The sequence below is a fragment of the Streptomyces sp. NPDC104814 genome (assembly GCF_055583185.1).
Window position 1 is genome coordinate 339,521 of record NZ_JBVJOL010000008.1, and the last position, 53,495, is coordinate 393,015.

Here is a 53,495-nt window from a genome sequence, read left to right on the forward strand (position 1 = left end):
GGCGGTGCGCGGCGCGCAGGGGCTGCCGGAGGCGCTGGACGAGCTGGCGACGCGTGCCGGGCTGCCTCCCGGCCGGCCGCCGCGTCCCGGCTGGTGGCCGGTGGCGGTGCTGGCGCAGGCGTCGATGACGCTGCTTCAGATCGTGGGCGGTGTGTGGCTGGTGGGGCAGATCATCGGGGTGATGGCGCCGAACCTGGGCGTGCCGGTGCTGCTGATGGTGTGCGGGATCGTCGGCGGCCCCCTCATCGAGTGGGGATGCCGTATGGCGGCGCGCGGGCCGGCGCGGCGGTACGGGCAGGAGGCGGAACGGCGGCTCAGAGAGGCGGCCGGCGCGTGCGGCCGGGCCCGCGTGCTCGATCCGCTGGCCGCGGAGCTGCTGCGGTACCGCGAGGTACGGGAGCAGTACGCCCGGGTCACGGGGGTGGGGGTGAGTCACTGAGCCGGGGCGAGTCACTGAGCCGGTGAAGGGGCTGGAGGCGAGTCACTGCGCCCGTGAAGAGGGTGGGTGAGGTGTCGCGGGACGACGGTTCACCCGTGCGGGTGGCGGAGTTGTCCACAGGTCGGGGCTGATCCACAGCGCTCAGCGGGCCCGGCCCGACGGAGGCAGTCTGGCTGTGCGGCGATCGCGACGGACGCGGTGGTCGCACGGGCGACGGCGACGAACGCGGTCGCCGTGCGCGGCGGCAGGGGCTCGACCCGGCCGCCGTGGCCAGACACCGCCGTCGGGACGGGCCCGTCGGCGTCTTCCGGGAGGGGTTACCGAGATGAACGAGACGATGATCTGCGCGGTCGGCAACGTGGCGACGCAGCCGGTGTACCGGGAACTGGCGTCGGGGCCGTCGGCGCGCTTCCGGCTGGCGGTGACCGCGCGCTATCTGGACCGGGAGAAGAACACCTGGACCGACGGGCACACCAACTTCTTCACGGTGTGGGCCAACCGGCAGCTCGCCGCGAACGTGGCGGCGTCGCTGAACGTGGGCGATCCGGTCGTCGTGCAGGGCCGGCTGAAGGTGCGCACCGACGTGCGGGAAGGCCAGCCCGGCTGGACATCCGCCGACGTCGACGCGGTGGCGATCGGCCACGATCTGGCGCGGGGCACGACGGCGTTCAAGCGGGTGAGCCGGCCAGAGGGGGCGACCACCACCGCCCCGGCGCAGCCGGACCGTCCCGAGCCCGAGTGGGAGACGCCGCGCCAGGAGGATCCCCGGCGGCAGGGGAAGCAGGACCCTCAACCGAAGGCGTCGGATGGCTCCCAGGCGACGGATGACTCCCAACGGCGGTCGGCCGAGCTGGCCGTGACGTGACGTCAGGTCTCGATGTCGGGAAGCGCCCGAGGCGGCACGACTGCGGCTTATCGGCACATGCATGCCGAAGCATCCGGTGGATTTGTCGATAAGCGCAGCTCGCACGCGGTGTCCGCGATAACGATTACGAGTCGGATCACCGGTCCGACAAGATGACGGCGAATGCCGGTGCGGCGGCCTCCCTAGGATGCGGGAGAGCTCTCGGGGCTCCCGATTCTGCTGGTGGGACCGCATACCCCCCACATCAAGGGGTCCTGTGCGAAGGGGAATTGCTGTGTTTTGTTCGTTCGCCGCGCTCACGGCGCGGTCCGTGCGCGGGCGAGGAACGAGCCGGCTCGTCGCCGCCGCACTGGTGTCCGGCCTCGTCGCGGCGGGCGCGCTGACCGGGGCCGCACCGGCCTCGGCGACCGAGGTCCCGCAGAGCCCGGCCGGGGCGAGCGCGACCATGGGCGGCCTGAAGACCTTCGGAGCCGCGGTCGTCCACGACGGCAGCACCGACCAGCAGCTGTCGGCGGGCCTGTTCGAGATGTCCGTCGACGGCGGCGGCACCCTGCAGACGTACTGCGTCGACCTGTACAACCCCACACAGCGGGACGCCAAGTACCACGAGACACCGTGGAGCGGCACCTCCCTCGGCGCGAACAAGAACGCGGGCCGCATCCGGTGGATCCTGCAGCACTCCTACCCGCAGGTGAACGACCTGGCGGCGCTCGCCGAGAAGGCCGGCATCCACGGCGGGCTCACCGAGCAGGACGCGGCGGCCGGCACCCAGGTGGCCATCTGGCGCTACTCCGATCACGCGCGGGTCGACGCGGTGGACCCGCAGGCCGAGCAGCTCGCCGACCACCTCTTCAAGAGCGCCCGCGACCTGCCCGAACCAGCGGCCTCCCTCACCCTCGACCCGCCGGCGGTCTCCGGTCACCCCGGTGAGCTGCTCGGCCCGGTGACCGTGCAGACCGACGCGGCCGGCGCGATCGTGTCACCGCCGGCCGACGCGGCACTGAGCGGAGTGCGGATCGTCGGCAAGGACGGCAAGCCGGTGACCGCCGCGTCCGACGGCACGAAGCTCTTCTTCGCGGTGCCTCGGGACGCCGCGGCCGGCACCGCACAGCTGACGGTGCAGGCGTCGACCACCGTGCCGGTGGGCAGGGCCTTCACCTCCGACAGCCGCAGCCAGACGCAGATCCTCGCCGGGTCCAGCGAGTCCACCGTCTCGGCGGGGGCGAGCGCGACATGGGCCGCCCAGGGGCCGATACCGGCGCTGTCGGCGAAGGAGGACTGCGTCGAGGGCGGGGTCGACATCACCGCCGTCAACCGCGGCGACCAGCCGTTCACCTTCGAGCTGATGGGCACCACGTACACCGTCCCGGCCGGCGCGCCGCGCACGGTGACCATGCCGCTGCAGGAGGACCAGCCCTACGACGTCACGATCACCGGTCCCGCCGGGCTGTCCCAGCGGTTCACCGGTGTCCTGGACTGCAAGACGCGCGGCAACGCGCCGGCCCTGACGACCCAGACCGTCGCGGAGCCCAGCCCGGCCACGGTCGGCGGCTCCACCGCCCCCACCAACCTCGCCGAGACCGGCGGCGGCGACCTCACACCGCTGATCACGGGCTCCGCCATCGGCCTGGTCGTGATCGGCGGCGCGGTCCTGGTACTGCTCCGCCGCCGAGAGGCCGAACGCGGCTGATCACTGGCTGAGGCTTCCACTGAACGCCACCGCGTTCGAACGCCACCGCGCCGGGTGGCGAGCCTGGAAGGGCACACTGCGTCGCCGACTAGATGTGGGGCTCAGCGGCGCGAGTGTTGTCCGAAGGCTGTGGATGAAGTCGATCGTGTGGGTCGCTGACGACCAGCGTCGTGGCCATCTTGTCCCACAGCTCCTGTCGATTCTGGTCCCACAGGAGCCAGAAGTACGGAATCAGGAGAGTGAAACCAGCGAGGATGCCTATGAGCGGCTTCGCAATCACTTCCCGGAAGAACATTCTCCACCATCTGGCGGTTCTGGCCTGCGGAATATGGACCACTCTCATATGAAGCAGCTGCTTGGCGGGCGTCTGGCCGTACTGGAAGACGATAAGGGCCCAGATGCCCCAGCCGATCACCAGGGTGAAGATCATGAGCACGTACTCCAGAAGATACCCGCCGAAGCGAAGTCCAGCCGTGGAGAGCATTATCCCCTGCGGCAGGAAAAGTACCTGACCGCAGAATTGACATGACAGTTCGCCGCCGGAATCCTTTCCGCAGGAAGGGCATTTTCCTGGCGTCAATACGGTCGATGTCGCCGGTGATGTGGATGGGGGTGTGAACGGAGGCGGGGTCGGTTCGGGTCGCTGCTCCCATTTCTCCCATTGCTGCGGCCGGGTGTGGGTCTGCTGTTGTGTCCCGGCCTCCCGCCGCTCCTCTGAATTCCCGGTCATGATGCCGTCTCCAGTTGTCGTTGCGTCGCCGACGGCGCCGAGAACACTCGCTCGGGCTCAATGACCAAAGGGGTCGAGAGGCTTGGAGGTGCCGTACGGCCCCCACTGCAGTGAGACGCGATCGCCGTTTCGGGGAACGTTGTGAAATACGGCCCAGGACATCAGGATCCGGTGCTTGGGGCTGAGATTCGCGTTCCACTCGGGGTGATCGCTGCACAGGTCGTGCTCGGCGTCCACGTGTCCTATGTTTCTGCCGTGACGATATATGTTCTCTTTCACCTTTCCGGTGTCCCAGCCTCGGCACGTCAGATAGACGATATGATCCGACGTGTTGTTGTAGATGACGTTCACCTGCCAGCGTGTCGGTATTCCTCCCTCCCACGGGAAAACCTGACTGGCCAACCAGGAAACCTGCACCTCTCCGTCGTCGGAGATGATGTTGGTATTTCCTTGGGTTGCGTAAGCGCCTGCTGCGGGGAATGAATCGTCCGCTGTGGATGCCGACGCCGGATCTGCGGGAGCAACGCTCAGGCTGATTGCCGCGGACACCATCAATGGGCTGCTCATGGCCAAAGCCCTTCGGATGTTCATCACGACCACATCCCGAGTGGGCCATATCGCTTGACGTCCGGCTTGTCACGACAATGGTGTGTGTCCGGACCATGCGCAGTGCGCTCGGAAGGCTCCGCCGCTGCTCGGCCGCTCGACGCGGCACTGGACGCCTGCCGTGGGGGGAATGCCCGCGAGGCGCAAGACGGTATATGCGGCGTACCTGAATTCCAGGTCAGCACAGAATCGGGGTTTCCGCATGTCGATCAAGGAGGTCATGCCCTGTACTGGCCGCTGCAGTGGTCCGGGCGGCATGCGGCCCACGGGTCCGGCGGCCGCGGTCCGGGCGGCCGGCCTCGAAGGCGTTCCCCGTCGATCAAGTGATCTGCGGTGACCTCCTCCGGCGCCCTCTCCGAGCCGTGCGAAGGTGCCCGAGGCAAGGCGCCGACGACCGGTGGCGACCGGCGAGTCCAGGCTGGGCCGCAAGGAAACCCCAGGTCACAGCCCCCCGGGCGAACGCGTTTCCCCCCAGGGGTGGCGGTCAGGCAAGATGGGGTGTATCTGCCCACTGCCAGATTCAAGCTGCCGGACGGTTTCTCTTGGCTGAGTACATCTACACCATGCGCAAGGCGCGCAAGGCGCACGGCGACAAGGTGATCCTTGACGACGTCTCCCTGAACTTCCTGCCTGGCGCAAAGATCGGTGTTGTCGGCCCGAACGGTGCCGGTAAGTCGACGATCCTGAAGATCATGGCCGGGCTGGAGCAGCCGTCGAACGGCGACGCCTTCCTCGCGCCCGGTTATAACGTCGGCATCCTGCTGCAGGAGCCGCCGCTGACCGAGGACAAGACCGTCCTGGAGAACGTCCAGGAGGGTGTCGCCGAGATCAAGGGCAAGCTCGACCGGTTCAACGAGATCGCCGAGCTCATGGCGACCGACTACTCCGACGCGCTGCTGGAGGAGATGGGCAAGCTCCAGGAGGAGCTGGACCACGCCGAGGCCTGGGACCTGGACGCCCAGCTCGAGCAGGCCATGGACGCCCTGGGCTGCCCGCCCGGCGACTGGCCCGTGACCAACCTCTCCGGTGGTGAGCGCCGCCGCGTCGCACTGTGCAAGCTCCTGCTGCAGCAGCCCGACCTGCTGCTGCTCGACGAGCCCACCAACCATCTCGACGCCGAGTCGGTGAACTGGCTGGAGCAGCACCTCGCCAAGTACCCGGGCACCGTCGTCGCCGTCACCCACGACCGGTACTTCCTGGACAACGTCGCCGGCTGGATCTGCGAGGTCGACCGCGGCCGTCTGCACGGCTACGAGGGCAACTACTCCAAGTACCTGGAGACCAAGCAGACCCGACTCAAGGTCGAGGGGCAGAAGGACGCCAAGCGCGCCAAGCGCCTGAAGGAAGAACTGGAGTGGGTCCGCTCCAACGCCAAGGGGCGCCAGGCCAAGTCCAAGGCCCGTCTCGCGCGGTACGAGGAGATGGCCGCCGAGGCCGAGAAGATGCGGAAGCTGGACTTCGAGGAGATCCAGATCCCGCCGGGCCCCCGCCTGGGCAACGTCGTCGTCGAGGTCGACCAGCTCAACAAGGCCTTCGGCGAGAAGGTCCTCGTCGACAACCTGTCCTTCACGCTGCCGCGCAACGGCATCGTCGGCGTGATCGGCCCGAACGGCGCCGGCAAGACCACGCTGTTCAAGATGATCCAGGGCCTGGAGGAGCCGGACTCCGGTTCCATCAAGGTCGGCGAGACCGTGCAGATCTCCTACGTCGACCAGAGCCGCGAGAACATCGACCCGAAGAAGACGCTGTGGGAGGTCGTCTCCGACGGCCTGGACTACATCAACGTCGGCCAGGTCGAGATGCCGAGCCGTGCGTATGTGTCGGCGTTCGGCTTCAAGGGCCCGGACCAGCAGAAGCCGGCCGGTGTGCTCTCCGGCGGTGAGCGCAACCGTCTGAACCTCGCGCTCACCCTCAAGCAGGGCGGCAACCTGCTGCTCCTCGACGAGCCCACCAACGACCTGGACGTCGAGACGCTGTCCAGCCTGGAGAACGCGCTGCTGGAGTTCCCCGGCTGCGCCGTCGTCGTCTCCCACGACCGGTGGTTCCTGGACCGCGTCGCGACGCACATCCTCGCCTACGAGGGTGACTCCAAGTGGTTCTGGTTCGAGGGCAACTTCGAGTCCTACGAGAAGAACAAGGTCGAGCGGCTCGGCGCGGACGCCGCGCGTCCGCACCGCGCCACCTACAAGAAGCTGACCCGGGGCTGATCTTGCGGCACATCTACCCCTGCCCGCTGCGCTGGTCGGACATGGACGCCTACGGCCATGTCAACAACGCCGTCTTCCTCCGCTACCTGGAGGAGGCCCGCATCGACTTCCTGTCCCTCCGGGACGCGGAGTCACGGGACGGGTCGGTGGTGGCGCGCCACGAGATCGACTACAAGCGGCAGCTCGTCCACCGGCCCACGCCGGTGGACGTGGAGCTGTGGGTCACGGAGATCAGGGCCGCGTCCTTCACCGTCTCCTACGAGGTGAAGGACGCGGACGCGGTCTACGTACGGGCCTCCACCGTGATCGTCCCGTTCGACTTCGAGGCACAGCGCCCGCGCCGGATCACCGACCAGGAACGGGAGTTCCTCACCCGGTACACCGACGGCGCCGGTGATGGCGCCGACGAGGAGGCCGTCGCCGCATGACGGTGCTGCACCTCGCCGACGAGACGGAGGCGGCGGACCTCGCCGCCTTCCTCTCCCGGCTGCTGCACTACGACCGGTCGGCCGCGGTGCGCCTGCAGGCAGCGGGCACCGCGCTGGCCGTGTTCGGGCGGCCGCCGTCGTTCGAGGTGCTCGCCATCCGCGCGGTACGGCTGGCCAAGCCCTACGAGAACGGGCTCGACGTCACCCTGGACGTCACCGTCTCCGCCGGTGAGCTGCTGGAGTCCGTCGACGAGGCGGGCGCCACGGCCGCCGTCCCCGCCGCGGTGACCGGCCCGCCCTGGGCGGGCGTCCTGCCGCCGCGCGGCGGCTGGCGGCCCGAGCCGGGACTGCCGTCCGTGAGCGAGCTGCGCGGCCTGGTCGGCGCGGTCGTCGCGGAGTTCCGCACCCGTACCGAGGAACTGGCGCCCGACCGGCGCACCCGCGCCGAACTCGACCTCATCGGACGGGACATCTGGTCCCGCACCGTGGGACAGACCCGGCTGCCGGTGCGCGTCGTCCACGCCGCGCAGTCCCTCGGCTTCCTGCGGCCCGGCGGGACCGAGGAGCAGCCGGCGCTCTTCTCGTCGGGGGCGTGGCTGCGGCTGCGCACGCCGTACGGGTCGATCGCCGTACGCACGACCGGGACCGGAGCCGGGGCGCTCGGCGGGCTCGGGGCCCTCGGCGTCAGCGTCCGCTGAAGCGCAGGCTCGGCGTCAGCGCACGCTCGGCGTCAGCGTCCGCTGACCTCCAGCACGGCTGACCGTCCCCCGCTCAACGGCCCCTTGCGTGCGCCGACGCGCACCCTCACGCCTCCTCCTGGTCCGGCCACACGCTGATGTGGTCGGTCTCCAGTTCCAGCGCCACCCGGTCCCGCATGCCCAGGGTGCGCGTGTACTCCGCGGGCAGCTGAAGGCGGCCGGCGCGGTCCAGCATCGCGTACTCGCGCGCCACCACCGTCTCGTGGCCGGTCGTCGCGTCGACCTCGCTGCGGCGCAGCACCTCCGTGGACGTACGGCCGTCCCGGATGGCGACCGTGCGGCGGACCTCGCTCGCGACCGCCTGGTCGTGGGTGACGATCACGATGGTCGTGCCCAGGTGCTCGTTCGCCGTGCGGAACGCGGCGAAGATCTGCTCCCCGGTGTGCGAGTCCAGTTCACCGGTGGGTTCGTCGGCGAGCAGCACCGCCGGGTCGTTCGCCAGGGCCACGGCGATGGCGACGCGCTGCTGCTGCCCGCCGGACATCTGGTGCGGGTGCCGGTCGCGGCAGTCGCCGACGGCCAGCAACTCCAGCAGCTCCAGCGCGCGTTGGGTGCGGGCGCGACGGCGGGCGTAGGCGCGGTTGCCGCTCAGCTGGAGGGGAAGGGCGACGTTCTGCGCCGCGGTGAGGTACGGCAGCAGGTTGCGCGACGTCTGCTGCCAGACGAAGCCGACGACCTCGCGGCGGTAGGCCAGGCGGTCCTTGGCGGTCATGGCCAGCAGGTCGTGGCCGGCGACGCGGGCGGCGCCGGCGGTGGGGGTGTCCAGGCCGGCGAGGATGTTCATCAGGGTGGACTTGCCGCTGCCGGACGCGCCGACGAGAGCCATGAGTTCGCCCTCGCGCACGAGGAGGTCGAGGCCCTGGAGGGCCTGCACCTCGACGCCGTCGGCGGTGAAGATCCGCACCACGCGGTCGCAGGTGATCAGCGCGTCATGGCCGTAGGCGGGCGTGTCCCGGGCGGCCGCCGCCTTCGTCGCCAGATCGGCGAGGGTGGGATGGGTTGTCATCGGGACCTCCGGCGCGGAGAGTTCTTCGGTGTACGGCCGCCACAGTGCGAGGACGTCTTCGGAGTACGGCAGCCTCGGTGCACGCGGCACGTTTCCTCAGCCCCGCTTCGGCGCAGGGCACCGTTCCTCACCGCGCGTCCCCCACCCTCAGCTCGCGTACCGCCCCCCGGCGGCCCGTCCACCATGCCTGGGCCGCCGCGACACCGACCGCCACCGCCAGGACCGCCAGCGCCGGGACCGTCAGAGACAGGACGTCCGTGTGCAGGGCGGCGGGCGGGCCCGCGGACGGGTTGGCGGCCAGGGCGATCGACGTCAGGTCGATGCCGGGGGCGAGCAGACGGATCGCCGCCCAGGCCGTCAGGGCGCCGCCCGCCGTGGCGAGGACGGCCTGCGGCAGGGACTCCAGGATCAGCAGGCGGCGCGACTGGGCCCGGGTCAGGCCCATCGTGCGCAGCCGGGCGAGCAGCGCGGTGCGTTCGGGCGCGGCGCGCAGCAGGGACAGCAGCAGGGCGAGCACGGCGTACCCGGCTCCGGCCAGGACCGCCGTCGTATAGACGTCCTCCGCGCCGGACTGCAGGGGGGAGTCGACGTATCCGGCGCGTACCGCCGACCGCAGTTGTACACCCGTGGTGCCGCCCGCCGTGCGGCGCAGGGCCGTGGCGTCGATGTGGTCGCCGGTCAGCAGCAGCGCGGCCGGACGGGCGGCCTCGGGGGTGAGCGCGGCCCGGTCCACGACCAGGAAGTGGTCGCCGGGCACGGCCGGGGTCCGCTCCCTCACGAGCGTGATGCGCACGGTAATGGTGCTGCCGTCGTCCAGGCGCACCGGGAAGGGCCGGGTGCCGTAGGTGCGGGCGACGGCGGGGGAGGCGAGGGCGGGCAGGACGGCGCGGGACGCGGCGGGGGCACGCAGCGCGCTCGCGGGGAGAGCGCCGAGGCCGGTGCGGGCGGTCAGCGCGGCGTAGTCGGCCGGGCCCACGCCCGCGACCGGCACCGAGGCCGGGCTGTCTGCGGCCGTCGCCTGGTAGGAGATGCTGACCTCGGTCAGCGCCCTCACCCCCGGCACGCGGCGCACCCGGTCGGCCAGGCCCGCCGGCAGCACGGTCGTCGTCTGCGCCTCGACGCGGGCGTCGGCGCCCACGGCGAGCAGGGCCGCGTGATCGCGGGTCTCGCGCACCCCGGCCAGTACCGAGCCGCCGAACGCGGCCGTGGTCAGGGCGGTCAGCAGCGCCAGCAGGGGAAGGACGGCGGAGGCGGAGGAGCGTCCGGCCCGGGCCAGGGACAGCGGAGCGACCACACCCCGCAGCCGCCCGGCCGGGCGGGCCAGCCGGCGCAGCGGCCACGGATACAGCCGCACCAGGACCAGCGCCGCGATCACCGCGACCAGCACGGGCGCCGCGGACACCAGCTGTCCGCCGTCGCCGCCCTGCCGGCGCAGGGTCTCCACGGCGGCGGCCGCGCCCGCGAGCACGGTGAGTTCGGCGACCGTACGCCGCCGGGAGGGGCGCCGCGCCGTCACGTCCTGGCGGCCGGAGTGGACGCGGACCACGCGGTGCGCGGCCGCGGCGCGCACCGGCAGCGCGGCGCAGGCGACGACGGTGACGGCGAGGGCCGCGGCCACGGCGGGCAGCAGACGGCCGCCGGGCACGGCGAGGAGGGCGGCGAGCAGGCCGAGCGCCCCCGCCGGCAGCGCCACCACGGCCGTCTCGGCGAGCAGACGTCCCGCCGTCCCGCGCAGGGAGGCGCCACGGGCGCGCAGCAGGGCCAGTTCGGTGCGGCGGCGGTCGGCGGCGAGGCCCCCGGCCATGGCCAGGATGACGGCGGCGACCGTACCGGTGCCGAACGCGGCGACCGCGACGAGCGGCGAGACACCGGAGCGCAGTCCGTCGTAGGAGGTGAGGACGGTGTCGAGGTCGGTGTCGGCGTCGGCGTTCGGGTCGACGGCGGAACGGATCTCGCGCAGGGCGGGCCCGGACTCCAGGGCGGCGACCGAGGACTTCAGCGCCGCCACGTCCCGGCCGTGCAGGGCGGCCGCGTCGGGCGCGAACCGCCAGTAGCGCTGCGGGGCGCCGGCGGTGCCGAGCAGGACGGGGGCGGCGCCGGGCGGGAGCATGATGGTGCCGAGCCAGTAGCGCAGCGGGTCGGTGCCACCGCCGGGCACGGGTTTGAGGGTGGGGCTGCGCAGCAGGCTGTCGGCGGACCAGTAGGCGCCGTCGGGGGTGCGCGGTGCGACGATCCCGGTGATGCGAATGGTGAGCGGGGGACGTCCGACCGCCGGGACGTGCAGGACGCGGCCCACCTGCACGCGCAGGGCCTTCGCCGTCTCCGTGGTGACGGCGCCCTCCACTTCGGCGGTCGTCGCGCTCACCCGGCCGGTGGCGCGGGGCAGCCGGCCGGCGTGCAGCCGGCCGTGCCCGGCGAGGCCGGACTGCGTGGCGAGGAGCACGCGCGCGGGCAGGCCGTACGGGCGCGGCAGCCAGGCGTCCGGCACCTCAAGCTCCTCGAACGTGCGCACCCCGTACGTCGACTGGTCGGCGTCCACGGTCAGGGGAGCGCGCAGAGCGGCCAGGATCTTGCGGTTCTGTGCCGCCAGCACCTCCGGCCGCAGCGACTGTTCGAGTTCCTGCACGGAGGACGCGCCGTCGGGCGCCGGGGCGGCCACCCACAGGGTGCTGCGGCCGGGGGTGGCCCGTTCGACGGCGTGGGCGAGACCGGCGTCCTCGTAGCGGTCGACGGCGCGCGGAAAGGCGGCGGCCAGCGCGGCCGTCAGCGCCACCAGCAGCGCCAGCGCGCAGGCGGCCGCCGGGGCAGCCCGCAGCCGGGTGCGGACCCACGGCGCGGGTACGGCGGGTACGCGAGGTGTCGCACGCAGCGCCAGCATCTCACTCACCTCCCTGTTCCCGCAGCGCCGACGCGGGGTCCGCGCGGCGCAGCGACAGGAGCAGGGAGACGGCCAGCGGCACGGCGGCGACGGCGGCCAGCAGGACGGCGACCTGCCCGGCCGGCAACTGGACGAGGACGCCCGGGAGCGGGCGGGCGGCCTCGGCGGTGAGCAGGATCAGCGGAATCACCGCGCGGGTCAGCACCGCGCCGAGCGCCGCGCCGACGGCCAGCGCCAGCACCACCAGCACCCCGTGCTCGGCCGCGATCATGCGGGCCAGGCGGCGGCGCGGGGCGCCCAGCGCGCGCAGCACCGCGAACTCCGCGTCGCGCTCCCTGAGCGCGCCGGCCGAGCTGACCGCGAAGCCGACCGCGGCCAGCGCGGCGGCGACGGCGGCCGCCGCGGCGAACGCGGCCTCGGGCCCGGCGCCGAACGGGTCGTCCCGCAGCTCCTCGGCGATCTCCGCGCGCACCACGACCTGCGAGGGGTCGATGTCCGGCCAGGCCCGCACGGCGGCGGCCACCTCGGCCGGGGCACGGGTGTCCAGCCACCACTCGGTGGGCGTGACGCTCGCGCCGTGGCGGGCCTGGAGGACCTGGTCGACGGCGCGCAGGTCGACCAGCAGGGCGCCGCCGCCCTCGGCGTCCCCGGTCGTCGGCAGCTCCCGTACCGTCCGCACGATCCGCACCGGCACGCTCTGCCCGCCGAAGACGGCGTCCACCCGCTGCCCGGTCCGCGCGCCCGTGGCGGCGAGGAAACGGTCCGTCGCCACGCCCGTGAGCTCGGCGGCCGGCGGCTGCGCGACGCGCATGACGACCGTGACCGCGCCGGACAGCCAGTGGTCGCCGGCCGGTAGATGACCGGTGGAGTAGGTGAGGGCGGCCGGGGAGGCGGACGCGAGGCGCGGCCGGGACGGCAGGGAGCTGTCGTCCGGGCCGGCGACGGTGCCGTCGGCGCGGGAGACGGCGGTCCACGCGGTGGGCAGCGGCAGGCGCCGGCCGGTACCGTCCGCGGCCGTGGCGGTCAGCGCGTCCAGCGTCAGCCGGTGCTGTTCGGCACGGCCGCTGGGCTGGGCGATGACGAGCTGGACGCCGGTGAGGGTGAGCGGGCCGCGGGCGCCGCCGAGGTCCGGGCTGAGCGGGTGCGGGCGGCCGTCGGCGGGCAGCCGCCCCGACGGCAGCTGGTACGGCACGCCCCAGCGATCCTCCAGGACGAGCGTCACGTCGGCGCCGCCTTCCGGGTCGGAGCTGTGCAGGGTCGCGGTCAGCCGCAGCCGGGCGGTGCCGGCGGGGACGGACACCCCGGCCGACGGCCTCTCGGGCGCGAGCCCGTCGAGCAGCGGCCGTACCGGACGGTCGGCGAGATCGTCACGCAGCAGCAGGGTGCCGGCGGCGTGCGCGGTGTCCAGGGCGAGGACGGTGGCGGTGCGGTTGTCCGACAGCGGCAGCGCGGTGCGTACGGCGGGGGCGGCCGAGGTGACGTCGTGCAGGGCGGCGAGCTGCTCGGTGCGCGCGGGGCCGGCGTCCCCGGCGGCCGTCACCCGCACCGGCGCACCGGCCCGGAAGTCGGCCTGGTCCTGCTGCGAGCGGTTCCAGGAGGCGCCCTGGCCGATGGCCAGCATGCCGAGCGCCACGGCGAGCACCAGCAGCAGCATCGGCCCGGCCCCGCGCATCGGACGACGGCTGAACTGCCAGCCCGCCAGCGCGGTCGCGAGCCCCCGTCCACCGGTGGCGCGCCGCTCGGCGAGCCGGGCCACCGGAGGCAGCAGCCGCAGCGTGAGGACGGTCCCGGCGAGCAGCGCCAGCGCGGGCGCGGCGACCAGCAGCGGGTCGATGCCGAGGGCACCGGTGCGGTCGCCGCCGACGGCGGCGCGGGTGGCGAGCTGCCAGTACGCGAGCCCCGCGATCGCCAGCAGTCCCAGGTCGGCACCGGCCCGCAGCGCGCCGGGCAGCGCCCGCGCCCGGCCCGGGCGCCCGTCGCTCGCGGACAGCGCGGGCACCGTCACGGCGAGCGCGCAGCCGAGGGCGACACCCGCGGCCACCAGCCACACCTGCGGCCGGCCGGTGGCGGGCACGTCCAGCCGCAGACCGATCCGGGCCAGCGGCCCCTGCCCGGCCAGCAGCCGGGTCAGCGGCCCGGCGAGCAGCGGCGCGCACAGCGCCGCCGGCACGGCCGGCAGCAGTGCCTCGAGCGCGGCCAGACCCGCGAGGCGGCCGCGGGAGGCGCCGCGGGCCAGCAGCAGCCGGGTCTCGGCCGCCCGTTCGGCGCTCAGCAGCCGGGCGACCAGCAGCAGCGCGCAGGCCGCGAGCAGGGCGAGCAGAAGGGCAACGATCAGCAGCGTGGAGCGGGAGACCAGCAGCGAGCGCTCGATCCCGTCCAGGACGCCGGGCAGCGAGGTGACCGCGGTCGTGGCGCCGGCGAGCGCCGGGGCGGAGCGCACGGCGGCGCCGGCGTGGGCCGCGGAGGAACGCAGGGCGTCGATCCGGTTGGTCGTCAGCGTGGAGAAGTCGGCGGTCACCACCCACGCCGACGGGCCGGTGCTCACCGTGGCGCCGGTCAGCACCCGCGGGTCGGTCAGCAGCGGGCCGTAGGTGGTGAAGTCGGTCTTCTTCACGCCGCGCCCGCCGACGTCGTCCAGCCGCCAGTACGGCGCGGCGGCGTCCGCGGGCCGGTACACGCCGGTGATCCGCACGGTCACCGCCTTGCCGCCGAAGCGGTCGGCGAGCGTGAGCCGGGCACCGGGCCTCAGGCCCAGGCGGCGCGCTGCGGCCTGCGGCAGCGCGGCCTCGACGTCCCCGGGGCCCGCGCCGGGCGCGCGGCCCTCGACGAGCCGCACCTGGGAGGGGTCCAGCGCCGCGAAATGCGTCAGATCGGGGTCGCCGGACCGCTCGGCCGGCGGCTGCACGGAACGGGGCAGCGCGTACGGCCCGGACCGCACCAGGGTCCGCACGGTCACCGGCAGCCCGTCGAACGCGGTGCGCGCCGCCCGGCGTACGGCGGTGTCGGCGGCGGCGCGTCCGCCCGCGGGGACGTCCGCCTTGACGACCAGGGCGGCGTCGGCGGCGTGGGCGGGCTGGGCCAGGGAGTGGCGCAGGGCGGCGTCGCCGATCGCGCCGGCGTAGGCGGTCAGACCGGCCAGGACCGACGTGGTGAGCAGGACGGTGAGCAGGGCGGCGGCGAGCAGCGGCCGGTGCGCCCGGGCGCGCAGCAGCACGAACCCGGCAAGCCCCCCGAACCCCGCCACCACCGGCCCCCCGCCGTTGTTGTCCAGACCTCTCGGTGATGCTGTCAGAGGGGCCGGACGCGGGTAAGCGGTTGTGAACGCAGCTTGACCGGATCGTGACCGGAATCCGGCGTACTACGACCGGAATGCGGGGCTCATCGGGCGCTGAAGGGCCGGACGGGGCTCGGTGTGCGGGTGCTGGGCGGTTCGGCTCAGCCGGGGGTGTTGATCATCGAGGCCGCGGCGTAGGTGAGGTAGTTCCACAGCGTGCGCTCGTGCTCCTCGGACAGGCCGAGCTCCTCGACGGCGTCCCGCATGTGCCGCAGCCACGCGTCGTGCGCCGCCTTGTCCACGGTGAACGGGACGTGCCGCATCCGCAGCCGCGGGTGGCCGCGGTTCTCGCTGTACGTGGTGGGGCCGCCCCAGTACTGCATGAGGAACAGCGCCAGCCGCTCCTCGGCCGGACCGAGGTCCTCCTCGGGGTACATCGGCCGCAGCAGCGGGTCCTCCGCCACCCCTTGGTAGAAACGGTGCACCAGCCGGCGGAAGGTGTCCTCCCCGCCGACCTGCTCGTAGAACGTCTGCTCCTGAAGCGTGCCGCGCCGAATCTCTGTCACGCCTCCCATGGTCTCAGACGCGGCGACCGAGGCCGGAGGACTTAGGACCGGCCGCGGACGGGACGGCCTGTACGCGTGGCCGGACGATCCGGAGGGGCCGTACGCCTGGCCCCTCCCGGAGCCGGACCGGGCAAGCCGGTCCGGCGTGCCTTCCCGCGGACCTTCAGCCCCGGCGGACCGTGATCGTCGTCCAGGCGCCCACGTGCACCCGGTCGCCGTCGCGGAGCGGAACCGGCACGAACGGCTGGATCGGCTCGTCCGAGCCGTTGACCGTCGTCCCGTTCGTCGAGTTCTGGTCGACGACGGCCCAGCTGCCGTCGGGCTGCTGCACCAGCACCGCGTGCTGGTGCGAGACGCCCGGGTCCTCCGGCGGCACCGACAGGTCGATGTCGGGGGTCTCGCCGGTGGAGTGGCGGCGACGGCCGATGCTGACCTGGTTGCCGGTGAGGGTGCGCTGCTGCTCCGGCGAGTACGCGGGCAGGTTGAGCCCCGCGGCCTCCGGGCCGGAACGCTGCATCATCGCCATGAAGTACTCGCGGTCCGGGCCGATGGTCGCCGTCCAGGTGGCCGGGCCCTGCGGCTGCTGCGGGAACCCGGGCGCCGGGGGTGCCTGGGTGGCACCGGGCTGCGGGTAGCCGTAACCACCGGGCTGCGCACCGCCCGGGCCACCCGGCCCGCTCGGCGCGGGCGGCGCCTGGGTGGCACCGGCCTGCGGGTAGCCGTAACCACCGGGGCCGCCGGGACCACTGGGGCCGCCGGGACCACTGGGGCCGCCGGGACCACTGGGGCCGCCGGGGCCGTTCGGGCCGGACGGTGCGGGGCCGCCGGGGCCGGTGGCGGGGCCGGACGGCGGGGAGATCACCCAGTCGTCGCCACCGCCGCCGAACGACGGTCCGGACGGAGCCGGGGGAGCCGGCGGGGCGGAGGGGCCGCGGCCCTGCGGGAACGCGGGAGGCTGCAAACCCTGCGGGCCGCCGGGAGCGCCGGGAGCACCCGGGCCGCCTTGACCGCCCGGAGCCGTACCGGGACCGGCGGGCGGGGTGGGGCCGGGGGGCGGGGGCACCGGACGCGCCGGGTCGCCGCCGAAGGGGAAGGGGGCGCCGGAGCCGTTCGGACCGCCGGGCGCACCCGGACCGTTCGGGCCGCCGGGCGCACCCGGACCGTTCGGACCGCCGGGACCGCCCTGCGTCACCGGGCCGCCGGCACCTGCCGGACCGCCGGGACCACCCGCACCGAAGGGACCGCCGGGCGCACCGGGACCAGCGGGGCCACCCTGGCCACCGGGACCGCCCGCGCCGAACGGACCGCCCTGGCCGCCCGGGCCGGAAGGCCCACCGGGACCGCCGGGCCCACCGGAGCCGAAGGGGCCGCCGGGCGCCCCGGGACCACCCGGGCCACCCTGGCCGCCCGGACCCGCGGGCCCACCGGGACCGCCCGCGCCGAACGGGCCGCCGGGACCACCGGGGCCGCCGGGACCACCCGTCCCGCCCGGACCCGACGGCTCGCCGCCGTACGGGCTCGGCGGGATCGGCTCGGCGGGGCGGTTCACCTGGGACGGGCGTGAGCTCTGGTAGTCGAAGGAGTCACCGCCACCGAAGGACGGCCCCGGACCCTGCGGGAAGCGCGGCGCACCCGGCGCCGACGGCGCACCCGGCGCCGACGGGCGCGGCGGCGCGGCCGGGGTGTACGTGGTCGCCGTGTTGGTCAGGAAGTTCCACCGGCACTCCTCGCAGAACGGAGCCCCGCCCTCGCGCGGCGTGCGGCACTGCGGGCACAGCTCCGGCTCGGGCTCCGGCACGGCGGACAGATGACGCCCGCCCGGCTGGCCACCGGGCTGGCCACCCGGCTGCGCACCCGGCGGGGGCGGCGGGAAGCCGTAGCCACCGCCCGGCGGCGGCGGGGGAGGCGGCGGAGGTACGGCACCGGCCATGCGGTGACCGCAGACCTCGCACCAGTCGTCGGAACCCGACTGGTGTCCGTTCGGGCAGGTCGGCATGTCGGTGCGTCCCTTCGTTCCTGCTAGGTCACTTCTTCGGTGGTCGCCGGTGGTCCCCGGTGCGCCTCAGTGGTCCTCGGCGCGTCACTTCTTCACGCGAACAGTCTTCGTCGACCGGGTTTCGAGCGTCATCTCGTCGGCCTCCGCGACCTTCGCCTTCAGTCGCACAGTACCGGTCGCCGCGTCGACCACGTCCACCACCTTCGCAAGCAGTTTCGCAGTATCCGCGTTCCCGGAGGCACTCGCGAGCTGAACGGCCCGGCCCAGTTTGGCCGTTGCTCCATCCATATCGCCCGCTTTGCGAAGATCCAGCCCCTGCTGGATGACCTGGGCCAGTTCGGCCTGCCCGGTGTAGTGGGCGACCTGGGGGTTGAGGGAGGTGGAGGCAGCCATGTCGTCGGTCCACACGGCCCGTACCAGGCCCTGCGCGCCCAGGTTCTGCGCACCGCCGTCCGGTTGCGGCACGACCAGCGAGACACGGGCGGCCAGCATCTCCTGGCCGATGTGCGCGGCCGGGACCTCGACGCACAGGTGGTAGTCGCGGGACTCGTCGCCCCAGGAGCCCGTCGGATAGTCCCCGGCGCGCGGCGCCGCTTCGGTACGGCGGCCGGTCAACTCCTCGACGGTCGGCGCGACTTGCTTGACGAACCTGATGGTCGTGCCGACCGGTGTCCACACCCGCAGGGCGACGTCGGCGACCTCCTTGCCCATCGCCGTCTCCATCATCCGCGTGAAGTCGGCGGCCAGGCCCGCCGGATCGGCGACGATGTCGGCCGTGCCGAGCAGCGCGGAGGCGATCCCTGTGACTTCTTTCACTTCCCAGTCGGTGCCCACGCCCCGTGCGTCACAGGTGAACCGCCCGGCGCAGTGCTCGAGGGCGGCCTTCAGATCGGCGGGCGACTCGTGCTCGTTGCGGCCGTCGGTGAGCAGGATGCCGTGCCGGATGGCGACGTCCGCCGAGGACAGCAGCGTCTCGGCGAGCCGCAGCCAGGTGCCGATCGCCGTGCCGCCGCCCGCGCTCAGCCGGCGCAGCGCCTGCTTGGCCTGCTCACGGGTGGTGGCGTCGGCGACGGCGAGCCGCCCGCCGCCCGGGTAGACCTCCTTGGCGACGTGCGTGCCGCCGACCACCGCGAAGTGCACCCCGTCGCGCAGAGTGTCGATCGCGGCGGCCGTGGCGTCCCGCGCGTTGCGCATCTTGGTCGGCGGGTAGTCCATCGACCCCGAGCAGTCCACCATGATCGCCACCGCCGCGGTCGGACCCTGCCCGGCGGAGAACAGATGCGGCGCGCTCACCGCGCTGCCGATCGTGCCGCCCCCCGTCGCCGTGACCGTGACGATGGCGTTGACCTCGCGGCCGCCCTCCGGCAGGTACTCGTTCTGGTACACGTCCACAGAGAACTGCGGCACCGCTGACTTCGAGAAATTGGCCATGCCTGTTCGCATCCCCCTCAACCACCCTCGCGGGTGTGGACCGGACGCGGACCGGTCCCCTCCGGCCCGCGAGCTTCCCCGTGCGAGGCCCGGCCCGGGTCTGCCGTGCGCGGGCCTCAGGCCGATCCTGCCCCTTGCGGCGGCGCGGGGAACGGCACGACGGCCACTGTTACGTTGTCGTGGCCCCCGCCGTCCAGGGCGTGGCCGACCAGGACCTGCGCGCAGTGCAGCGGACGCACGGCGGCATCGAGGGGGACGGCCTCGGCCATCTCCTGAGCCGCCTCCGCGTAGTTCCACAGCCCGTCGGTGCAGACGACGACCACGCCGGGCCGGTCCGGTTTGTAGCTTGCGGTGTGCGGCTCCAGTTCGTAGGCGTCCGCGCCGAGCCAGCCGGTGATCGCGTGGGCGCGCTCGTCGGCGTACGCCTCCGCCTCGCTCATCAGCCCGGCGGCCACCATCTGCGCGGCCCAGGAGTCGTCCTCGGTGAGCCGGGCCGGGGGCGCGCTGCGGTCGGCCGGCACCCAGTAGACGCGGCTGTCGCCGACCCAGCCGACGACCAGCAGGCCGCTCGTCACCACCGCGCCGACCAGAGTGCAGGCGGGCGCGTTCTGGTGCGGGGCGTGCTCGCGGGCCGTCTCCGGCTCGTCGGCCAGGGCGTTGACCGCCTGCGAGGCGGCGACGATCGCCTCGTGCATCGCCTGCTGCGGGTGCGTGCCGCGCGGCAGCGCCGACAGCAGCGCGTCGCCGGCGGCGCGGGACGCGGCCAGGGACGCGTCGTCGGGGCGGGTCGCGGAGGACACACCGTCGCAGACGATCGCCAGGGACACCGGTGAGCCGTCGGGCAGCGCGGTGGTGGCGACGGCGAACGCGTCCTCGTTGCGGTGGTGGCGCAGCCCGCGGTCGCTGACGGCGGCCACCGGTCCGCACTCCTGCTCCATGTGGTCGCGTTCGCGGGGCTGGGCGTGCCCGCAGTTCTCGCAGTAGCCGTCGCTGTCCACCCGGCCCGTCCGGCACGCCACGCACACCGAGGTGTCCGGTGCGGCCGCAGCGGACACCGCGGCAGCGCGCGGGTCGGGCGCCTGCAGCGCGTACTCGTCGGGCTCGTCCGGCCGGTCGAAGCGAACACCCGGGGCGGGAGCGGCAGGAGCGGCGGGCGCCTGCGGCGGTACGGCGCCCGGCGCTTGCGACGGCACGGCGGGATCCGCCGGTGATGCCGAAGCGGCCTGCGGGGGCACCACCGGGGGAGCGGGCGGGGCCGCGGGTGGCATCTGCGGCGTTGGACCCGGGAGTACGCCGCCGCCCGAGTCCGTGCCCGGCAGATCCGTCGGCAGGTGCACCGCCGCCGGGGTGTCCGAACCGCCCGGTTCGGCCGCGTGCGGCCAGGGCTCCGCCCCGCCGGGGGCCTGCCCCGTCGCCGTGCCGGGGCCCGGCTGCGCCGCCTGGCCGGGGGCCTGCGGTTGCGCCGAGCCGTTCATCGCCATCGTCGGGTGGTCCCGCGGTGGTGCCGGCACGGCGGACAGGTCGTATCCGCACGCGCCGCAGAAGCGGTCACCCGAGTCGAGCGGTTCCGCGCAGCTCGGGCAGTTCGACAGGGCTGCCTGCTGGGGCATCTGGGACATCAACTACACCCACGTCCGGGGGCGGTAACGGTTGGCACGTTCCACCAGGTCGATCCTCTCCTCGCCGCCGGGCGCGAGCCGGGCCAGCGTGCGGTACGAGCGCTCGAGTCCGAAGCGCAGCCCGCGTTCGTCCAGTTCGCTGCCGAGCAGCACTCGCCGGGCGGCCGGCGTGCCGCCCTGGCCCCCGGAGAGTATCCAGTCCAGCGCGCATCCGAGCACTTCGGTGGCCAACTGCTCGCGCCGCCCCGGGTCCAGACCGTACGCCTGAAGGGCCTCGACCTGCGCGGCGGCGGCCGTCAGATCGTCCAGGAACGCACCGTCCGCGGCGCTCGCCGTGCGCCGGCGCAGCCGGGCCCGCACCGCGGCCACGCGGGCGGCCGTGTAATGGATGGACGCCTCCGGCACCGACTCCAGCGTGTGGACGGCGCCGGCGCGGTTACCCGAGGCGAGCCGCACCCGGGCCAGACCGAAGGCGGCGCTGACATGGCTGGGGTCGCTCGCCCACACCAGCCGGTAGTACTCGGCGGCGTTGTCCAGCTGGCCCAGCACCTCCGCGCACAGGCCGAGCGCGAGCTTGGGCGCGATCTCGCCGGGGAAGGCGTCGTAGACCGCGTCGAAGGCGAGGGCGGCGTCCTCGTGGTCGCCCGTGACCAGCGCGGCCACCCCCCGGTACCAGACCACCCGCCAGTCGTCCGGCCGTTCGTCGTCCAGCTTGGCCAGCGCCATGCGCGCCGCGTCGAAGTCGCCGTTCTCCAGCCAGGCGCGCGCCTGCCGCAGCCGGGTCTCCACCGAGGGCGCAGGCGCGGCGGCGAGCGCGTTGAGCAGCTCGGCGGGCGCGGAGGTCATCAGGCCCGCCAGGAAACCGGCGTTGGGGTCGGCGGAGTCCACGTGCGGCACGGGCAGGGCGAGCGCGGCCGCACGGATGTCCACCGCCCGCACCAGCGACGCGGGAACCCCCGAGGCACCCACAGCACCGGCACCGGCAGCACCCACGACACCTGCGCCACCGGCCCCCGCGAGGGCAGGAGCCCCGCCCTCGGCTCTGCGCCGCCCGCGCACCGCTCGCGCCCCCAGGCGGGACACCTCGCCGTCCAGCCGCGGGAACAACTCCGTGTCCGTGACCTTCACTTCCGGCCCGAACAGCGTCGACAGCGCCGGCCGCGCCCGCCCCGACTGCAGCGACACCACCTCGCGCAGCACCCCGGTGAGCTGCTCGGCCATCTCCTGCGCGGAGGCGAACCGGCGCGCCGGGTCCGGGTCGGTGGCGCGTACCAGCAGCCGGTAGAAGGACTCGTACTGGCGGAAGACCTCGATGGTGTCGGGGTCGGGCAGCGAGTCGGCGTAGACGGTGGTGTAGCCCTGGAAGTCGAAGGTGAGCACGGCCAGGGTCCGGCCCACCGTGTACAGGTCGCTCGCCACGGACGGGCCGACGTCGGCGACCTCGGGCGCCTGGTAGCCGATCGTGCCGTAGATCGCCGACTCCTCGTCGTCCATGCGGCGCACGGCGCCCATGTCGATCAGCTTCAGCTCGTCCTCGGTCTGGATGGCGTTGTCGACCTTGAAGTCGCAGTACAGCAGGTTGCGGCTGTGCAGATGGCCGAGGGCCTCCAGCGCCTCGATGCCGTACGCGCAGGCCTGCTCCACCGGCAGCGGGTCGCGGCGGCCGTCGGGCGTGCGGCGGGAGTTGGCGATCTCCTTCAGGGACTTGCCGCCGACGTACTCCATGACGATGTAGCCGTCGAGGGAGCCGGTGCGCTGGTCGAGGTGCTCGACGAAGTTGTAGATCCGCACGATGTTGGCGTGCTCGATCTCCGCCAGGAACCGCCGCTCGGAGATCGCCGCGGCCATCGCGTCCTGGTCGCCGGTGTCCAGCAGGCCCTTGAGCACCACCCACCGGTCCGCGACGGCCCGGTCGACGGCCAGGTAGATCCAGCCCAGGCCGCCGTGCGCCAGGCAGCCCACGACCTCGTACTGGCCGCGCACCACGTCCCCGGCCTTCAGCTTCGGCACGAACGAATACGGGTGCCCGCACTTGGTGCAGAATCCCTCGGTGCGGCCCGGCCGGTCCCCGCGCGCCCGGCCGACCGGCGCACCGCAGTCCGAGCGGGAGCAGAACCGCTTGCGCTCGGGCACCTCCGGGTTGTCCAGCACCATGGCGCGTGGGTCGGGCCGCGGGATCGGCGGCACCTGCACCAGACCCGCGCCGAGCCGGGAGCGGCCCGAGGACGCCGCGTTCGAACCCGAACTGCGCACCGACACCGAACGGCCCGTCGACTTGCCCGACAGTGAGCGCGACAGCCGCCCGGACACCGAGCGCCGCGACTTCGACGACTGCGAGGACGTCCGCGCGCTGCGCCCGCTCGTACCGGCCGAACCCCCGGAGCCACGGCCGCCCGCGGTGAGCCCGGTCGGCACCGAGCCGACCATGCCGGTCGGGGAGACGACCGGTGCAAGTCCGCAGGTGTCGCAGTACAGTTCGCCGCCGCCGACGTCCTCGTACGCCCCGTCGCAGCCCGGACGCTGGCAGCTCTGCCCCGCACGGCTCATGACGACTCCCCCCTGACGTCCTCCGGCCGGCTCTGCTGCTCCGGCACCCGCGGTGCGGCGAGTGCCTCGGCGGCCGCCTGCTGGTAGCGCAGCACGGCCTGTTCGGCGACGCGCAGATCGCACGGCGCGCTCCACAGCATGCGGCGGGCCTTCTCGTACCGCTCGATCAGCAGCGGGTCCTCCGCCAGCCCGTGCCGGGCCACCTTCGCCTTGTACGCGTCGAGGCGGCCGCGCAGCTCGGCGCGCACGGCGAGCGGCGCGGTGACCGCGGTCAACGACTCACGGGCGCGCAGCAGTTCGTCCTCGGCCCGCTGCTCCAGCGACTCCAGCAGCGGTGACAGCCGGTGCCACTGGGCCTGCCTGCGGTACTCGGCGGCCGTGGCCAGCTGCTCCTGCAGCACGGTCGGCGGGCCGCTGACCACCGGCACCTCGGTGGCCGCGATCTTCGCCAGCACCTCGCCGCGCGCGGTGCGGGCCTCGGCGAGGGTGCGGTCGGCGCGCGAGAGCACGTCCCGCAGCCGCACCAGCCGCTTCTCGGCGTCCTGCCGGACGGTGAGCACGGCCTCGATCTCCCGGCGCACCTCGTCCAGGGCGCGCGCCTCACGGTCGTAGACCGTGGTGTCCGGGCGGCCGCCGCCGGGCGCCGAACTGCCCTGCGCGGGAACCCAGTACGCGAGCGGATCGGAGACCACCTGCTCGCGCAGTTTCGTCAGCGTGCGCGTGATGCGCTCCAGGTCGTCGCCGGAGGGGTGCTCGCCGGGGCGCACCCCGACGGAGTGGGCGAGCTGCCGGGTGCGCTGGAGTTCGGCGGCGAGTAAATCGATGCGGGCGGGCAGCGCCGACCACACCGCGTCGGCGGCGACCACCATGTCCAGGCTGCTCGCGTACAGCTCGTTCATCCGGTCCACCAGCGCGACCAGCGAGTAGTGCTCGCTCAGCCTGCCCGGACCGCCCTGGCCGCCTGCCGCGCCGGCGCTTCCCGGCACCGTGACGCACTCGCCGCGCAGCAGCTCGGTCAGCTCCACCAGGTCCTCGCGGCTGGACCAGCGGCGCCGCGAGCGGATCTCGCGGGCGGTGCGCAGCGCGGCCGTGTAGGCGTCGAAGTACGTCCACAGCAGCGTGATCGACGCCTCCGTGGCGATCCAGCGCTCGTGGGTGACGCCGGTCAGTTCGGCGCCCTCCAGCAGCCTGCGGCCCGCGTGGTCCTGCAGGGCCAGCAGCGACGTCTCGATCGCCTCGTGCTCCTGGCCGAGCCGCGCCAGCGCACGGTCCACCTCGTCCCGGTCCATCACCGGCCCGGCGGGGTCCGTGACGCCCATCGATCACCTCTCGCTGCTGTGTGGGTCGTTGCCGCTCGTGTCGGTGCTCTCGTCAGCTCGTGCGCAGGTACTGCGGCGCGGGCGGTCTGGACGTCGCCGCGTCCCTGCCCAGTGTCGCCGACAGCCAGCTGCCGTACGACGTCTGCCAGCCGCTCGCGCTGTAGGCGACCAGGAGGCGATTGACCCGGCGTACCAGATCGTCCGCGTCCTTCTTCATCGCCACGCCGTAGTACTCGGTGGTGAAGGCGCTCCCCTTCAGTTCGACCGTCGGGTCCTGGGCGGCCTGGCTCGCGGCGAGCGCGCCGTCGGTGACCACCGCGTCCACCTCGCCGAGCTGGAGGCGGACCAGGCAGTCCAGCTGGTTGGGGACGGTGGTGGAGATGTCCGCGGAGGCGGGCAGCCGGCCGGCCTTCTTGTCGTCCGCGAGCGTCGTGTACGCCGTCGAACCGGCCGCCGTGCAGATCTTCTTGCCGGCGAGCGTGCCGTCGTAGCCCGTGATCGGCGAGTCCTTGGGGGCGAGGACCTGCTGGCCGGTCTTGAAGTACGGGGCGGAGAAGGCGACGTCCTGCAGGCGCTTGCAGGTGATCGTCATCGTGCGGACGACCATGTCGACGACGCCGCCCTGGATCGCCTGGATGCGCTGGTTGGTCGGGATGGCCTTGAACTGCACGGCGTTCGGGTCGCCGAGCAGGTCCCGGGCGATGGCGTGCACCAGGTCGATGTCGAAGCCCTCCAGCTGCGCGCCCTTCTTGTTCGGGTCGCGGTAGCCCCAGCGGTAGCTGTTCTGGTCGACGCCGACGACCAGTTTGCCCTTGGCCTTGATGCGGGCGATGGTGGGCCCGTCCGCCGCCGAGGGCGCCAGCGTCTGCTTCTCGGGGGCCGTGCAGGTCTCGGCGCGCACCTGGGTGCCCACGGCGACCCTGGGGGCGCCGTACGTCGCGGGGGCGCTCCCGCCGCCGCGCTGGGTCAGGGGCAGCAGCAGCGCGCAGGCCAGCGTCAGGGCGCACACGACCGCCATCGCGCCGACTCCGCCCCAGCCCCGCAGTCCGGCCCGCAGGTGTCGCAGCCTCATCGTCACGCCCCCTTTCACCCGTGCGCTCCTCATCGGTACTCCGACAGCCTGCGGCCGATGCCGAGGACCGCGCCGGCCGCGCCCAGCACGGCGAGGGCCGCGGCGCCCCACGCCAGGCCGCCGAGCGCGTCCAGACCGTCGCCGGCCGCCTGCCGGAACTCCTTCTCCTCGTGCGCCAGCGCCGCGGCCAGGTTGGCGTCGACGCTGTCGAAGCACTCGCCGGTGGCCCCCTTGGCGCCGATCACACCGTCCAGCGCCTTCTCGTACTCGCCGGACTCGTCCTCGCCGCGGGCCGCGTCATGGCGCCGGTTCCACTCCTTCATGTTGCCGACGGCCGCGGTGACCGGCTTCGCGCCCGCGGTGTCGTCGGCGAGCCGGCCGGCCTCGGCCAGGCTCCTGTCCAGGGCGGCCATGTCCGTCCGGAAGGAGGTGTCGTACAGGTCCTTGCCGTCCTTGGTCGTCTCCGCGCCGCGCGCCACCAGCGTGAGGTTCTCGTTGCCGCGGGCCTTCAGGGAGGCGATCCGGGCGTCCTGCAGGACGTTCAGCGAGCGCACGCCGTTCAGACGGGAGTCGTTCAGGTCCGAGCGGGCGACGCTGTGGCCGACGATCAGCCACAGCAGCACCACGGCGGCCGCCGTGGTCGCGGCGACCAGGCCCTGGTTGAGGACGCGGTGGGTGCGCCGGTAGTGCCGGTGCTGGGCCCAGCCGAGGGCGGCCAGCGCCAGCACACCGAGGGCGATGGCCGCCCAGGGGTAGGGCGTGGCGTCCGCGTAGTCGGCGTTCAGACGCTCGTTCTCGTTGGTGTACAGGTCCTCGGCGGCCGGGAGCATCTGCTGCTGCATCTTCTCGTTGGCGTACCGCAGGTAGGCGCCGCCCACCGGGAAACCCTGCCGGTTGTAGGTGCGGGCGCGCTCCACCAGGCCCTTGTACTCCGGCAGCAGCCGGTTCAGCCTGGTGATCGTGGCGGCGGCCGGGGAGCCCGGGTCGGAGCTGCCGGCGGCGGTGACCAGACCGGTGGCGGCCGTGCGGATGTCCCGCTCGTAGCGGTCGCGGGACGCCTTGGTCTCCTGGCCGCCGGCCAGGAAGCCGCTGGAGGCCGCGGTGTTGGCGTCGGCGAGCGAGCGGTAGATGTCGGCCGCGGCGGCGCTCAGCGGCCGGCTCTTGTGCAGGACGTCGTCGGCGGCGGCCGCCCGTTCGGTGACCTGCCAGGCCGTGACCGCGCCGAACGCGACGACGAGCAGCGCGAGGACGGCCCCGATGGTGCGCAGCCGGCCCGGTTCCGTCACGGCGGCGGCGCGCAGCCGCTCCACGCCCTCGGCGAACGCCGTACGGCGCGCGGGGCGGCCCGGCGCGGGGGAGCCGGCGCCCGTGGCGGGCGGGGGCGCGGTGGGGCGGACGGCGGGCTGCGGGGGGATCACCGGCATCGTGGGCGTGCCGGGGCCCGGCGGTGGCGCCGCGCTGCTTCGCTGCGGGTGTGTCACTGCTGACCTCCCCCATGGTCATCCGTCGCCGCAAGTATCGCTGCCGGAGGCCGTATCCGCACCGGCCGTGCCACGATCTTGATCGGATCGCAGCGTGGTGCGCGGCCCGGCGCCGGATGTCCCCCCTGCCCGTGCCGGAACTGCCCCTGCCCATGAATACGTCGGAGGAACCGGATCGGTTCCCCCGACGTCACTCACGGGTGACGACGTGTCACCCGTGACGTGCTCGGCTCGCGCCGGGAGCGAAGTGCGCCCGCAGCCGCTGCTGCGCCGCGCTCGTCGCCCCCAGCCGGTCCAGGCCCAGCAGCGCCGCCCCCAGCACCGGCCGCTCCCGCACCACACGCGGTGCGGCCTTGGGCGCGCGTTCCGCCAGCAGCTGCCGTACGCCGTCGTCGAGCCGGGTGTGCCCCGCGGTGAGGACCCCGCCGCCGAGCAGTACCGGGGTCTCCTCCGTCAGCAGGTCCAGGCGGGTCAGCGCGACCACCACCATGGTGGTGATCTCCTCGGCGAGCCGGTCGACGATCCGCCGGGCCACCGGGTCGCCGGCCGCCGCGGTGGCGAACAGCACCGGCGTCAGCTCGTGCCGCCGGGTGTGCTCGACGCGCCCGAGGTGCAGGGCCTCGATCAGCGCGTACATCGAGTCCAGGCCGAAGTGCGCGGGCAGGGTGCGGGCCAGCTCGGTGGGGCCGCCGCGCCCGTCCTCCGCGCGCGCCGCGTGCCACAGCGCCTCCTCGGCCAGGAACCAACCACCGCCCCAGTCACCGGAGATACGGCCGATCGCCGGGAAGCGGGCGGTGCGGCCGTCGGGGCGCATGCCGACGCAGTTGATCCCGGCGCCGCACACCACGGCCACCCCGCGCGGTTCGGCGACGCCGGCCCGCAGGATCGCGAAGGTGTCGTTGCGCACCTCGACGGACGCACCCCACGCACGCGCGTGCAGGGCCGCCGCCAGCTGCTCCTCCTCCACCGGCAGATCGGCGTTGGCCAGGCAGGCGGCCACATGTTCCACGGCGCTCACCCCGGCACGCGCGTACGCCTCCGTGACCGCCTCGGCGAGCGTGTCCACCGCGGCCCGGACGCCGACCGCGGGCGGCCGGAACGGGCCGCCGCGGGCCGTGGCGAGCACCGTGCCGTCCGCGGCGACGACTGCCACGTCGGTCTTGCTGTTGCCGGCGTCGATGGCGAGGACGCCCCCGGTCAGGCCCACGAAAGGTGCTCCCGGTTGTGTGCGATCAGCCGGTCGGTGAGGGTGTCCGCGTAGGCGTACTGGCCGATCAGCGGGTGGGCGAGCAGCGCCCGGAAGACGCGGTCGCGGCCGCCCTTCAGGGCCGCCCGCAGGGCCAGGTCCTCGTACGCGGTGACGTTGGCGATCAGGCCGGCGTACAGCGGGTCCAGGCGCGGCACGGGCAGCGGGGCGGCGCCCTTGCCGCCGACCGCGGCCTGCACCTCGATGACCGCGTCGTCGGGCAGGAAGGGCAGCGTGCCGTTGTTGAGGGTGTTCACCACCTGGTACGGGCTGCCCGCGCCGCCCAGCAGCGCCGCCGCGAGGTCGACGGCGGCCTCCGAGTAGTAGGCGCCGCCGCGCTTGGCCAGCAGCTCCGGCTTCTCGTCCAGCGCCGGATCGCCGTACATCTCGAGCAGTCGCCTCTCCATCGCGGCGACCTCGGCCGCCCGGGACGGCTTGCTGCGCAGTTCGCCGACGACCTCGTCGTGGGCGTAGTAGTAGCGCAGGTAGTACGACGGGACGACGCCGAGGCGGTCCAGCAGCGGGCGGGGCAGGCGCAGGTCGGCGGCGACGGCGTCGCCGTGCTCGGCGAGCAGCCGGGGCAGCACGTCCTCGCCCTCGGGGCCGCCCAGGCGTACGCCGGTCTCCCAGGTGAGGTGGTTCAGGCCCACGTGGTCCAGGTGCACCTCGGCGGGGGAGAGCCCGAGGTGGGCGGCGAACTTGCGCTGCAGCCCGATCGCCACGTTGCACAGCCCGACCGCCTTGTGACCGGCCTGGAGCAGGGCGCGGGTGACGATGCCGACCGGGTTGGTGAAGTCGATGATCCAGGCGTGCGGGTTGGCGCGCCGGACCCGTTCGGCGATGTCGAGGACGACGGGGACGGTGCGCAGCGCCTTGGCGAGGCCGCCCGCGCCGGTGGTCTCCTGGCCGACGCAGCCGCACTCCAGCGGCCATGTCTCGTCCTGCTCGCGGGCCGCCTGCCCGCCCACCCGCAGCTGGAGCAGCACGGCGTCGGCGCCGTCCACCCCGGCGTCGAGGTCGGCGGTGGTGACCACCCGCCCCGGGTGGCCCTGCTTGGCGAGGATGCGGCGGGCCAGACCGCCCACCAGTTCCAGCCGCTCGGCTGCCGGGTCGACGAGGACCAGTTCCTCGACGGGCAGGGTGTCCCGCAGGCGTGCGAAGCCGTCGACGAGTTCGGGGGTGTAGGTCGAGCCGCCCCCTACCACGGTGAGTTTCATATGCGGTTAACCCTTCACTCCGGTGAGCGTGACGCCCTCGACGAACGCCTTCTGCGCGAAGAAGAACACGAGGATCACGGGCGCCATGACCAGCACGGTGGCGGCCATGGTGAGGTTCCAGTCGGTGTGGTGCGCGCCCTTGAAGGACTCCAGGCCGTAACTCAGCGTCCACGCACCGGGGTTCTCGGAGGCGTAGATCTGCGGGCCGAAGTAGTCGTTCCAGGCGTAGAAGAACTGGAACAGGGCGACGGCGGCGATGCCGGGCCGGGCCATCGGCAGGACGACCCGCAGCAGAGTCCTGAGGTCGCCGCAGCCGTCGACCTTCGCCGCGTCCAGGTACTCGTTCGGGATCGTCGTCAGGAACTGCCGCAGCAGGAAGATGGAGAACGCGTCTCCGAACGCCATCGGGACGATCAGCGGCCACAGCGAGCCGGACAGGTCCAGCTGTTTCGCCCAGAACAGGTACATCGGGATGACGACGACCTGCGGCGGCAGCATCATCATCGAGATCACCAGCATCAGCGCCAGGTTGCGGCCGCGGAAGCGGAACTTGGCGAGCGCGTACGCCACGGGGACCGAGGAGACGACGGTGAGGACCGTTCCCGCGCCCGCGTACAGCAGCGTGTTCTTCCACCAGATGAGGAAACCGGGGGTGTCGAAGACCTTCCGGTAGTTGCCCCATTCCCAGGTGCGCGGGATCAGGTCCCGGCTGAGGGCCTGGCTGTCGCTCATCAGGGAGGTGAGGAACACGAACACGAACGGCAGGACGAAGAACAGCGCGGCGGCGACGCCGAGGGAGTGCACCGCGATCCACTCCAGCAGGGCCCGGCGGCGGGCGGTGCGCTCGGCCGCGGGCCGCGCGGCGACCCGCACCGGCTGGTCCAGCACTTGGGTCATGGGTCAGTCACCTGCCTGGATCAGACCGCCGCGGCGCCGCATCAGGAACGCGGTGAACACCATCGACAGGGCGAACAGCACCAGGGCGACGACACAGGCGGAGCCGTAGTCGAAGCGCTGGAAGCCGAGGTTGTAGACGAGCTGCGGGAGGGTGAGCGTGGACTTGTCCGGGTAGCCGGGCTCGAACTGGGTGCCCGCGCCCTGGATCACCCCGGAGGCGACCTTCCCGGCGATCAGCGGCTGCGTGTAGTACTGCATCGCCTGGATGACGCCGGTGACCACGGCGAACATCACGATGGGGGAGATGTTCGGCAGGGTCACGAACCGGAACCGCTGCCAGGCCGACGCCCCGTCCAGCTCGGCCGCCTCGTACTGCTCGGTGGGCACGTCGAGCAGCGCCGCCATGAAGACGACCATCAGATCGCCGATGCCCCACAGTGCGAGCAGGGTCAGCGCCGGCTTGGACCAGGCGGGGTCGTTGAACCAGCCGGGCGCCGCGACGCCCGCCTTCTCCAGAAGGGAGTTGACCGGCCCGGTGCCGGGGTTGAGCAGGAAGGCGAACGCCATGGTGGCGGCCACGGGCGGAGCGAGGTAGGGCAGGTAGAACAGGGTGCGGAAGAAGCCCGTGCCCGTCTTGATCTTCGTGATGAGCAGGCCGACGCCCAGTCCGAAGAGCACCCGCAGCGTCACCATGACGAGGACCAGCCACAGCGTGTTGCGCAGGGCGGGCCAGAACAGCGGGTAGTGCGAGAAGACGTACGACCAGTTCCTCGTCCCGCTCCACGCCGGCGGCCGGAAGCCGTCGTAGTGCATGAACGAGAAGTAGACCGTGGACAGCAGCGGGTAGGCGAAGAAGACCGCGAACCCGATCAGCCAGGGCGACAGGAAGGCGAGGTTGCGCAGCGCCGCGCGGCGGTGCTTGGACGCCAGGGTGATCGCGCTCATCGCTACTTCGCCTGTGCGATGTCGGTGTCGATCTGCGCGGCCGCCTTCTTCAGGTCGGCCTTCAGATCGGTGACCTTGCCGCTCTCGTAGTCGTAGCCGAGCTGCTGGATCGTCACCAGGTACTGGCCGCCGTTGAGGGACGCGGGCGTGGACGTGGAGTGCGGGTTCGCGGCGATGTCCAGGAACGTCCGGAACCGCGGGTCGTAGTGGAGCTTCGGTGACTTCAGGGCGGCCAGGGTGGAGGGGACGTTGTGGATCGCGTTGGAGAAGCCCACCACCGCGTCGGTGTCGGTGGTCATGTACTTCACCAGTTCCCACGCGGCGTTCTGCTTCGTGCTGGTGGCGGCGATCCCGGCGATGGTGCCGGTGATGTAGCCCTTGCCGTACTGGTCGGCCTGGTCGTCGGGGACGGGCAGCGGGGCCACGCCGATGTCGAAGCCGGGCTTCGCGTCCAGGGCCATGCCGAGCCGCCACTCGCCGTCGAGCTGCATGGCGACCTGGCCGGTGTGGAAGGGGTGCTTGGGGCCCCACTCGTCACCCAGCTCCGCCCGGTAGCGCTCCAGCTTCCCGAAGCCGCCGAGGTCGTCGACGAGCCGCTTCTGCAGAGTGAAGCCCTTCTCGAACGCCGGGTCCTTGGCGAGGTTCGACCTGCCCTCGCGGTCGAAGTAGGCGGGGGAGAACTGGCCGAGGTAGTGCTCGGTGGTGGACTCCCAGCCGTGGTAGTCCGGCATGAAGCCCAGCTGCCGGTAGGAGTCGCCCTGCGGGACGGTCAGCTTCTTCGCGTCGGCCTCGAACTCCGACCAGGTCCTCGGCGGGCTGGTGATGCCGGCCTTCGCGAACGCCGTCTTGTTGTAGTACAGCCCGTAGGCGTCGCCGAGCAGCGGGACCGCGCAGCGGTCGCCCTCGAACTGCGTGTACTCGTTCATCGCCTTCGGGAAGGTCTGCCGCGGGTCGATCCCCGCCTTCCGGAAGAACGGGTTCAGATCGATCAGCGCGCCCGAGGAGCAGAACTTGCCGACGTTGTTCGTGGTGAAGGAGGAGATCACGTCGGGCGCCTTGGTGCCGCCCGCGCGCAGCGCCTGGTTGATCTTGTCGTCGGTCATGTTGCCGACGACGTCGACGTGGATGTTCGGGTGGGCCTTCTCGAAGCCGGCGACCAGGTCGTTGACGGCCTTCACCTCGTTCGGCGCGCTCCAGGCGTGCCAGAAGGTGATCGTCGTCTCCTTCGACGGGTCGTCGCTCGCTCCGGCGCCGGACTGGCCGGTGCAGGCGGTAGCGAGCAGAACCAGCGACGCGGTCAGGGCAAAAGCCGTCCTTCGGGCGAGCGAGGGTATGACTTCGGGCATGGCGAGGCCTCCCAGGGGGCGGGGTCGGGAAGGAGGGGCTGCTGCTCTGAGGGGGCGGGGCGGGGGAGGAGCGGGTGCGCTGAGGAAGTGGGGCAGAGAGGAGCGGGTGCGGTGCTCCGGTGGGGCGGAGATGGGGAGAGACGGGGCCTGAGGGGGCTAGCGGGAGGTGTCGAAGACCTCGTCGCGGGTGACGGTCAGCGCGCGCTCCAGCGCGCCGCGCAGGACGGGATGGTCGGTGACCTCCCCGAGCACGAGCCGGGGCCGGGAGGCGGCCAGCTCCTGCAACTCGTCTTGGATCAGGGCGCGCAGCACCTCGCCGCCGCTGGTGAGCGAGGTACCGGACAGCACGACCAGCTCGGGGTCGAGCACCGAGACCAGCGAGGCGAGACCGGTGGCGAGCCGGGTGGCGTACGTCTGCAACAGCAGCCGGCCCAGCACGGTCTCCTCGGCGGCGGCCCGGGCGACCAGCACCGCCGCGGCCTCGTCGTACGGCCCCGACGGGACGTCGCTCATGCCGAGCTCGCGGGCGAGCTGGGGGACGGCCTGGGATCCGGCCAGCTCCTGGTAGCCGCCACTGTTGGCTTTCCTCACGCCGCGCACCAGCGGGGTACCGGGGACCGGAAGGAAACCCACCTCTCCGGCGCCGCCGGTGAACCCCCGGTGCAGCCGGCCGCCGAGGACCAGCGCGGCGCCGAGGCCCTCCTGGTTCCACAGCAGCACGAAGTCCTCGTGCCCCCGGGCGGCGCCGAGCCGCTGCTCGGCGAGCGCGACGAGGTTGACGTCGTTCTCGTACTCCACGGGCATCGGCAGCGCCGCGGCGAGTTCGTCGAGGAGGGCCGGGGAATGCCAGCCGGGCAGATGGGAGGCGTAGCGCAGCCGGCCGGTGCCCGGATCGAAGGCACCGGGGGTGCCGATGACGAGCCGGTGGACGTCGGCGCGGGCCAGCCCGGCGGCCTTGACGGCGCCGTCGAGGGCGTCCGTGACCTGCTGGGCGACGGGCTGCGCGGGGCGCCGGCCGGGGGTGGGCAGCTCGTACCGGCCGACGGTGCGCCCGGTGATGTCGGCGACGGCGGCCCGGATGCGGCCGGGGGCGACGTCGAGACCGGCGGCGTGGGCGGCGGACGGATTGACCTCGTACAGCTGGGCGTTGGGGCCCGGGCGGCCCTCGGCCCTGCCGGTGGCCAGCACCAGGCCGGCCGCCTCCAGCCGGGCCAGCAGCTGCGAGGCGGTGGGCTTGGACAGACCGGTGAGCTTGCCGATGCGGGTGCGGGAGAGCGGGCCGTGCTCCAGCAGCAGGTCCAGTGCGGCACGGTCGTTCATGGCGCGCAGCACACGCGGGGTGCCCGGCGTACCGGCGGTTCCTGCCATGGGGTGCCACACCTGCCTTTCCAGCGGGACAGCCTTCCAGTGCGCGGGGAGGGCTGTCCACCCCGCCGCCAGCACTGTTAGGAAAGTTTCCTATCGCTGAGCAGGAACGTAAGCCCGGCGGGAAGGGCCCGTCAAGACACGACGCCCCCGCGGCAACGGAGTCGTTGCCCGCGGGGGCGTCTGCGGACTGTGCCGGCCGGTGGTGCCGGTTGTGGTTTCAGAGGGGCGGTCGGGGCCCGTGGCGGGTGTCGGGTGGTTACTTCGCCGTGCTCGGCGGCGGGACGAGCGGCGTGGCCGCCTGGGCCTGCGGGGAGGTGGCGGCGGCGAACGCGGACGGGGCTGCGACCGAGGCCGACGGGTCCGGCGTCTCGTCCTCGGCGGGAGCCGTCGCCCCGCCGACGATCCTGATGTCGGCGGCGTCGAAGGCCCGCTTGACGCGCCAGCGCAGCTCCCGCTCCACCGAGAGCGACTTGCCGGGCATGGTCCGGGCGGAGAGCCGGACGACCATGGAGTCGATCAGCACGCTGTCCAGGCCGAGCACCTGGACCGGGCTCCACAGCAGCTCGTTCCAGGGCTCTTCCTTGCCCATCGTCTCGGCGACCTCGTCGAGCGTGGCCTTCACCCGGTCAAGGTCCTCCGACGTCTTCACCGTGACGTCCACCCCGGCCGTCGCCCAGCCCTGGGAGAGGTTGCCGATGCGCTTGACCTCGCCGTTGCGGACGTACCAGATCTCGCCGTTGTCGCCGCGCAGCTTCGTCACGCGCAGCCCGACCTCGATCACCTCGCCCGACGCGACACCCGCGTCGATGGTGTCACCGACGCCGTACTGGTCCTCCAGGATCATGAACACGCCGGACAGGAAGTCCGTGACCAGGTTGCGCGCGCCGAAACCGATCGCGACGCCCGCGACACCGGCGGAGGCCAGCAGCGGGGCGAGGTTGATGTCGAAGGTGGCCAGCACCATCAGCGCGGCGGTGCCGAGGATCAGGAACGACGCCACCGACCGAAGTACCGAGCCGATCGCCTGCGAGCGCTGGCGGCGGCGTTCGGCGTTCACCAGCAGGCCGCCGAGCGCGGTGCCGTCCACCGCCTGGACCGTGCGGGTCATCCGGTCTATCAGCTTGGTGATCGCCCGCCGCACCGCCACCCGCAGCACCGTCGCGATCACCAGGATCAGCAGCACGCGCAGGCCGATCGCGAGCCATGTCGACCAGTTCTGCTCGATCCAGCTCGCCGCGTTGGTCGCGCTCTCCTGCGCGTCCTGGAGCGTGGGTACGGTCACCGACGGCGTCTCGGAACCGGACGGCGACGGCGAGGGGCCGGCGGCCGACAGGACGGCGGGCAAGGACACGGCGGATACCTCCAGGTGCAGCGGTCTGCCCCCGGGCACGGGACGGCGGCCCCGGTCGTCAAGGTCACGGAAAGGTCACCGGAGGGCAGGGGCACCACACTAACGGGGCACGGTGTGTGCATCCGCCGGATGCCGCAAGGAGAGACCGTGCTCACCTGCGCTTGAACCGGTGGCGTGGTGGGGGATGAAGCAGATGTGGTCGAAAACACTCCCAGCCCGTTACCGGGACATGGTGGCGCCGCCACCAGGCATGAGGGGAGACTGACTACGGATCGTCCCGGCGCGAGCCACGCGCCGCCGGCGTACAAGGAGGCATCCGTGCCGCATGTCCTGGTCCTCAACGCGTCGTACGAGCCGCTCGGCGTCGTACCGCTCCGCCGCGCGCTCGTCCTCGTCCTCGAGAACAAGGCTGTCTGCCTCGAGGAGTCCGGCGCCTTTCTGCACAGCGCAACCGTCACCGTCCCCGCACCCAGCGTGGTCCGGCTCAAGCGATTCGTGCGGGTTCCCTACCGGGGGCCCGTTCCTCTGACCCGCCGGGCGCTGTTCGCCCGCGACGGGGGCCGGTGCATGTACTGCGGTGGCGTCGCAACCAGCGTCGACCACGTCATCCCGCGCTCACGCGGGGGCAAGCACGTCTGGGACAACGTGGTGGCCTCCTGCCGCCGCTGCAACCACATCAAGGCCGACCGCCACCTGATCGAACTGGGCTGGCGGCTGCGTCACAAACCGGCTCCGCCGACGGGGCTGGCCTGGCGGATCATCGGCACGGGCCACAGGGATCCGCGCTGGCTGCCCTACCTGCAGCCGTTCGGCGCGGACGACGCCCTGGCCCGGATCGACGGCATCTCCGCCTGACCCCGCTCCGGGCCGTCGCACGTCCAGCGGGGCCGGCGCCGCCGGCGTGCCGCCCCGGGAGTCCTCCGTGCTCCCGGGCCGGCGCGCGACGCGGCGCGCGCGAACCGCCGTGCGCAGTCCGCCCACGCCACGGTCACACGTAGCGCAGCCCGCCCGGCCCCGCCGTCCGCCGCAGCAGCGGCAGTGCGGTGGCCGCGGCCCCCAGACATACGGCGTAGACGGCCACCGGGACGAGCAGTGCCGCGCACGGCACCACGGGGGCGCCCAGACCGGTGGTGAGCGCGGCGTACCAGGTGCCGACCGCCATACCGCCCGCCCCGGCCAGGAACACCGCGGGCGCGAGCGGCAGCGCCGTCTCCAGCAGCAACGCCCGCCCGAGCACCCCCCGCGGCACCCCTGCCGCCGTCTGCGCGGCCAGACCCCGGCGCCGAGTGGCCACCGACTCGGCGGTGCCGACGGCCAGGCCGGACAGGGTGATCAGGAGGGCGACGCCGAGCGCGGCGGCGGTGAGGTTCAGGCCACCGGTGTAGTACCCGATGCCCGACCCGAGGGTGCCGTCCCGGCTCATCCGGCGCAGTGTGGTCAGCAGCGCCTGCCGGACGCCGACGAAGCCGGTGCCGGCCACCGTCACCAGCAGCACCGCCGCATGTGTACGGGCCGCCGCCCACGGGTCGTCCCGCAGCCGTTCCGCCGCGATCAGTACCGCCGCCGACCTCGCGCGCGGCGCCAGCAGCCGCCCCGTCAGCCGGGCCGTGGCCCCGCTCAGCCACACCGCCCCCGCGCCCACCGCGAGCAGCAGCCCGGACACCAGCAGCGGCCCCTCCGTGTAGGCACGCCACGGCGACACGCCGCTCGTGCCGCTCACGGCCACGACGGCCATCAGCGCCACCACCGCCAGCCCGGCCAGGAACGCCAGGACCGGACCGCGCCCAGTGCGCGACCGCACCCGCCGCACCCGGCCCAGCGGCGAGGCCACCACCCGGCGCAGCGCCAGCGCCCCCGCCGCCGCGCCCAGCACCGGCACCCCGGACGCGACCACGGCAAGGACGGCCCAGGCCACGACGGGTGCCTGCGACCATCCCGCCGCCAGCACAGGCACGGCGACGGCCGTCGTCAGCGCCGACCCGAGCAGACAGGCCAGCCCCGTCTCCAGCGCCGCGATCCGGCGTACCTGCCCCGACGTCGCGCCGGCCAGCCGCAGCGCCGCCAGCCGCCGGTCGCGGTGCACGGCGCCGATCCGGGCGCACTGCCCGAGGAAACCCAGCACCGGCACCAGCAGCAGAAGCAGTGCGACGATCACCCCCGAGCGCGTGCCCGGCTGGTTCAGCAGCCCCCCGCCGACGGGCACGGAGTGACCGCCGCGCAGCACGCCCAGGACGGCCGCCGCCATGGCGAACGCCGTTGCGGCCACCGCCCCCGTCGCGGTCAGCCCCACCCGCCACCACTCCCGCCGGTCCGACCCACGCGTCAGCGCCCAGGCCAGCCGCAGATCGCCGGCCAGACCGATGCCCGGGCCCCCCGCGCCTCCGTGGTCGCTCACGCGTTCACCCCCAGCTCCGCCACGACGCCGTCGCTCAGCCGTACCTCGCGGTCCGCGTAGGCAGCCGTCCGCGCGTCGTGCGTGATCAGCAGCACCGCCGCGCCCGTCTCCCGCGCCGTGAGTGTCAGCGCCGTCATCACCTGCTCGCTCGCGAGCGAGTCCAGCGCCCCCGTCGGCTCGTCTGCGAACACGATCCGCGGCCCCGTCACCAGCGCCCGCGCCAGCGCCGCCCGCTGTGCCTGCCCGCCGCTCAGCTCACCGGGGCGCAGCCCGGCCCGGCCGCGCACCCCGAACCGCTCCAGCCACGCGTCCGCCCGCTCCCGGGCCGCCGACCGCGCGAGGCCGGCCAGCAGCAGCGGCAGTGCCACGTTGTCCTGGACCGTCAGCTCCGGGATCAGCTGCCCGAACTGGAAGACCACGCCGAACTCGGTACGGCGCAGCTCGCCGAGTCGGCGCTCCGACTGCCGCTCCAGGTGCTCGCCGGCGTAGAGCACCGACCCCTCGTCGGGCCGGACGATCCCGGCCAGGCAGTGCAGCAGCGTGGACTTGCCGCTGCCGCTCGCCCCGGTCACCGCGACGATCTCCCCGGCGCGCAGCTCCAGATCGGCGCCGCGCAGGGCCGGTGTCCTGCCGTAGGCCTTGACCAGGCCACGGGCCGCGAGCAGTACTGCCGCGCCCTCCCCCTTGGTGTTCATGCAGTGTCGACCTCCGCGGTCAGATGGGTGAGCCGGTCCGCGGTGGTGGCCATCCAGCGGAGGTCGGCGTCGAGGTGGTTGAGGGCGTAGTCCGCAGAGAGCACGCTCGCCAGGTCGGCGCCCGGCGCGGTCTTCACGGCCGTCAGCTCCCGCATCCGGGCCATGTGCGCGGCGCGCTGCGCCCGCAGGCAGGCCGCCGGGTCGCCGCCGGTCAGGATCGTCACGACCACCTTGGCGAAGATCTCGTTCGTGACGAACGGCGCCGGCGGCGCGACCTCCGCCGCCCAGCGGGCCAGCTCGGCCTCGCCGTCCGGCGTCGCGCGGTAGGTGGTGCGCTCGGGACCGCCGTCGGAGCCGGTGCCCTCCACGGCCGCGAGCCCGTCACGGACCAGCCGTTGCAGGGTCGTGTAGACCTGCCCGTAGGCGAGGGGACGGGCCTGCGGGAAGCGCTCGTCGTGGCGTCGCTTGAGGTCGTAGCCATGGCTCGGCCCGGAAGCGAGCAGCCCCAGCAGGACGTGGCGGGTGCTCATGGGACCAGTATGTACTCAGTATATGTAGTGAGTGAATAGTGGCCCGAAAAAAAACGCCGCCGGGCGGCGGGCGGGCGCGGCGAAAACCCGGCCGCGGGGCGCGGCCGGGTCCGGGTGCGGAGCGTGCGTCAGGCGCGCGTCTTCGGCTTGATCACGCGGATCTTGGAGCGGTCCAGGACCATCACCAGACCCGTGATCACCGCGAAGATCACCAGCGGGGTGAACACATACAGGCCCAGCGTCTCGCCGACACTGAGGCCCTTGCCGGGGTCGTCACCGTCGTCGCGCGTCAGCGCGAGCGCGGGAGACGACATGAGCAGCATCATCAGCGTCGTACCGGCGGCCAGGGCGCCGGCGCGCAGGGCGTTCTTCTTGTCCACGGTGCCAAAGTAGCGAACGCCTCCACGGGCCGCGCGCCCGGGGTGCCGTACGGGACTCAACGACCGCTCACCGCTCCTCCCGCACCGCCTCGATCAGCGCGTGCAGCCGCGGCGAGGCGGCCAGTTCCTCCAGCGTCACCGGGCGGCCCGTCGCATCGGCGATCGGCAGCCGCCAGTTGGGGTACTGGTCCCAGGTCCCCGGCAGGTTCTGCGGCCGCCGGTCCCCGACGCCGTCCGGCAGCCACACCCCGACCAGCCGCGCCGGAGTGCGCCGCAGGAATCGGTGCACCGCCTGGATCTCCGCCTCCTCCGACGACCCGTCCGAGCCGCCCGCCCCGCGCAGCATCCCCAGCCGGGACAGCAGCGCCAGCCACTCCCCGGTGTCCGCGGACGCCTCCTCGCGCTCCACCTCCAGCGGCCGCGTCAGCAGCCCCAGCCGCTCACGCAGGTCCACGTGCTCACCGGTCAGCCGGGCCGCGGTCGGCGGCAGATCGTGCGTCGTCGCCGTCGCCAGGCAGTCCGCCCGCCACCGCTCCGGCGGCAGTGGACGCCCGTCGCCCGTCCAGTCCCGCTCGAACCACAGCACCGACGTGCCCAGCACCCCGCGCTCGCGCAGCGCCTCCCGCACCCCCGGCTCCACCGTGCCGAGGTCCTCGCCGACCACCACCGCCCCGGCCCGGGACGCCTCCAGCACCAGTACCGCCAGCATCGCCTCCGCGTCGTGGCGGACGTACGCGCCCTCGGTCGGGGCCTCGCCCTGCGGCACCCACCACAGCCGGAACAGCCCCATCACATGGTCGATACGCAGCGCCCCCGCGTACCGGAACAGCGTCCGCAGCAGATCCCGGTACGGCGCGTACCCCGACGCGGCCAGCCGGTCCGGGCGCCACGGCGGCAGCCCCCAGTCCTGCCCGCGCGCGTTGAACGCGTCCGGCGGCGCCCCCACCGACATCCCGGCGGCGAAGAACTCCTGCTGCGCCCACGCGTCCGCGCCCTGCGGATGCACCCCGACCGCCAGGTCGTGCACCACGCCCACGTCCATCCCGGCGTCCCGCGCCGCCCGCTGCGCGGCCCGCAGCTGGGCGTCGGTCAGCCAGGCCAGATGGCTGTGGAAGTCCACCCGGTCCATCAGCTCCGCACGCGCGTGTGCCGTTTCGGCCGACCGGGGATCGCGCAGTGCCTCGGGCCAGCGGCTCCAGTCCGAGCCGTGCACCTCCGCCAGCGCGCACCATGTCGCGTGGTCCTCCAGGGCCTGCCCCTGCTCGGCGAGGAAGTCGGCGTAGGCGGCCCGCCGGCCCGGGCCGAGCGGCACCTGCCGCACCACCTCCAGGGCCGCGCGCTTCAGTTCCCACACGGCGTCCCGGTCGATCAGCGCGCCCTTGTCCAGCACCGCCTCACGCAGCCCCGCCGCCCGCTCCAGCAGACCGCGCAGGGCGCCGTGGTCCTCGGCGTAGGCGTACTCCGGGACCTCCTCCACCCGCAGATGCACCGGGTCGGGGAAGCGACGGGACGACGGCCGGTACGGCGAGGGATCGGTCGGCGCGCCCGGTACGGCCGCGTGCAACGGGTTGACCTGCACGAACCCCGCGCCCAGCGCCCGTCCGGCCCAGGCGGCCAGCTCGCCGAGGTCCCCGAGGTCGCCCATGCCCCACGAGCGCCGGGACAGCAGCGAGTACAGCTGCACCAGCAGGCCGTAGGAGCGGCCGCCGGGTGTGGGCAGCCGGGGCGGGGCCACGACCAGGTGCGACCGCGCCTGGCGGCCGTCGGGAGCGGTCGCGGTCAGCCGGTGCACTCCGTGCGGCAGTTCATGCAGGTCGGGGCGCGTCTCGCCCTGTTCGGTGACCAGTTCGAGCCGGGTGCCGGGCGGCAGCGCGGCCAGTGGCTCGGGGACGGCGCCGTCCCAGCTCACCAGCGTCGGCGGCAGCAGTTGTCCGGCCAGTTCCCGCTCCCGCGCGGCGAGCGCGGCGGCCACGGCGGCGGGGTTGCTCGCGTCCACGCCGAGAGCGCCGAGCACGCGGACGAGCGCGGCCGGCGACGCGGCCACCGTGCGGTCCGGGGAGGGCTGGAAGGAGGGCGCCACGCCGTGCAGCTCGGCGAGGCGCGCCAGGTCGGGGTCCGGGGTGGCGGCGGCGTGCGGCGCGGGTGCGGTCATCTACGGCCTCGTGGTGCCGGGGTCCAGTGACGCGTCGGACTCGCTGGTGAGCGGTGCCGCGTCGGACAGGGGCGGCTCGCTGGTCAGGGGCTCGGCGTCGGGCAGGGGAGGTTCACTGGTCAGCGGGGCCTCGACGCAGGCGCTCTCGGCGCTGAAGACGCAGGCCAGGGCGGTGTCGTACTCGATGTCCGGGGCCGGAGCCTGACGGGGCAGCGCGGCCTCCGGCTCGGGTTTGGACAGGGCCGAGAGCAGAATGTGTGCCGATGCGGCCACGGGGGCCTCCTTGTCGCGTGTGCCGGGGTGCGGCGTCGGAACGGGTTACCGCAGCCCTACCCAGCGGGCGCGACGGCAGACGTCCCCGGAACGAAGGACGCCGACATCGACGGGTTCCCCGCCTATGTATACGCCACAGACTCGGGTGCACCGGGCATAGGGGGCAATATGCCTCTTGTCGGCACGACACGGGTCACGGGTGCGGCGCGGTGAGGTACCGCTGCACCGTCGGTGCCAGCCAGGCCACGACCTCCTCGCGGGCGAGCGCGACGGCCGGCTCCAGGCGCAGGACGAAGCGGGTGAGCGCGAGGCCGAGCAGCTGGGTGGCGACCAGCGCGGCGCGGGCCGGGGTCTGCTCGGGGTCGGGGCAGATCCGCCGGGCGACGGGGAGCAGCTGGTCGCGGAAGATGCCCTGCATCCGCTCGGCGCCGTCCGGGTGGGTGACGCCGACCCGCAGCATGGCGGTGAGCTGCTCGTTCTCCTCCCACAGGCCGAGGAAGTGGAGCACCAGCGCGCGTCCCGCCTCGTGGCGCGGCACGCCGGTCAGGTCGGGCAGCCGCAGATCGATCGCCACGGCCGCCGCGAACAGGCCGTCCTTGCTGCCGAAGTAGCGCATCACCATCGAGGGGTCGATACGGGCGTCCTTGGCGATGGCCCGGATGGTCGCCCGCTCGTATCCATCGGCGGCGAACCGCTCGCGGGCGGCGGCGAGGATCGCGGCGCGGGTGGCGTCGGAGCGGGAGGGGGCGGAGGAGGGGCGGGAGGAGGACCGGGAGGAGGTGGAGCGGGAGTCGTTGGAACCGGCCGTGCCGGACGTGCTTGCTTGCATGTCAACGAGCGTAGGCCAACACACGTTGGCCAACAAGCGTTGACACCCATCGACCCCACCCCCTACGTTGTCAACAAGCGTTGGTCAACAACTGTTGGCAAACAAGCGTTGAGTGAGCGTCGGCGCCCCAGGAGGCCCCCATGAACGGCACCACGGGAAACACCGGACACACCGCGGAGATCATCGTCGTCGGCTCCGGTCCCACCGGTCTGCTCCTGGCCGGAGACCTGGCCGCCGCCGGTGTTCGCGTCACCCTCGTCGAGAAGCGCCCGCGCAAGATCAGCAACCTCTCCCGTGCCTTCGTCCTGCACGCCCGCACCCTGGAGCAGCTCGACGCCCGCGGACTCGCCGACGGTCTGGAGGCCGTCGGCCGCCCCCTGGAGAGCCTGCGCCTCTTCGGCCGCCTCGCCGTCGACCTCGCCGGCCTTCCCTCCCGCTTCAACCACCTGCTGGTCATCCCGCAGTACGAGGTGGAGAAGGCCCTGCAGGAGCGGGCCGTCGCGGCCGGTGTCGACTTCCGGTACGAGACGGAGCTCACCGGCCTCACCCAGGACGCGGACGGCGTGACGGCCGAGGTCCGCACCGCGGACGGCGCGACCGAGGAGCTCCGGGCGGCGTACGTCGTCGGCACCGACGGCATGCGCAGTGCCGTACGCGCAGCCCTCGGTCTGCCCTTCCCGGGCCGGAGTGTGATCCGCTCGGTCGTGCTGGCGGACGTACGGCTGGCCGAGGAGCCGGCGAACGTGCTGACGGTGAACGCCGTCGGCGACGCGTTCGCCTTCCTGGCGCCCTTCGGTGACGGCTACTACCGGGTCATCGGCTGGCACCGCGGCCGCGACGTCCCCGACGACACGCCCCTCGACCTGGCCGAGGTCAAGGAGATCACCCGGCTCGCCCTCGGCCGGGACTACGGGATGCACGACGCCCGCTGGATGTCCCGCTTCCACAGCGACGAGCGCCAGGCGCCCGCCTACCGGGTGGGCCGGGTCTTCCTCGCCGGGGACGCCGCGCACGTCCACACCCCGGCCGGCGGCCAGGGCATGAACACCGGCCTGCAGGACGCGGCCAACCTGGGCTGGAAACTCGCCCAGGTGCTGCACGGCCACGCTCCGGACGCCCTGCTGGACACCTACCAGGCCGAACGCCACCCCGTCGGCAGGTCGGTGCTGCGCAGCAGCGGCGGCATCGTCCGCCTGGCGATGGCCAAGCGCCCCTGGACCCTCGCACTGCGCGCCGCGCTGACCACGGTCCTCGACCACGCCGCGCCCGCCCGCCGCCGCGCCGTCGGCCGGATCACCGGCATCGGCTACCGCTACCCGGCGCCGCGCGGCGCGCACCCGCTGACCGGCACCCGCGTCCCCGACGTCGCCCTGGCCGGCGGCGGCCGCCTCTACGAGGCCCTGCGCGAGGGCCGCTTCGTCCTGATCACCCCGGACGCGTACGACCCCGGCGCCGCCCGCAAGGACCGGCTGACGGTCGCGCACTGGGCGAGTGCCCGCCGCACCGCGCTGCTGGTCCGCCCCGACGGTTACACGGCCTGGGCCGGTGACGAGCCGGTCCCGGCGGCCGTCGACGCCGCGCTCGCGGCGCACGTGGGCTGAGCTGCGGCGGTCAGCTCCCCGCCTGCCGGGTCCCCGCCAGCAGCTCCCGCAACAGGTCGGCCAGATGGCCGGCCTGTTCCTCGTCCAGGGCCGCCGTCACGGCCTGCGTCTGCACGGCGAGGCCCGCGCCGACCGCCTCGTCGATCAGACGCAGTCCCTCGTCGGTCAGCGTCACCTGCAGACCCCGGCGGTCGTGCGGGTCGGGGGAGCGGCGCAGCAGGCCGGCCCGCTCCAGTTTGTCGAGGCGGCCGGTCATGCCGCCGGTGGTGAGCATCAGCGTCGCCGAGAGCTGGCGCGGCGAGAGGGTGTAGGGCTCGCCCGCGCGGCGCAGGGTGGCCAGCACGTCGAACTCGCCGCGGGAGATGCCGAAACGGGCGTACGCCTTCTCCATGCGGTCGCCCATGGTCCGCGCGAGCCGGTAGATGCGGCCGAAGACCTCCATCGCGCGGGTGTCGAGGTCGGGGCGCACGGTGGCCCACTGCTCGATGATCGTGTCGACCGGGTCCCGGGGGGCCGGGGGCTGGGGCTCGGGCTGAGGCTTCGCAGTCATGGGGCGAGTATCCGCATCACATCGATGGGTTGCAAGAAAGTGGCTTCTCGCTAAGTGGCTTGACTATAAGTAGCTTACGGCTAAGCTACTTCCTATCGAGCCACCGACGAGGGGGATGTCGCCGTGAAGAAGCCGGATCGCCAACCGGGCCTGTGGGCCCTGCCCGTAGCCGCCGCGGTCAACGGCGTCGGCACCGGTCTGTACGTGCCGTTCACGCTGGTGTTCTTCCACACCGTGACCGGGCTGTCGTTCACCGTCGTCGGTGCCGTCCTCACCGTCACCGGACTCATCGGCCTCTCCGCGCTCCCGCTCGCCGGTGCGGCCGTCGACCGGTACGGGGCCAAGCGCGTGAGTTACGTGCTCTACGGCGTGCGGGTCGCCGGGTTCGCGCTCTACCCCTTCGCCCACGCCCTGCCCGCGTTCGCCGCAGTCGCCCTGGTCACCGCGGCGGCCGACCGGGCCTTCCCCGCCGCACAGCAGTCCCTGATCGGCGAGGTGGCCCGCGGTGCGGACCGCGACCGGCTGCAGGCGGCCACCCGCGCCCTGCAGAACGGCGGCAACGGCGCCGGCGCCCTCCTCGCCTCGCTGGTCATCGCCTTCGCCGGTCCCACCGGCTACACCTACACCGCCTGGGGCAACGCCCTGTCCTTCGCGCTGGCCGCGCTGCTGCTGCGCCCGCTGAAGCCGGTCCGCTCCACGGCCGCCGACCGGCGCCGCGCCGGCTACCGGCTGGTCCTCGCCGACCGGCCCTTCCTCGTCGTCACCGGCGCCAACTTCCTCAACGCGCTCAGCTACTCGGCCCTGTCCGTCCTCTTCCCGCTGTTCCTGCTGGAGTGGCTGCACGCGCCCGGCGCGCTCACCGGATCGGCGTTCACGGTCAACACCGTGCTGTGCGCGCTGGCCGGCGTCTACGTCGGCAGCCGGGTACGGCGGGCCGGCGCCCGCCGCACCCGGGCCGCGGCCCTCGGCGGCACCCTGTTCTCGGCCGCGTTCGCCGCGCAGATCGTGCTCGGCACCCTGCGGCCCACCTCCGGCCCGGTCCTCGGCACCGCACTCACCGCCGTGGTCGTCGTCTACACGCTCGGCGAGCTGATCCACAGCCCCGCCGCCGAGGTGCTCGCCGTGTCGGCGGCGCCCGAGGAGGCCCGCGGCCGCTACATGGCCGCCTACCAGATCTCCTGGTCGCTGGCGAAGGCCGTCGCGCCCTCCTTGTTCACCACCCTCTTCGCGGCGGACGGCCGGCTGCCCTGGGCGGTGCTGATCGTCACCTCCGCCCTCGCCGCCGCCCTGCTGATCCGCGTGGAGCGCCGGCTGCCCGCCGAGGCCGTACGGCCCCGCCCGGTCACCGTCGCCCAGAGCGCCGCCCCCGCCACCGCCACCGCGCCGGTCGCGGCGTAACCCCGAAGGAGACACCGTGATGTCCCGCACCGCCACCATCCTGCTCACCGCCCTCGCCCCGGTCTCCTGGGGCACCACCTACGCCGTCACCAGCGAGTTCCTGCCGCCCGACCGTCCCCTGTTCACCGGCCTGATGCGGGCCCTGCCCGCCGGTCTGCTGCTGCTCGCCCTCACCCGGGTGCTGCCGCGCGGCGCCTGGTGGGGCAAGGCGGCCGTGCTCGGCGCGCTGAACATCGGCGCCTTCTTCCCGCTGCTGTTCCTGTCCGCCTACCGGCTGCCCGGCGGCATGGCCGCGGTCGTCGGCTCGATCGGCCCGCTGTTCGTCGTCGGCCTGTCCGCGCTGCTCCTCGGCCAGCGGCCGACGCTCCGGGCCGTCGTCACCGGACTGACCGCCGCGTTCGGGGTGAGCCTGGTCGTCCTGAAGGCCGCCGGTGCGCTCGACACCCTCGGTGTGCTCGCCGCGCTCGCCTCCACCGCGTCGATGTCGGCCGGCACGGTCCTGACGAAGAAGTGGGGCCGCCCCGAGGGCGTCGGACCGCTGGCGCTCACCGGCTGGCAGCTGACGGCCGGCGGCCTGCTGATCGCCCCGCTCGCCCTCCTCGTCGAGGGCGCCCCGCCCGCCCTGGACGCCCCGGCGATCGGCGGCTACCTCTACCTGGCGCTCGCCAACACCGCCGTCGGCTACTGGCTCTGGTTCCGTGGCATCGGCCGCCTCAGCGCCACCCAGGTCACCTTCCTCGGCCCGCTCTCCCCGCTGACCGCCGCGATCGTCGGATGGGCCGCGCTGGGACAGAGCCTCACACCCCTGCAACTGGCGGGCATGGCCCTGGCGTTCACCGCGACCCTGGCAGGCCAGCTCGGACAGCGGACCCCCACCGCCCGACTGTTCAGTTCACCTGAACAAAATACTCAGAAACTTTCGATGGACCTGACAGGAGAACCGCTGCGACGGTAGAAGCACCACCAGGAAGGGAGCTTCGTGACCGCCGCCGTCACCCGCACCGATTCACCCCGCACCACCCCCGCCGCCCCCACCACCCCCGTCCCCAGGGCCGCCGCCCTGGGGATCGCCCTTGCCGCCGTGGCCACCGTCGTCTGGTCCGGCAGCTTCGTCGCCTCACGGGCCCTCGGCGAGACCGTGCCGCCCGTGCAGCACGCGTTCTGGCGCTGGGTGATCGCGCTCGTGGCGGTCGCCCCCTTCGGCGCCCGCGACGCCTGGCGCCAACGCCACCTGATCCGCCGCCACCTCGGTTACATCGCGCTCGCCTCCGTCCTCGGCATCACCGTCTACAACACCCTCGTCAACCAGGCCGCCGTGACCACCCCGGCCGCCAACATGGGCATGATCATGGCCGCTTCACCGGTCCTGATGGCGGTCTGGGAACGGGCGGGCGGCGTACGGCTCGGCGGGCGCCGCGTCGCCGGGCTGCTCCTGGCCTGCGCGGGCGTTCTCCTGCTCGTCGGCCGGGGCGGCACGGCCGCCTTCTCCACCGGCGACCTGTGGATGATCGCCGCCGCCTGCTGCTTCGGCTCCTACAGCGCCCTGCTGCGCCGCCGCCCGGCGGGCATCGACGGTACGGCGTTCCTGTTCACCACGTTCCTCCTCGGCACGGTGATGCTGCTCCCGGCGCAGGCGGCGAGCGTGACCGTGCAGGGCGGCTTCCCCCTGACCCCCGGGACGGTCCTGCCCCTCCTCTACGTCGGCGTGGCGTCCTCCGCCGTCGCCTTCTTCGCCTGGAACAAGGCCGTCTCCCTGGTCGGCCCGAGCGGCGCGGGCGTCGTCTACTACCTCCAGCCGGTGTGCGTGGCCCTGCTGTCCTGGGCCCTGCTCGGCGAGGCGTTCGGCCCCTGGCAGGTGCTGTGCATGGCGCTGATCCTCGGCGGCGTCATGCTGGGCGCGGCCTCCCGGCGCTGACGCGGCCCCCGCGGCCGGGCACCCGCCCGACCAGGCAGACTGCACGGGACACCGACAAGCAGACAGCACGAGACGGACAAGCGGGAGGGAACCGACGATGACGCACGTCGCCGTGGCGGGACTGGGAATCATGGGCCGGGGCATGGCGGAGAACCTGCTGCGCGCCGGGCACACGGTCACCGTCTGGAACCGCAGCCCGCAGCCCGCCGCCGAACTCGCCGCCTCCGGCGCCCTGGTGGCCGCCACCCCCGCGCAGGCCGCCGCGCAGGCGGACGTCGTCTTCGAGGTGACCGCCGACGACGCCTCCTCCCGCGCGGTCTGGCAGGGCCCCGACGGCATCCTCGCCGGCGGCCGCCCCGGCACCACCCTCATCGCCTCCGCGACCCTCTCCGTGGCCTGGGTCGAGGAACTGGCCGCCCTGTGCGCCGAACACAAGGCGCCCTTCTACGACATGCCGCTGACCGGAGGCGCGGCCGGCGCCCGCTCCGGCCAGTTGGTCCTGCTGGCCGGCGGCGACCCCGACCGGCTGACCGCGCTGCGCCCGGTGACCGACGCCATCGCCCGCGAGGTCCGCCACTTCGGTCCGGCCGGCGCCGGCACCCGCTTCAAGCTGGTCCTCAACGCGCTGCAGGCCATCCACCTGGCCGGATTCGGCGAGGCGCTGCGCATTGCCCGGGCCGCCGGCCTCGACCCGCACCAGGTGGGCACCGCCCTGCTGGACCGGCCCGGCGGCGTGGTCACCGAGGCGGCCTGGGACAACTACCTGAACCCGCCGCAGCAGGCCAACTTCTCCGCGGACTGGGCGCACAAGGACCTCACCTACGCCTCCCGCATGGCGGACCAGGTCGACCACCCGCTCCTCGACGGCGTGCTGTCCCTCTTCTCCGCGGCGCTCGCGGACGGTCGCGGCAAGGAGGACTGGAGCACGGTCAACCCGGTGGCCGGATAGGTTGCCGTGCATGGTCGACTGGGACATCCGCAAACTGCAGATCCTGCGCACCCTGCGCGACGAGGGCACGGTCACCGCGACCGCCGAGGCCCTGCGGATGACCCCGTCGGCCGTCTCCCAGCAGCTGACCAACCTCGCCCGGCAGCTCGGTGTGCCCCTCCTGGAGGCCCACGGGCGCCGGGTACGGCTGACGGCGGCGGCCCGGCTGGTCCTGCACCACACCGAAGCGGTCTTCGAACAGCTCCGGCGCGCCGAGAGCGAACTGACGGCCTACGTCCAGGGGGAGGCCGGTGAGGTCAGGGTGGGCGCGTTCAGCACGGCCGTACCGGCGCTCGTCGTACCGGCCGTGCGCAGCCTGAAGGTGTCGGCGCCGGGGGTGACCGTCCGGGTGCGCGAGACGGAGGCGGCGCAGGCGTACGACCTCCTCGCGGCCGGCGAGGTCGACGTGGCCCTCTCGCTGGCGGCCCACGCGCCCACCGCCCGCGACGCCCGCTTCCACCTGATCCCCCTGCTGGCCGACCCCCTGGACGTGGCCCTGCCCCGGGACCACCCCCTCGCCGCCTCCCCGGCCCTGCGCCTGGCCGACCTCGCGGCCGAGCCGTGGATCTTCGGCGGCAGCGGCCCCTGGACGGACATCACCCGCGCCGCCTGCGAGGCGGCCGGCTTCAGCCCCGCCCAGGGCCACGCGGCGTCCGGCTGGACGGCGATCCTGGCGATGGTGGAGGCCGGCATGGGCGTGGCCCTGGTCCCCCGCATGGCAGCGGTCCCGAGAGCAGGCGTGGCCATGCGCCACCTCTCCTCCGACAGCCCGGTCCGCCACGTCCTGGCGGCAACCCGCCGAGGCACGACAGAAGCACCGGCGGTCTCCCGAGTCCTACAGGCCCTACGCGAGGCGTCCCGGACATAGCCCCCGCACCTGAACCGACGGCGGCCCGCACCCGCGTACGGCGGTGAGGGGACGGGGTGGGGGGTGTCCGCCCGCAGCGTCCGGCACCGTGACACCGAGCCCTCGTCGGAAACGGATGGCCGGACCGAGGACGGACACCCCCCACCCCGGCCCCGCCCCACGACGCACCGTAGGCGAGGACCGCAACCGCTCACCGGACGGCAACGGGCCGCCGCAGGCACAACAGGGGCGCGGGGAACTGCGCGACCAGCCCCCCACACACCCGCACCCGAACGACGACCCAAAAACCGCCCAGACCGCGTCAGCGACCCGCGTCAGCGACCCGCGTCAGCGACCCGCGTCAGCGACCCGCGTCAGCGACCCGCGTCAGCGCTCCGCGCCCGCAGCGCCCGCTCAACCCCCGACCGCGACTCCGACACCAACCGCCGCAGCGCGGCGTTCGGCGACGCGGAGGACAGCCACGCGTCCGTCGCCCGCAGCGTCTCCTCGGACACCTGCAGCGACGGATACAGCCCCACCGCGATCTGCTGCGCCATCTCGTGCGACCGCGACTCCCACACGCCCTTGACCGCGTCGAAGTACTTCTCGGTGTACGGCGCGAGCAGCTCCCGCTGATCCGTCTGCACGAACCCCGCGATCACCGCCTCCTGCACGGCGTTCGGCAGCTTGTCGGACTCCACGACCGACGCCCACGCCTCGGCCTTGGCCTCGGCCGTCGGCCGTGCCGCCCGCGCGGTCGCCGCGTGCCGCTCACCCGCGGCCGTCTTGTCCCGCTCGTACTCGCCCGCGATCTCCGCCTCGTCGAAGCGCCCCACCGCCGCGAGCCGCTCCACGAACGCCCACCGCAGTTCGGTGTCCACGACGAGCCCGTCGACCGCCTGCGACCCGTCCAGCAGCCCCTCCAGCAGGTCCAGCTGCTCGGGCGTGCGGGCCGTCGCGGCGAACGCCCGCGCCCAGGCCAGCTGGTGGTCGCTGCCCGGCGCGGCGGACCGCAGGTGGGCGAGCGTGGCATCGGTCCACCGGGTCAGCAGAGCGTCCCGCCCGGCCGGGTCGGCGTACAGGTCGATCGCCAGCTTCACCTGCCGCTGCAGCGACTGCACCACACCGATGTCGGACTCCTTGCCGATGCCGGACAGCACCAGCGACAGGTAGTCCCGGGTCGCCAGCTCGGCGTCCCGCGTCATGTCCCACGCCGACGCCCAGCACAGCGCACGCGGCAGGGACTCCGTGAAGTCCCCGAGGTGCTCGGTGACCACGGCCAGCGACTGCTCGTCCAGGCGCACCTTGGCGTAGGACAGGTCGTCGTCGTTGAGCAGCACGACCGCCGGACGGCGCTTGCCGACGAGCTGCGGCACGGCCGTCAGCTCACCGTCGACGTCCAGCTCGACCCGCTCCACCCGGACCAGCTTGCCCGCCTCGTCGAGGTCGTAGAAGCCGACGGCGATGCGGTGCGGGCGCAGCACGGGCTCGCCCTTGGCCCCGGCGGGCAGCGCGGGCGCCTCCTGCCGGACGGCGAAGGACGTGACGACACCCTCGCCGTCCGTCTCGATCTCGGGCCGCAGCACATTGATGCCGGCCGTCTGCAGCCACTTCTGCGACCAGGTCTTCAGATCGCGCCCGGAGGTCTCCTCCAGCGCGCCCAGCAGGTCCGACAGCCGCGTGTTGCCGAACGCGTGCCGCTTGAAGTACGCCTGCACGCCCCGGAAGAACTCGTCCTCACCGACGTACGCGACGAGCTGCTTCAGCACGGACGCGCCCTTGGCGTAGGTGATGCCGTCGAAGTTGACGAGCACGTCGTCCAGGTCGCGGATGTCCGCCATGATCGGGTGCGTGGACGGCAGCTGGTCCTGCCGGTAGGCCCACGTCTTCATGGAGTTGGCGAACGTGGTCCACGAGTGCGGCCACCGCGAGCCCGGCGCGGCCGCCTGGCAGGCGATGGAGGTGAACGTGGCGAACGACTCGTTCAGCCACAGGTCGTTCCACCACTCCATGGTGACCAGGTCGCCGAACCACATGTGGGCCAGCTCGTGCAGGATCGTCTCCGCGCGCACCTCGTACGCCGCGTCGGTCACCTTGGACCGGAAGACGTACTGGTCGCGGATGGTGACCGCACCGGCGTTCTCCATCGCGCCCGCGTTGAACTCGGGCACGAAGAGCTGGTCGTACTTGGCGAACGGGTAGGCGTAGTCGAACTTCTCCTGGAACCAGTCGAAGCCCTGCCGGGTGACCTCGAAGATCGCGTCCGCGTCCAGGAACTCGGCGAGCGAGGGCCGGCAGTAGATGCCGAGCGGCACGGACCGCCCGTCCTTCTCGTACACGCTGTGCACCGCGTGGTACGGGCCGACGATGAGCGCGGTGATGTAGCTGGAGATACGCGGGGTCGGCTCGAAGACCCACACGTTGTCCTTGGGCTCCGGCGTCGGGGAGTTCGAGACGACGGTCCAGCCCTCGGGCGCCTTCACGGTGAACTGGAAGGTGGCCTTCAGGTCGGGCTGCTCGAAGGAGGCGAACACGCGCCGCGCGTCCGGCACCTCGAACTGCGTGTACAGATAGGCCTGCTGGTCGACCGGGTCGACGAACCGGTGCAGGCCCTCACCGGTGTTGGTGTAGGCGCAGTCGGCGACGACGCGCAGGACGTTGCGGCCCTGGAGCAGGCCGGGCAGCGCGATCCGCGAGTCCGCGAAGACCTCGGCGGGGTCGAGCCGGTCGCCGTTCAGGACCACCTCGTGGACGGTCGGCGCCACCAGGTCGATGAACGACTCCGCGCCATTCTCGGTGACGTCGAAGCGCACCGTGGTCACGGACCGGTAGGTGCCGCCCTCCTGCGCGCCGGAGAGGTCGAGATCGATCTCGTACGAGTCAACGGTGAGCAGCGTCGCCCGCTGCTGCGCCTCTTCGCGAGTCAGGTTTGTGCCAGGCACGCGGTCATCTCCTCGTGATGTGTCGGTTGCGCCATCCTTCCACGTCAGCTCCGGCTTCGGCGATGATCCGGCGACCCTCTCGGCCGCCGGCCCGGGCCCGGACACGATGTCCGGATCCCGCCGGTGCCGCGCGCCCGCGCGCGCGAGCCTGAGGACATGACCACCTACACCGCACGACCCATCGCACCGGAGGTCCTGAAGGACCTGCGCATCACCGACGACGCGGGCCGTCCCGTGTCCGCGATCACCGACGACGAGGGCGGCGCCCCGCTGCGCTGCTGCCTGCGCCACAGCGAGCCGGGGGAGAGGATCGCCCTGGTCTCCTACGCGCCGCTGCGCCGCTGGGCGGCCGAGACGGGAGCCGAGCCGGGCCCGTACGACGAGCAGGGCCCGGTCTTCGTCCACGCCGAGGAGTGCGCGGGCCCGCGGGGCGAGGGCCTGGCGTTCACGAACGCCCACCGCGTCCTGCGCCGCTACTCGGCCGACGGGCGCATCCTCGGCGGAGAGCTGGTCGAGGAGGGCTTCGGCGACGAGGACCTCCACAAAGCGTTCGACGACCCGTCCGTGGCGCTCGTCCACGTCCGGGCCGTCGAGTACGGCTGCTTCTACTACGAGGTCCGCAGGCCCTAGGCCGTGTCCGCAAAGTGGTGCGCTCGTTGGTCTGTTCGTGGTGCGTCGTCATGAGCTGACCGATGAGTCGTGGGCGGTGATCGAGCCG

The 53,495-nt window shown here is 73.5% G+C and carries 42 protein-coding genes and 1 pseudogene (1 of these 43 cut by a window edge); 14 read left to right on the forward strand and 29 right to left on the reverse strand.

Annotated features, from left to right (window positions below; translation table 11 throughout):
* The 3 genes from ACZ64A_RS26415 to ACZ64A_RS26425 form a co-directional block, all read left to right on the forward strand.
* Positions 1 to 439, forward strand: the 3' end of a protein-coding gene (locus ACZ64A_RS26415; protein ID WP_469813670.1) for a YfjP family GTPase. It extends 1,769 nt beyond the left edge of the window; the window shows 439 of its 2,208 coding nt (coding positions 1,770–2,208); its start codon lies beyond the left edge, outside the window; the stop codon is at positions 437 to 439.
* Between the two features lie 325 nt (positions 440 to 764).
* Complete coding sequence (locus ACZ64A_RS26420; protein WP_469813672.1) at positions 765 to 1,304, forward strand: single-stranded DNA-binding protein; 540 nt, start codon at positions 765 to 767, stop codon at positions 1,302 to 1,304.
* A 310-nt stretch (positions 1,305 to 1,614) separates the two neighbouring features.
* A complete protein-coding gene (locus ACZ64A_RS26425; RefSeq protein WP_469813674.1) occupies positions 1,615 to 2,994 on the forward strand; it encodes a Cys-Gln thioester bond-forming surface protein in 1,380 nt (459 codons plus the stop codon).
* 88 nt (positions 2,995 to 3,082) lie between these two features.
* Here the strand turns inward: ACZ64A_RS26425 and ACZ64A_RS26430 are convergent, their stop codons facing one another.
* On the reverse strand, positions 3,083 to 3,724 hold the full coding sequence (locus tag ACZ64A_RS26430) for an RDD family protein (protein ID WP_469813675.1): 642 nt from the start codon (positions 3,722 to 3,724) through the stop codon (positions 3,083 to 3,085).
* Between the two features lie 57 nt (positions 3,725 to 3,781).
* Positions 3,782 to 4,291: a hypothetical protein gene (locus ACZ64A_RS26435; RefSeq protein WP_469813677.1), complete on the reverse strand. Its 510-nt coding sequence runs from the start codon at positions 4,289 to 4,291 to the stop codon at positions 3,782 to 3,784.
* Between the two features lie 581 nt (positions 4,292 to 4,872).
* Here ACZ64A_RS26435 and ettA point away from each other — a divergent pair.
* The 3 genes from ettA to ACZ64A_RS26450 are packed head-to-tail and all read left to right on the forward strand — an operon-like array spanning position 4,873 to position 7,663.
* On the forward strand, positions 4,873 to 6,537 hold the full coding sequence (gene ettA, locus ACZ64A_RS26440; protein ID WP_469813679.1) for an energy-dependent translational throttle protein EttA: 1,665 nt from the start codon (positions 4,873 to 4,875) through the stop codon (positions 6,535 to 6,537).
* A 2-nt stretch (positions 6,538 to 6,539) separates the two neighbouring features.
* Positions 6,540 to 6,965 (forward strand): acyl-CoA thioesterase, encoded by a 426-nt coding sequence (locus tag ACZ64A_RS26445; protein ID WP_469813681.1) that lies wholly within the window; start codon positions 6,540 to 6,542, stop codon positions 6,963 to 6,965.
* A complete protein-coding gene (locus ACZ64A_RS26450) occupies positions 6,962 to 7,663 on the forward strand; it encodes a DUF8010 domain-containing protein (protein WP_469813683.1) in 702 nt (233 codons plus the stop codon). Before ACZ64A_RS26445 ends, ACZ64A_RS26450 begins: the two co-directional genes overlap by 4 nt.
* Positions 7,664 to 7,769: 106 nt before the next feature.
* Here ACZ64A_RS26450 and ACZ64A_RS26455 read toward each other — a convergent pair whose 3' ends face one another.
* The 18 genes from ACZ64A_RS26455 to ACZ64A_RS26540 form a co-directional block, all read right to left on the reverse strand.
* The gene (locus ACZ64A_RS26455; RefSeq protein ID WP_469813685.1) at positions 7,770 to 8,729 is read right to left on the reverse strand and encodes an ABC transporter ATP-binding protein; all 960 of its coding nucleotides are present in this window, start codon (positions 8,727 to 8,729) and stop codon (positions 7,770 to 7,772) included.
* A gap of 127 nt (positions 8,730 to 8,856) precedes the next feature.
* Positions 8,857 to 11,607, reverse strand: coding sequence for an FtsX-like permease family protein (locus ACZ64A_RS26460; protein WP_469813766.1), 2,751 nt, complete (start codon positions 11,605 to 11,607; stop codon positions 8,857 to 8,859).
* A 1-nt stretch (position 11,608) separates the two neighbouring features.
* On the reverse strand, positions 11,609 to 14,851 hold the full coding sequence (locus ACZ64A_RS26465) for an FtsX-like permease family protein (protein ID WP_469813686.1): 3,243 nt from the start codon (positions 14,849 to 14,851) through the stop codon (positions 11,609 to 11,611).
* Between the two features lie 191 nt (positions 14,852 to 15,042).
* Positions 15,043 to 15,456, reverse strand: coding sequence for a globin (locus tag ACZ64A_RS26470; protein WP_469813688.1), 414 nt, complete (start codon positions 15,454 to 15,456; stop codon positions 15,043 to 15,045).
* 154 nt (positions 15,457 to 15,610) lie between these two features.
* Entirely contained in the window at positions 15,611 to 17,443 is a 1,833-nt protein-coding gene (locus ACZ64A_RS26475) for an FHA domain-containing protein (RefSeq protein WP_469813690.1), read from the reverse strand.
* An 84-nt stretch (positions 17,444 to 17,527) separates the two neighbouring features.
* Positions 17,528 to 18,874: a vWA domain-containing protein gene (locus tag ACZ64A_RS26480; RefSeq protein WP_469813767.1), complete on the reverse strand. Its 1,347-nt coding sequence runs from the start codon at positions 18,872 to 18,874 to the stop codon at positions 17,528 to 17,530.
* Between the two features lie 116 nt (positions 18,875 to 18,990).
* Positions 18,991 to 20,493 (reverse strand): PP2C family serine/threonine-protein phosphatase, encoded by a 1,503-nt coding sequence (locus tag ACZ64A_RS26485; protein WP_469813692.1) that lies wholly within the window; start codon positions 20,491 to 20,493, stop codon positions 18,991 to 18,993.
* 3 nt (positions 20,494 to 20,496) lie between these two features.
* Complete coding sequence (locus ACZ64A_RS26490) at positions 20,497 to 23,040, reverse strand: serine/threonine-protein kinase (protein WP_469813694.1); 2,544 nt, start codon at positions 23,038 to 23,040, stop codon at positions 20,497 to 20,499.
* Positions 23,037 to 24,359, reverse strand: a complete 1,323-nt coding sequence (locus ACZ64A_RS26495) for a hypothetical protein (protein WP_469813696.1) — start codon at positions 24,357 to 24,359, stop codon at positions 23,037 to 23,039. The genes ACZ64A_RS26490 and ACZ64A_RS26495 overlap by 4 nt, the downstream gene beginning before the upstream one ends.
* Before the next feature lie 52 nt (positions 24,360 to 24,411).
* On the reverse strand, positions 24,412 to 25,431 hold the full coding sequence (locus tag ACZ64A_RS26500) for a glutamate ABC transporter substrate-binding protein (RefSeq protein ID WP_469813698.1): 1,020 nt from the start codon (positions 25,429 to 25,431) through the stop codon (positions 24,412 to 24,414).
* A gap of 29 nt (positions 25,432 to 25,460) precedes the next feature.
* The gene (locus ACZ64A_RS26505; protein WP_469813768.1) at positions 25,461 to 26,855 is read right to left on the reverse strand and encodes a hypothetical protein; all 1,395 of its coding nucleotides are present in this window, start codon (positions 26,853 to 26,855) and stop codon (positions 25,461 to 25,463) included.
* Between the two features lie 268 nt (positions 26,856 to 27,123).
* Entirely contained in the window at positions 27,124 to 28,119 is a 996-nt protein-coding gene (locus ACZ64A_RS26510) for an N-acetylglucosamine kinase (RefSeq protein WP_469813700.1), read from the reverse strand.
* Positions 28,110 to 29,375: a 6-phospho-beta-glucosidase gene (locus tag ACZ64A_RS26515; protein ID WP_469813702.1), complete on the reverse strand. Its 1,266-nt coding sequence runs from the start codon at positions 29,373 to 29,375 to the stop codon at positions 28,110 to 28,112. The genes ACZ64A_RS26510 and ACZ64A_RS26515 overlap by 10 nt, the downstream gene beginning before the upstream one ends.
* Positions 29,376 to 29,381: 6 nt before the next feature.
* A complete protein-coding gene (locus tag ACZ64A_RS26520; protein ID WP_469813704.1) occupies positions 29,382 to 30,272 on the reverse strand; it encodes a carbohydrate ABC transporter permease in 891 nt (296 codons plus the stop codon).
* Positions 30,273 to 30,275: 3 nt separating this feature from the next.
* Positions 30,276 to 31,217 (reverse strand): carbohydrate ABC transporter permease, encoded by a 942-nt coding sequence (locus tag ACZ64A_RS26525; protein WP_469813706.1) that lies wholly within the window; start codon positions 31,215 to 31,217, stop codon positions 30,276 to 30,278.
* A gap of 2 nt (positions 31,218 to 31,219) precedes the next feature.
* Positions 31,220 to 32,563, reverse strand: coding sequence for an ABC transporter substrate-binding protein (locus ACZ64A_RS26530; RefSeq protein WP_469813708.1), 1,344 nt, complete (start codon positions 32,561 to 32,563; stop codon positions 31,220 to 31,222).
* A 156-nt stretch (positions 32,564 to 32,719) separates the two neighbouring features.
* Positions 32,720 to 33,931: an ROK family transcriptional regulator gene (locus ACZ64A_RS26535; RefSeq protein WP_469813710.1), complete on the reverse strand. Its 1,212-nt coding sequence runs from the start codon at positions 33,929 to 33,931 to the stop codon at positions 32,720 to 32,722.
* 256 nt (positions 33,932 to 34,187) lie between these two features.
* A complete protein-coding gene (locus ACZ64A_RS26540) occupies positions 34,188 to 35,282 on the reverse strand; it encodes a mechanosensitive ion channel family protein (RefSeq protein ID WP_469813712.1) in 1,095 nt (364 codons plus the stop codon).
* Between the two features lie 318 nt (positions 35,283 to 35,600).
* Here ACZ64A_RS26540 and ACZ64A_RS26545 point away from each other — a divergent pair, with 318 nt between their 5' ends.
* Entirely contained in the window at positions 35,601 to 36,137 is a 537-nt protein-coding gene (locus ACZ64A_RS26545; protein ID WP_361623206.1) for an HNH endonuclease, read from the forward strand.
* Positions 36,138 to 36,270: 133 nt separating this feature from the next.
* On the opposite strand, the gene ACZ64A_RS26550 is transcribed toward ACZ64A_RS26545, so the two are convergent.
* From ACZ64A_RS26550 to ACZ64A_RS26580, 7 genes are all read right to left on the reverse strand, one after another.
* Positions 36,271 to 37,677, reverse strand: a complete 1,407-nt coding sequence (locus ACZ64A_RS26550) for an ABC transporter permease (RefSeq protein WP_469813714.1) — start codon at positions 37,675 to 37,677, stop codon at positions 36,271 to 36,273.
* Positions 37,674 to 38,372: an ABC transporter ATP-binding protein gene (locus ACZ64A_RS26555; protein ID WP_469813716.1), complete on the reverse strand. Its 699-nt coding sequence runs from the start codon at positions 38,370 to 38,372 to the stop codon at positions 37,674 to 37,676. The genes ACZ64A_RS26550 and ACZ64A_RS26555 overlap by 4 nt, the downstream gene beginning before the upstream one ends.
* Positions 38,369 to 38,902, reverse strand: coding sequence for a PadR family transcriptional regulator (locus tag ACZ64A_RS26560; protein ID WP_469813718.1), 534 nt, complete (start codon positions 38,900 to 38,902; stop codon positions 38,369 to 38,371). Before ACZ64A_RS26560 ends, ACZ64A_RS26555 begins: the two co-directional genes overlap by 4 nt.
* Positions 38,903 to 39,030: 128 nt before the next feature.
* Positions 39,031 to 39,282 carry a hypothetical protein gene (locus tag ACZ64A_RS26565; protein WP_469813720.1) on the reverse strand — a complete coding sequence of 84 codons (252 nt, stop codon included), beginning with the start codon at positions 39,280 to 39,282 and terminating at the stop codon, positions 39,031 to 39,033.
* Between the two features lie 67 nt (positions 39,283 to 39,349).
* On the reverse strand, positions 39,350 to 41,434 hold the full coding sequence (malQ, locus tag ACZ64A_RS26570) for a 4-alpha-glucanotransferase (protein ID WP_469813722.1): 2,085 nt from the start codon (positions 41,432 to 41,434) through the stop codon (positions 39,350 to 39,352).
* Complete coding sequence (locus ACZ64A_RS26575) at positions 41,435 to 41,707, reverse strand: hypothetical protein (protein ID WP_469813723.1); 273 nt, start codon at positions 41,705 to 41,707, stop codon at positions 41,435 to 41,437.
* A gap of 193 nt (positions 41,708 to 41,900) precedes the next feature.
* Positions 41,901 to 42,536, reverse strand: coding sequence for a TetR/AcrR family transcriptional regulator (locus ACZ64A_RS26580; protein ID WP_469813725.1), 636 nt, complete (start codon positions 42,534 to 42,536; stop codon positions 41,901 to 41,903).
* Positions 42,537 to 42,676: 140 nt separating this feature from the next.
* Here ACZ64A_RS26580 and ACZ64A_RS26585 point away from each other — a divergent pair, with 140 nt between their 5' ends.
* A complete protein-coding gene (locus ACZ64A_RS26585) occupies positions 42,677 to 44,137 on the forward strand; it encodes an FAD-dependent monooxygenase (protein WP_469813727.1) in 1,461 nt (486 codons plus the stop codon).
* A gap of 10 nt (positions 44,138 to 44,147) precedes the next feature.
* Here ACZ64A_RS26585 and ACZ64A_RS26590 read toward each other — a convergent pair whose 3' ends face one another.
* Positions 44,148 to 44,687: a MarR family winged helix-turn-helix transcriptional regulator gene (locus tag ACZ64A_RS26590; RefSeq protein WP_469813729.1), complete on the reverse strand. Its 540-nt coding sequence runs from the start codon at positions 44,685 to 44,687 to the stop codon at positions 44,148 to 44,150.
* Between the two features lie 123 nt (positions 44,688 to 44,810).
* Between ACZ64A_RS26590 and ACZ64A_RS26595 the strand changes: the two genes are divergently transcribed.
* The 5 genes and pseudogenes from ACZ64A_RS26595 (at position 44,811) to ACZ64A_RS26615 (ending at position 49,856) form a co-directional block, all read left to right on the forward strand.
* A complete protein-coding gene (locus ACZ64A_RS26595; RefSeq protein WP_469813731.1) occupies positions 44,811 to 46,085 on the forward strand; it encodes an MFS transporter in 1,275 nt (424 codons plus the stop codon).
* Positions 46,086 to 46,104: 19 nt separating this feature from the next.
* The gene (locus ACZ64A_RS26600; protein ID WP_469813733.1) at positions 46,105 to 47,040 is read left to right on the forward strand and encodes an EamA family transporter; all 936 of its coding nucleotides are present in this window, start codon (positions 46,105 to 46,107) and stop codon (positions 47,038 to 47,040) included.
* Between the two features lie 24 nt (positions 47,041 to 47,064).
* Positions 47,065 to 48,000, forward strand: a complete 936-nt coding sequence (locus ACZ64A_RS26605; RefSeq protein ID WP_469813735.1) for a DMT family transporter — start codon at positions 47,065 to 47,067, stop codon at positions 47,998 to 48,000.
* 73 nt (positions 48,001 to 48,073) lie between these two features.
* Positions 48,074 to 48,949, forward strand: a pseudogene (locus tag ACZ64A_RS26610) (NAD(P)-dependent oxidoreductase); the annotation flags it as partial.
* 10 nt (positions 48,950 to 48,959) lie between these two features.
* Positions 48,960 to 49,856, forward strand: coding sequence for a LysR family transcriptional regulator (locus tag ACZ64A_RS26615; protein WP_469813737.1), 897 nt, complete (start codon positions 48,960 to 48,962; stop codon positions 49,854 to 49,856).
* 353 nt (positions 49,857 to 50,209) lie between these two features.
* Here ACZ64A_RS26615 and pepN read toward each other — a convergent pair whose 3' ends face one another.
* Complete coding sequence (pepN, locus tag ACZ64A_RS26620; RefSeq protein ID WP_469813738.1) at positions 50,210 to 52,777, reverse strand: aminopeptidase N; 2,568 nt, start codon at positions 52,775 to 52,777, stop codon at positions 50,210 to 50,212.
* Between the two features lie 156 nt (positions 52,778 to 52,933).
* On the opposite strand from pepN, the gene ACZ64A_RS26625 reads away from it, so the two are divergent.
* Positions 52,934 to 53,407, forward strand: coding sequence for a DUF1203 domain-containing protein (locus tag ACZ64A_RS26625; protein WP_469813740.1), 474 nt, complete (start codon positions 52,934 to 52,936; stop codon positions 53,405 to 53,407).
* The last annotated feature ends 88 nt before the right edge of the window (positions 53,408 to 53,495 follow it).

Coding starts and splice junctions, on each gene's coding strand:
- ACZ64A_RS26450 (WP_469813683.1), top strand. CDS start 6,962: ATGACGGTGCTGCACCTCGCCGACGAGACGGAGGCGGCGGACCTCGCC.
- ACZ64A_RS26535 (WP_469813710.1), bottom strand. CDS start 33,931: ATGGCAGGAACCGCCGGTACGCCGGGCACCCCGCGTGTGCTGCGCGCC.
- ACZ64A_RS26455 (WP_469813685.1), bottom strand. CDS start 8,729: ATGACAACCCATCCCACCCTCGCCGATCTGGCGACGAAGGCGGCGGCC.
- ACZ64A_RS26490 (WP_469813694.1), bottom strand. CDS start 23,040: ATGAGCCGTGCGGGGCAGAGCTGCCAGCGTCCGGGCTGCGACGGGGCG.
- ACZ64A_RS26625 (WP_469813740.1), top strand. CDS start 52,934: ATGACCACCTACACCGCACGACCCATCGCACCGGAGGTCCTGAAGGAC.
- ACZ64A_RS26530 (WP_469813708.1), bottom strand. CDS start 32,563: ATGCCCGAAGTCATACCCTCGCTCGCCCGAAGGACGGCTTTTGCCCTG.
- malQ (WP_469813722.1), bottom strand. CDS start 41,434: ATGACCGCACCCGCGCCGCACGCCGCCGCCACCCCGGACCCCGACCTG.
- ACZ64A_RS26430 (WP_469813675.1), bottom strand. CDS start 3,724: ATGACCGGGAATTCAGAGGAGCGGCGGGAGGCCGGGACACAACAGCAG.
- ACZ64A_RS26555 (WP_469813716.1), bottom strand. CDS start 38,372: ATGAACACCAAGGGGGAGGGCGCGGCAGTACTGCTCGCGGCCCGTGGC.
- ACZ64A_RS26560 (WP_469813718.1), bottom strand. CDS start 38,902: ATGAGCACCCGCCACGTCCTGCTGGGGCTGCTCGCTTCCGGGCCGAGC.
- ACZ64A_RS26470 (WP_469813688.1), bottom strand. CDS start 15,456: ATGGGAGGCGTGACAGAGATTCGGCGCGGCACGCTTCAGGAGCAGACG.
- ACZ64A_RS26420 (WP_469813672.1), top strand. CDS start 765: ATGAACGAGACGATGATCTGCGCGGTCGGCAACGTGGCGACGCAGCCG.
- ACZ64A_RS26580 (WP_469813725.1), bottom strand. CDS start 42,536: ATGCAAGCAAGCACGTCCGGCACGGCCGGTTCCAACGACTCCCGCTCC.
- ACZ64A_RS26435 (WP_469813677.1), bottom strand. CDS start 4,291: ATGAGCAGCCCATTGATGGTGTCCGCGGCAATCAGCCTGAGCGTTGCT.
- ACZ64A_RS26615 (WP_469813737.1), top strand. CDS start 48,960: ATGGTCGACTGGGACATCCGCAAACTGCAGATCCTGCGCACCCTGCGC.
- ACZ64A_RS26495 (WP_469813696.1), bottom strand. CDS start 24,359: ATGGGCGTCACGGACCCCGCCGGGCCGGTGATGGACCGGGACGAGGTG.
- ACZ64A_RS26480 (WP_469813767.1), bottom strand. CDS start 18,874: ATGGCCAATTTCTCGAAGTCAGCGGTGCCGCAGTTCTCTGTGGACGTG.
- ACZ64A_RS26485 (WP_469813692.1), bottom strand. CDS start 20,493: ATGTCCCAGATGCCCCAGCAGGCAGCCCTGTCGAACTGCCCGAGCTGC.
- ACZ64A_RS26525 (WP_469813706.1), bottom strand. CDS start 31,217: ATGAGCGCGATCACCCTGGCGTCCAAGCACCGCCGCGCGGCGCTGCGC.
- ACZ64A_RS26590 (WP_469813729.1), bottom strand. CDS start 44,687: ATGACTGCGAAGCCTCAGCCCGAGCCCCAGCCCCCGGCCCCCCGGGAC.
- ACZ64A_RS26515 (WP_469813702.1), bottom strand. CDS start 29,375: ATGAAACTCACCGTGGTAGGGGGCGGCTCGACCTACACCCCCGAACTC.
- ACZ64A_RS26585 (WP_469813727.1), top strand. CDS start 42,677: ATGAACGGCACCACGGGAAACACCGGACACACCGCGGAGATCATCGTC.
- ACZ64A_RS26520 (WP_469813704.1), bottom strand. CDS start 30,272: ATGACCCAAGTGCTGGACCAGCCGGTGCGGGTCGCCGCGCGGCCCGCG.
- ACZ64A_RS26600 (WP_469813733.1), top strand. CDS start 46,105: ATGTCCCGCACCGCCACCATCCTGCTCACCGCCCTCGCCCCGGTCTCC.
- ACZ64A_RS26460 (WP_469813766.1), bottom strand. CDS start 11,607: ATGCTGGCGCTGCGTGCGACACCTCGCGTACCCGCCGTACCCGCGCCG.
- ACZ64A_RS26505 (WP_469813768.1), bottom strand. CDS start 26,855: ATGCCGGTGATCCCCCCGCAGCCCGCCGTCCGCCCCACCGCGCCCCCG.
- ACZ64A_RS26500 (WP_469813698.1), bottom strand. CDS start 25,431: ATGAGGCTGCGACACCTGCGGGCCGGACTGCGGGGCTGGGGCGGAGTC.
- ACZ64A_RS26475 (WP_469813690.1), bottom strand. CDS start 17,443: ATGCCGACCTGCCCGAACGGACACCAGTCGGGTTCCGACGACTGGTGC.